We start from the raw sequence: 57671 nt of genomic DNA, 5'->3' as shown, positions 1-57671 counted from the left end.
CGCCGCCACGGCGCTGACGCTGGTCCACGGCGTGGAGATCAAGGGCGCGCGACGCTGGATCGCGCTGCCGCTCATGTCGGTCCAGCCTTCGGAATTCCTCAAGCCCTGCTTCGCCGTCGTCACGGCCTGGCTGCTGGCCGAGCGGCGCAGGCACAGGCTCTTCGGCCGCGTCCCCTTCCCCGGCCTCCCGATCGCGCTGGGCTGCTTCGCCGTCATCCTGCTGCTGCTGAAATCCCAGCCGGATATCGGCATGCTCTCGGTCGTCACCATGGTGTTCATGACCCAGCTTTTCGTGGACGGGCTACCGCTCCTCTTCGTCGGGCTCGGCGTGGGCGCGATGGTCGGCGCGTTCGGCGCGGCGTTCGTCGCCTTCCCCCATGTGCGCTCGCGCGTGGAACGCTTCCTGCACCCGAATATCGGCGATCACTACCAGATCGACACCGCCCTGCGGGCCTTCGGCAATGGCGGGTTGCTGGGACGGGGACCGGGCGAGGGCCGGGTGAAGGATCTTCTGCCCGACGCCCATGCCGATTTCGTCTTTGCCGTGGCGGGGGAGGAATACGGCCTGCTGATCTGTCTCGGCATCATCGCGGTCTTTCTCGTCATCGTGTTGCGCACGCTGCTCAAGCTGATGCGCGAGGACGACCCGTTCATCATCACCGCCTGCACGGGTCTGGTCGCCGGCTTCGGCTTGCAGGCCTTCATCAACATGGGCTCGACGCTGCATCTCATCCCCACCAAGGGCATGACCCTACCGCTGATCTCCTATGGCGGCTCATCGGCGATCTCCGTCGCCCTGACCCTGGGCATGGTGCTGGCGCTCACCCGCCATCGCGTCACCGCCAGCAGCATCTCGCAACGGTTCGAGGAAGAGGAGTTCCTCGACGGCCAGCGCTGGAACGACCAGCACTGGCGCGCGCGGCAGGACCTCGCATGAGCTGTTCGTCTCCCCTGAAGATCGCGATCGCGGCAGGCGGAACGGGCGGGCATTTCTTCCCCGCCGAGGCGCTGGCGACGGAACTCGGCACACGCGGGCACACGCTGATCCTGATGACGGACCGCCGCCACGGCGCGCGCGCGACCGGCTTCTTCGCCGACAGGCCGCAATATGTGCTCGACGGCGCGGGCGTCGCGGGCAAGGGTCTCGCAGCGAAGCTCCGCGGGTTGAAGGCGCTGGCCGGCGGGACGTTCGCCGCCCTCGCCCTGCTGAAGACGATCGCGCCGGACGCGGTGGTCGGATTCGGCGGCTACCCGTCCGTCCCGCCGCTTCTCGCCGCGCGGCTCATGGGCGGGAGGCGCCCGGCTCTGATCATCCATGAGGGCAACGCCGTGCTCGGTCAGGCCAACGCGCTGCTCGCCCGCTTCGCCGACGCCGTCGCCACCTCCTATCCCGTCGTCGCCCGCTTCCCGCCCGGCAAGACGGCGGTGCTGACGGGCATGCCCGTGCGCCCCGGCATCGCGGCGCTGATCGACACGGCCTATGACCCGCCCGGCGAGACGCTGAACCTGCTCGTCTGGGGCGGCTCCCTCGGCGCGCGTGTGTTTTCCGACGTGGTGCCCGAGGCGCTGACCGCCCTGCCGCCCGGCGATCGCGCGCGGCTGCGCGTCACGCAGCAGGTCCGGCAGGAGGACGCGCCGCGCGTCGCCGCCCTCTATCGGAACGCCGGGATCCTCGCCACCACCGCGCCGTTCTTCGACAACGTGCCGGACCTGCTCGCCGCCGCGCATCTCGTGATCGGCCGCGCCGGCGGCTCGTCCGTCGCCGAACTCACGATGGCGGGCCGTCCCGCCATCATGGTGCCGCTGCCGGTCGCCGCCTCCGACGAACAGGGCGCGAATGCGGAGGAACTGGTGCGGGCGGGCGCGGGCTGGATGATCCGCCAGCCCGATTTCACCGCCGCCGCGCTGACGCAGCGCCTCGAAGCCCTGCTCGCCGATCCCGCCGCCCTCCCACGCGCCGCCGCCGCCGCGCGCGCCCTCGCGCGGCCGGGCAGCGCCGCCCTGCTGGCCGATCTGGTCGAATCGACCTGCGCGGCCTATGCCTCGCCCTCATCCCCCACCCTCTGACCCGCCCTCCGCGAAAGTCCGAACTCCCATGCGCGCACTTCCCCTCTCCATCGGCACCATCCATTTCGTCGGCATCGGCGGCATCGGCATGTCCGGCATCGCCGAGGTGCTGCACCTGCTCGGCTACAAGGTGCAGGGATCGGATATCAGCGAGAACGCCAACGTCCAGCGCCTGCGCAAGCTGGGACTCACCGTGCATATCGGCCACGCTGCGGAAAATCTCGGCGCCGCGCAGGTCGTGGTCACCTCCACCGCCGTCAGGCCCGACAATCCGGAAGTGACCGCCGCCCGAGCGCGCCTCATCCCCGTCGTGCGCCGCGCGGAGATGCTGGCCGAGCTGATGCGGCTGAAATGGTCCGTCGCCGTCGGCGGCACGCACGGCAAGACGACGACGACCAGCCTCGTCGCCTGCCTGCTCGAACACGCGAAGCTGGACCCGACCGTCATCAACGGCGGCATCATCGAGGCGTACGGCACCAACACGCGCATGGGCTCCGGCGAATGGATGGTCGTCGAGGCCGACGAGAGCGACGGCTCCTTCCTGCGCCTCCCCGCCGTGATCGCCGTCGTCACCAACATGGACCCGGAACATCTGGACCATTGGGGGACGGAAGAGGCCATGCAGGCGGCCTATGACCAGTTCGTCTCCAACATCCCCTTCTACGGTTTCGCCGTGCTCTGCATCGACCATCCGGCGGTGCAGCAGATGATCCCCCGCCTCTCGGACCGCCGCGTCATCACCTACGGCTTCAGTCCGCAGGCCGATATCCGCGCGGAGAAAGTCATCACCGACCGGCTCGGCGCGACCTTCGAGGTCGTGATGACCGACCGCACGCGGAACCGCACGCGCCGCGCCGGGCCGTTCCGCCTGCCGATGCTCGGCAATCACAACCTCCAGAACGCGCTCGCGGCCATCGCCGTCGCGCATGAGATGGATATCGACGACGCGACCATCCGCTCGGCCCTGGCCAGCTTCCGGGGCGTGAAGCGCCGCTTCACCCGCACCGGCGAATATGGCGGCATCACGGTGATCGACGATTACGGCCATCACCCGGTCGAGATCGCCGCCGTCCTGCGCGCCGCCCGTCAGGCCGGGGCGCGTCAGGTCATCGCCGTGGTGCAGCCGCATCGCTATTCACGCCTGCAAGGGCTGTTCAACGAGTTCTGCACCTGCATGAACGACGCGGACACGGTGGTCGTCGCCGATGTGTACGCGGCCGGCGAGGGGCCGATCGAAGGCGTGAGCCGCGACGCGCTGGTGGAGGGGCTCCGCGCGCGCGGGCACCGTTCGGTCGTGCCGCTCTCCGCGCCTGACCACCTCGCGGAGATGGTCAACGCCATGGCCAAGCCGGGCGATTATGTCGTCTGTCTCGGCGCGGGCACCATCACCAACTGGGCGCAGGCCCTGCCCGGCCAGCTCGCCGCGCTGAACGGCAAGCCGGAGAGCAAGGACGCCGCCGCGTGAGCGTGACCCCCCTTTCCCTGCCGGGCACGCGCGGCCGCCTGACCCATAACGCGCCGCTCGCGCCGCGCGCCTGGTTCCGCAGCGGCGGCCCCGCCGAGGCGCTCTTCACGCCCGAAGACGCGGACGACCTCGCCGCCGCCCTGCGCGCCCTGCCGCGCGGCACGCCCGTCACCCTGCTGGGCGCATGCTCGAACGTGATCATCCGCGACGGCGGGATCGCAGGGCTCGTCATCCGGCTGGCGCGCGGCTTCTCCGGCATTGACGTCGAGGCGGACGGCATCGTCGCCGGGGCGGCGGCGCTCGACATGACGCTGGCGGAGCATGCCGCCGCCGCCGGGCTGGACGGTCTCTCCTTCCTCGCGGGGATTCCCGGTTCGGTCGGCGGCGCGGTCGTCATGAACGCCGGCGCCTATGGCTCGGACACCGCCGCCGTGCTGGACTGGGCGGAGATCATGCTGCCGGACGGCTCGATCCGGCGTCTGGACAATGCCGCACTCGGCTTCTCCTACCGTCATTCGGCCCTGCCCGATGGCGCGATCGTCCTCCGCGCCCGCTTCCGCGCGCGAAAGGGCGACCCGGACGTCATCCGCACCCATATCGCCGACATCCGCGCCGCCCGCGACGCCTCGCAGCCCACCCGCTCGCGCACCGGCGGCTCGACCTTCGCCAATCCGGACGGCCACAAGGCATGGGAACTGATCGACGCGGCGGGATGTCGCGGCCTGCGGATCGGCGACGCGCAGGTGAGCGAGAAACACTGCAACTTCCTGCTCAATCTGGGCGCCGCCACCAGCGCGCAACTCGAAGACCTCGGCGAAACCGTCCGCGCGCGCGTCAAGGCCCGGTCCGGTGTCGCATTGCGCTGGGAAATCAAGAGACTGGGAAACCCGGCATGACCCGTCACGTCGCCGTCCTGATGGGCGGCATCTCCAGCGAGCGCCCCGTCAGCCTCAGCAGCGGCCAGGCCATCGCCGCCGCACTGCGCGAGGCGGGATACCGCGTGACCCCGATCGACGCGGGGCCGGACATCGCCCTCACCATCGCCGCCCTGCGCGACGCCGCGCCGGAGGTCGTGTTCAACGCCCTGCACGGCCCGTTCGGCGAGGACGGTGCGATCCAGGGCGTGCTCGAATGGATGGGGCTGCCCTACACGCATAGCGGCATCCGCGCCTCCGCGACCGCCATGGACAAGGCCGCGAGCCGCGCTCTCCTCGCCGCCGCCGGGCTGCCCGTGGCGCGCGGCATGACGCTGGACCTCCCCACGCTGGAAGCGGCCGACCCGCTGCCGCTGCCCTATGTCATCAAGCCCGTCGCCGAGGGATCGTCCGTCGGCGTCGAGATCCTGCGCGAAGGCGACAACCGGCGCGCCGAGATCGCCCGGACATGGCGTTTCGGCAAGGTGGCGCTGGCCGAGGAATTCATTCCGGGCAAGGAACTGACCGTGGGCGTGCTGGGCGGCAGGGCGCTGACCGTCACCGAGATCCGCCCCGCCGCGACGGGCTTCTACGATTTCGACGCGAAATACGCGCCGGGCGGCTCGGTTCATCACCTTCCCGCCGCGCTGCATCCGGCGGCGTTCGAACAGGCGCTCCGCCTCGCCGAGGCCGCCCATCGCGCGCTGGGCTGCCGCTCCGCCACCCGCACCGATTTCCGCTACGACGACACAGGCGACGACGCCGAACCGGGCCGCCTCGTCATTCTCGAAGTCAACACCCAGCCCGGCATGACGCCGACCTCGCTCCTGCCGGAGCAGGCGGCCTTCACCGGCATGAGCTATCCGGCGCTGTGCGACTGGATGGTGCGGGAGGCGCTCGACCGCTGATGGCTGCACGCCCGCAGAGCAGGAACGGCTACGGCAACGATCGCCCGTCGCGCGCGCGCATGTTCTGGCGGCGTCAGAAGCGGCTGCTGCGGCCATTGCTTCTCCTCACCCTGCTCGCCGGAGCCGCCATGGGCGCGGCCGCCATGCTGCACGATTCGGAATCGGAGCAGCATTTCGCGCCGCTGCGCGCCCGGCTGATCCAGATGATGCCGCTGAAGATCGTGCATATCGAGATCACGGGCCGTCACCTGACGACCGAGGCGAGCCTCCTTCAGGCGCTCGGCACGCGGCCCGGCGCGCCGATGTTCGGATTTTCCGTCGAGGCCGCGCGCCGCCGCATCGACGCGCTGCCCTTCGTCGATCACGCCACGGTGGAGCGCCATCTCCCCGACACCGTCCTCATTCATCTCGTGGAACGCAGCCCGGTCGCGGTCTGGCAGAGTCACGGCACGTTCCAGCTCATCAACCGCGCGGGCGAGCGCGTCCCCGATCAGGGCATGACCGGCAAGGACGCCGAAGCCTTCACGAAGCTGCCGCTCGTGGTCGGTGATGGCGCGAACGTCGCGGCGGCAGAGTTGATCGACGCGATGGACGCCCAGCCCGTGGTCAAGTCCTTCGTCGTCGCCGCGGTGCGGGTCGGCGACCGGCGCTGGAACCTGACCCTGCGCGACGGCACGACCGTCCTGCTTCCCGAGGGCCACGAGCCCGCCGCCCTGGCCCGGCTGGCGCGCTATGAGGCGTCGGACCGTCTCCTCGAACGTCCCGTCATTTCTATCGACATGCGCCTGCCCGATCGTATGATCATCCATCAGGCGCCGGCTCCGGCGGCGGCTCCCGTTCCGGCCAGGCCGGAGGGCAACCCACAGGACAGCGGAGGACAGAGCCCATGAACGACCTCGTCGTCACAGAGCCGCAGCCTCCCAAGCGCAAGCGGCGCGGTCCGCGCGGACGGGGGCTGATCCCGGTCGGAGGCGAGCCCGCGCTGCGCGAACGGCCGGACCGCGACATTCTCAGCCTGCCGCCGCCGGACGCGCCCGCCGCGCCCCGGCTCTGGCGCCCCGGCATCTTCGGGGTGCTGGATATCGGCTCGACCAAGATGACCTGCCTGATCGGGCGCGGCGAGGCCGACGGCTCCCTGAGGGTGCTCGGCTATGGCTGGCGCCGGTCGCGCGGCATCCGCAACGGCGCCGTCGTCGATCTGCGGGAGGCGGAGCAGGCCATCCGCGCCACCGTCGGCCAGGCGGAGGAAGCCGCCGACAAGCGCCTGGACGAGGTGACGGTGAACCTCTCCTGCGGCCAGCCGGAAAGCCGCCTCTTCAACGTGCGGATGCCCATCGGCGGCCGCGAGGTGACGGCGCAGGACGTCGCCCGCACGATCGCCGAGGGCCAGGCGCGCGCCCATACGGAAGGCCGCTCGGTCATCCATACGCTGCCGGTCGGCTTCTCCGTCGATCAGACATCCGGCATCGTCGATCCGCGCGGCCATCTCTGCGAGCATCTCTCCGGCCACCTGCATGTGGTGGACGCCGCGACCACCGCGCTGCGGACGCTGGATTCCGTCCTCGCCCGCGCCGAACTCAAGCTGGCGGGCCTGGTCTCCTCCCCCCTCGCCTCGGGCCTCGCCGTGCTGGAGGAGGACGAGCGGGAACTCGGCGCCACCGTCGTGGAGATGGGGGGAGGCACGACGTCCATCGCCGTCTTCGGCGAGGGGCTGCTGCTGCACACGGCCCATCTCCCGGTCGGCGGCCTGCATGTCACCAACGATCTCGCGCGCCTGCTCTCGACCTCGCGCGAGAATGCCGAGCGGCTCAAGACGGTCTACGGCTCGACGGAAGTCGCGCCCGTGGAAGAGCTCGAATTATTGCCGTTGCAGATGATCGGCGAGCACGGGGACGCGATGACGCGAGTCTCGCGCGCGCGCCTCGTCTCCGCCATCCGCCCGCGCGTGGAGGAAACGCTCGAACTGGTGCGCGACCGGCTCGACGGCGCCGGTCTGGGGCGCGCCGGGCGGAGCCGCGTGGTTCTGACGGGCGGCGCGTCGCTGCTCGACGGCATCGGCCCGCTGGCGACGCGGATACTTGACCGGCCGGTCCGTTTCGGTCGCCCGATGCATGTCTCCGGCCTGCCTGAAGTGTCTTCGGCGGCGGCGGGCTTCTCCACGGCGGCGGGGCTGCTGGCCTGGGCGGCGGGCGCCGACCGGGCCTTCCGGAGTGTCGACATGCCCGAAACACGCTCCGGCGGATTTTTAAAACACGTGATTCACTTCATTCGCAATCATGTGTGATATACACTTCCCGTTAAGACAAAACGTGCAAGATCATCTGTGCGGAGCGCAAACGGCCGCCCATTGCCCGGATTCGGATACGCCATGACCCTGAACCTCACCCTCCCGTCCCAGTCTCACGCCGATTTCTCTCCGCGCATCACGGTGATCGGCGTCGGCGGCGGAGGCACGAACGCGGTCGACAACATGATCGCGCTGCAACTGCAAGGGGTGGAGTTCGTCGTCGCCAATACCGACGCGCAACAACTCTCCCATTCGCGCGCCGATCGCCGGGTGCAGCTCGGCCCGCATCTGACGCAGGGTCTCGGCGCGGGCGCCAAGCCCGAGATCGGCAAGGCCGCGGCCGAGGAAGCCGCCGACGAAATCGCCCGCCATATCGAGGGCGCGCACATGGTGTTCATCACCGCCGGCATGGGCGGGGGCACCGGCACCGGCGCCGCGCCGATCATCGCCAAGATGGCGCGCGACCGGAACATCCTGACCGTCGGAGTCGTCACCAAGCCCTTCACCTTCGAGGGGCCGCGCCGCGCCCGCTCGGCCGAGGCGGGAATCGCCGAGCTTCAGCAATATGTGGACACGCTGATCGTCATCCCCAACCAGAATCTCTTCCGCATGGCCAATGAGCGGACGAGCTGGAAGGACGCGTTCAAGATGGCCGACAACGTCCTCTACATGGGCGTGCGCGGCGTGACCGACCTGATGATGGCGCCCGGCCTGATCAATCTCGATTTCGCCGACATCCGCACCGTCATGGCGGAGATGGGCAAGGCCATGATGGGCACCGGCGAGGGCGAGGGCGACGATCGCGCCATCGTCGCCGCCGAGCAGGCGATCTCCAACCCGCTGCTCGAGGATACCTCCATGGCGGGCGCGCGCGGCCTGCTCATCAACATCACCGGCGGCGACGACATGACGCTGTACGAGGTGGACCAGGCGACCAACCATATCCGCGAGCAGGTCGCCGACGACGCGAACATCATTTTCGGCTCGGCGATCGACCCGTCGCTGAACGGGCGCATCCGCGTCTCTGTCGTCGCGACCGGCATCGACACCCCGCCGCCCGTCGAGACTCCCGTGGCCGCCGAGCCGGAGGCCGCGCCCGCCGAAACGCAGCCCGCGCCCGCGCATGGCCAGCAACCCTTCCAGCCCGCCTCCACCTATGCGGCCGTTCCGCGCCCCGGCTTTACGCCGGACGGTCCGGGCGCGCCCTCGCCTCATTCCATCCCGTCCCAGGCCGGCCGCGCCCCGTCGCCCCGCGCCGGTCTCTTCTCCGATCCGCAGCGCCAGCCGGAGCCCGCGGCGCCGCCGCGCAGCCTGTTCGGCATCGTGACCGGCGCGCTTCGGGGTCGTGCCGCCGCCCCCGCGCCGGAGGCTCCGCAGCCGCCGCGCGTCGAACCCGGCCTGGCCGCCCAGCCCGCGCAGACCCAGCCTCAGCCGCCCGCGCCGCAGCAAGGTCAGGAGGAGGAAAATCCGCTGGACATCCCGGCCTTTCTCCGGCGGCAGCAGTGACATGGATCACAGTTCATCAATCTCGCCCGAATTTTGACGTTTTTTCAAGGAGTTGATGCGTAATACTCGGCAACAAACATTGACTGGCGGCAAACATTCCGCCCGTTTTATGTAATGCGTCGAGCCCCGGGGTTCCCCATGCCCCGGCCCCACAGTTCCGGAGCCGCCGAATGCAGAGCCTGACCGTATGTGAAGCCCCCGCTCCGGCGGCGGACGGCACGGTTCCGGGTTCCACCGGAGCGGCACGGCAACGGACCCTCGCCAACCCGATCTCATGCACGGGGATCGGGCTTCACAGCGGCATGAAGGTCCGTCTTTCCCTCCTCCCCGCGCCGGCCGGTCACGGAATCGCCTTCCGCCGCAGCGATCTTCCCGGCGCGCCGGTTATCCCCGCGCTTTATGATCGTGTCGTCGACACGCGGCTGAGCACGGTCCTCGGCGACGCGACCGATCCCGCCATCCGCGTCGCAACGGTCGAGCACGTCATGGCCGCGTTGAGCGGCAACGGCATCGACAACGCTCTGCTGGACATAGACGGGCCGGAAATGCCGATCCTGGACGGCTCCGCCGCGGAGTTCGATTTCCTGATCTGCTGCGCCGGACGGGTCGAGCAGGACGCGCCGCGCCGCCGGATCGAAATCCTGCGTCCCGTTCGCGTCGAGGGGGAAGACGGCGCCTTCGCCGAGTTACGCCCCGCCAAACATGGCATGTTGCTGGCTTTCTCCATCGATTTCGCCGCCACCGCCATCGGCCGTCAGGCCCATGTCATGCCGCTGACCGAACAGCGATTCCGACACGAGGTGGCGAATTGCCGCACCTTCGTCGAACGGCGCGACATCGAGGCGCTGAAAAAAATGGGGCTCGCCCGGGGCGGCTCCCTGGAGAACGCCATCGTCGTCGAGGAGGACAGAATCCTCAACCCCGGCGGCCTGCGCCGGTCCGGCGAGTTCGTGCGTCACAAGATGATGGATGCGATCGGCGATCTCTACCTCGCCGGTCATCGCCTGCAAGCGCGGTTCATCGGCCATAAATCCGGCCATTGCCTGAATAATCGTCTCCTACGCGCGGTTCTGGCCGATTCCGCCAACTGGCGGCTGTCCGCCTCCCACACCCCCGCTTCCGTTCTCCGCGTCGCGGCGTGAATGCGGGATGGGGTTTCCCAGCGGCCGTCGCATGATATAAAATGCGGCGTCACTGGAAGAGTCCGCATGTCACACAGCCCCGAACGCCTGCATCGCCTCCTGTCACCCGGCATCCGCGCCCTCGCGGCTGCGTCGGGAATGTCCATACTGTGCGGCTGTTCACTCCTTTCCAACAAGCAGGAAGTGCACGTGCCCAAGATGGCCAGCGCCGAGGCACTCTACAATTACGGCGTCGATGCGTTGCACTCCCAGCGTTACACGCTGGCTTCGGGCGAATTCGAGCTGCTCCAGCAGAACTATCCCTATTCGGGCTACACCGCGAATGCGGAGCTGATGGAAGGCTACGCCTATTATCTCCAGGGCGAATATGCGCTCTCCGTCCAGCAGATCGACCGCTATCTCGAACTCCATCCCACCAGCCCGGACGCCGCCTACGCCTTCTACCTGCGCGCGCTTTGCTATTACGAGCAGATCGCCGACGTGCAGCGCGACCAGCAGGGCACGTCGGAAGCCATGGACGCGCTGGAAGAAGTCGTCACCCGCTTCCCGCAGACGGCCTATGCCCGCGATGCGCAGCTCAAGATCGACCTCTGCCGCGACCATCTGGCCGGCAAGGAAATGCTTGTCGGCCGCTATTACCAGGGCCAACACAGCTATGAGGCCGCGCTGACCCGGTATCAGCGGGTGGTGCAGGACTATCAGACCACCAACCACGTCGCCGAGGCGCTTCACCGCATCGTGGAAGTCGATCTCGCGCTCGGTCTCAAGGCCGAAGCGCAGCGCGCCGCCGCCGTTCTGGGCTATAATTACCCGGCCAGCGAGTGGTATCGCTATACGTATGACGACCTGCGTGACAACAAGCTGGTGCAGTCCCGCGACGTGCGGCCCAAGAGCCGGCCTGAAGGTCTCATCACCAGAATGTGGCACTTCATCTTCTGACGGGATATCAACGCGGCCTCGCGAACAGGCTCCGAACGATAGCGGGCATGCATGCTGACCCATCTCTCGATCCGTGACGTGGTGCTGATCGAGAAGCTCGATCTCGGCTTCAGTCCCGGCCTGACGGTGTTGACCGGCGAAACGGGGGCGGGCAAATCCATCCTGCTCGACAGTCTCGGCCTCACCCTGGGCGAGCGCGCCAGCGGCGGTCTCGTGCGCGCGGGCGCGGCGCAGGCCGCCGTCTCCGCGAGTTTCGAGGTGCCTCCCTCCCATCCCGTCCATGATCTCCTGGCCGAGCAGGGCATCCGCCTCGACGATCCGGACGAGCCCATCCTGCTGCGGCGAATCGTCACGGCGGACGCTCGTTCCCGCGCCTATCTCAACGATCAGCCGATCGGCGTCGCGCTGCTCCGGCGCATCGGCGCGCTGCTCGTCGAAATCCAGGGTCAGCACGAGCAGATGGGCCTCGCCGACCAGTCCACCCATCTCGATCTTCTCGACGCCTTCGGCGTGGACCCCGCCCTGCGGAACGCCGTGGCCCGCACCTATCGAAGCTGGATCGAGGCCGTCGCGGCGCTGGCGACGGCCCGCGCCGAGATGGAGACCGCCGCGCGGGAGGAGGAATGGCTCCGCCAGTCGGTGGAGGAACTCGCCGCCCTCGCGCCGCGGGAGAATGAGGAAGAGGACCTCGCCGCCCTGCGCGCCGGGCTCCAGCAGAGCGAGCGGCGCGGCGAGGCGATCGCCGCCGCGCTGGCCGAACTCACGCCGCGGGACCGGCGGGCGGGCGGCCCAGCGGCGGCCCTGCGCGCCGCCGCCCGCGCGCTGGGCCGCCTGCTTCCCGCGCCGCTCGATCCGGACTCGGCCCGGCCCGCCTCGTCGCAGCAGGCGCGCGCGCAGGACGCCCTGACCGCGCTGGAGAAGGCGGAGGAAGCCCTGGCCGAGGCCGAGACGACGCTTTCGCGCCTCGCCTCGGACTCTGATTCCGACCCCCGCGCGCTGGAGGAAACCGAGGAACGGCTGTTCGCCCTGCGCGCCGCCGCCCGCAAGCATGGCGTCGCCGTCCCGGAGTTGCCGGGCCTGCTTGCCTCGATGCAGGCCCGGCTGGCCGCGCTCGACAGTGGCAATGCCCGCATCGCGCAGTTGGAGGCTCGGGCACGCGACACCCGCGCGGCGTTCGAGACCGAGGCCACGCGCCTCAGCGCGGCGCGCGAGACCGCCGCGCGCCGTCTGGAAGCCGCCGTCACCGCCGAACTCAGGCCGGTGAAGCTGGAGCGCGCCCGCTTCCTCGTCTCGCTCCTGCCGCTCGATCCCGAGGCCTGGACCATTCGCGGGCGCGAGCAGGCGGCCTTCCTCATCGCCGCCAATCCCGGCCAGCCGCCCGGCCCGTTGGCGAAGGTCGCGTCCGGCGGCGAACTCTCCCGCCTCATGCTGGCGCTGAAAGTGGTACTGGCCGGACGCTCGCCCGTGGCCACGCTGGTCTTCGACGAGGTGGATTCCGGAGTGGGCGGCGCGACCGCCTCGGCGATCGGCGACCGGCTGCATCAGGTCGCACGGGATGTGCAGGTGCTCGTCGTCACTCATTCGCCCCAGGTCGCGGCACGCGGCGAGACGCATCTGCGCGTCAGCAAGTACATGCGGCAGGGCCGCACCGAGACCCTCGCCGAAATCCTTTCTCCCGCGGCGCGACGCGAGGAAATCGCCCGGATGCTGGCGGGCGACACCGTCACCGACGCCGCCCGCGCCGCCGCCGACAGTCTGCTGGGAACCGATGAGCACGCCTGAACAGGACCACGCCCGCCTCGAAGCTCTGATCGCCCGCTGGGACGAGGCCTATCATCTGCGCGACTCCCCCGAGGTCACGGATGCGGAGTATGACGCCACGCGCCGCCAGCTTCTGGCGCTGGAAGCCGCGCATCCGGAACTCCGCCGGAATGGCGGCGCCAGCAGCCGCGTCGGCGCGCCGCCGGATTCCGCTTTCGGCAAGCACCGCCATCGCGTACCGATGCTCTCCCTCGACAACGTGTTCAATCCGGAGGAATTCGGCCAGTTCGTCGCGCGCGCCGCCCGTTTCCTCGGACTGGACGACGCGGCGGTCAACGATCTCGCCTTCGTGGCCGAGCCGAAGATCGACGGATTGTCCATCAGCCTGACCTATGAGAACCGCCGCCTCGTCGCGGGCGCCACACGCGGAGACGGGCAGGAGGGCGAGGACGTCACCGCCAATCTCCGCACATTGCGCGACATCCCCGAGGCCCTGCCGGAGGACGCGCCGGATTTCATCGAGATCCGCGGCGAGATCTTCCTGACCAAGGCGGAATTCCTCGAACTGAACCGTCAGGCGGACCTCAACGGCCAGCGCCCCTTCGCCAATCCGCGCAATGCGGCGGCGGGCTCGCTGCGCCAGTTGGACCCGGAGATCACCCGTTCGCGCCCGCTTTCCCTCTTCGCCTACGCGCAGGGCTACGCCGCGCACCGCGTGGCCCCCACTCATTGGGAATATCTCGCCACGCTGCGCCGCTGGGGATTCGACGTGAATCCCCATTCCGCGTTCATCCCCCATGCCGCCGACATCCCGGCCTATGTCGAAAATCTCGGCCGCGTCCGCGCCGATCTGCCGTACGACATCGACGGCGTCGTGCTGAAGATCGACGACATCCCCCTTCAGGAGCGCCTCGGCTTCGTCGGGCGCGCGCCGCGCTGGGCGGTGGCGTGGAAATTCCCCGCCGAGCAGGCCATCACGCGCCTCATACGCATCGAGATCCAGGTCGGCCGCACGGGCGCCCTTACGCCGACCGCCCATCTGGAGCCGGTGAATGTCGGCGGCGTGCTGGTCTCACGCGCCACGCTGCATAACGAGGACGAGATCGCGCGCAAGGACGTGCGCCCGGGCGATCTCGTCCGCCTCCAGCGCGCGGGCGACGTGATCCCGCAGATTCTCGGCCGGGTGGAGGAGCCCGGCACGGAGAGAGGCCCGGCCTTCGTCTTCCCCGATCGCTGCCCCGTCTGCGGCGCGCTCGCCGTCCGCCCGCCGGGCGAGGTCGTGCGCCGCTGCACGGGCGGGCTGACCTGCGAGGCGCAGGTGGTCGAGCGGCTCATCCATTTCGTCTCGCGCGCCGCCTTCGACATCGAGGGGCTGGGCGAAAAGAGCATCCGGGAATTCCATGACGCGGGGCTGATCCATAATCCCGGCGACATCTTCCGCCTCGCCGCGCATGCCGCCGAGATCGAGACCCGCGAGGGCTGGGGCGCGCTGTCCACCGCCAATCTCCTGCGCGCCATCGAAACCCGCCGCACGATCCCGCTGTCGCGCTTCATCTTCGGCCTCGGCATCCGCCGCATCGGCGAACGCAACGCCCAACTCCTCGCGCGCCATTACCGCAGCTACGAGGCATGGAACGACGCGATGCGCAAGGCCGTCGTGATCGGCTCGGACGAGCGGCTGGCGCTGGGCTCGATCATGGGAATCGGCGAGGCCATCGCCGACGACCTCACCGCCTTCTTCCGCGAGCCGCATAACCTCGCAACCCTCGACGATCTGGCCGCCCTTCTCACCATCACGCCGGAAGAAGCGCCTCGGGAGGGCCGCCTGTCCGGCAGGACCATCGTCTTCACCGGCACGCTCTCCACCATGACCCGCCCGGAAGCGAAAGCCATTGCCGGGCGCCTCGGCGCGCAGGTGACGGACAACGTGTCCCGCAATACGGGTCTGGTCGTCCTGGGGGAGAACCCGGGCTCCAAGGCCCGCAAGGCCGCCGAACTCGGCATCGAGACGATGGACGAGGCCGGCTGGCGCGCCCTCGCCGGGCTCGACCCGGCGTGAGGACGCCCGGAAGGCCGTTTCAGACCTTGTTCACGGACGCGTCGTAAATCTTCGCGATCGCATCCGCCAGAACGGAATCGAACTCCGCCTCGTCCATCTGATGCCGCAGATCGCCGACCAGCGCGCGGGAGAAGCTGGCGATCATGCGATGATTCCGTTTCAGCTTCGCGCAGGCCTCGTCCTCCGTGTATCCGCCGGACAGCGCGACGACACGCACCACATGCGGATCGCGGGCAATGTCGTCATAAAGATCCGGCACCTCGGGCAGCGTCACCTTGAGCATCATGCGCGCCTCCGCCGGAAGCGCCCGTATCTCCTCCAGGACGCAGTCATGCAGGATCTGCTCGCATTCCTTCTTCTGCGGGCTTTTCACGAGCACCTCGGGCTCGAGAATCGGAAGCAGCCCATGCGCGCGCACCTTCGCGGCCAGATCGAACTGCTGCCTGACGATCGCGCGGATGCCGCTCTCGCTCGCCAGACGGATGACGGAACGCTCCTTGGTGCCGAACACCCCCAGCCTCGCGGCGCGCTCCAGCAGCGCGTCCAGATCCGGGATCGGCTTCATGAGCTGAACGCCGTCGGCTTCGTCCTCCATCCCCCTGTCGATTTTCACGAAGGGAACGACGCCGCGCTCGCGCCAGAGATAGGACGGTGTCGGTTCGCCCTTTACCTTGGAATCCATGGTCAGCACGAACAGAATCGTCGCGATGACCCGCTCGCCCGTGAAGCTCGGCGCCGTCATGATGCGGACGCGCATCTCCGCCATCAGGGCGAACATCTCGTCCTCGGAATGATAGGCGGTTTCGGGGATGCCATAATGCGCCAGCGCCTTGGGGCTTGAGCCGCCGCTCTGGTCGAGGGCGGCGATCAGCCCGGCCTTTCCGGCCATCTGCGCCATCATTTCAGCTTTACTCATTCGGCAGGCTCCTTTCGCGGGCTGGCCCGACAAGACGTACTCCGCGAAGCATCGCCTGAAACGCTCCGGGGTTCCTCCACCTTACGAGGAATATACACCGGACCGTGAACGTCTTCACGCGCCGACGCCGCTTTCGGTGGCGTCATACCCCCCCTTCCGCTAGACTTCGCCCCGCATGCCCGTCCTGATTCGCCCCGGCCCCGCCAACCGCCCGACGCCATGACGCCCTTCCTTCTCGGCGTCGCGGCCATGATCGTCATCATCGGCGTGTCCGTCCTCATTTCCCTTTCGGAGATCTCTTTCGCCGCCGCGAAGGAGGTGCGGTTGCGGGCCCTGGCCGAAGCCGGGGATTCGCGCGCCGCCACCTTCCTCAAATTGCGGCGCAACAGCGGGCAGGTCATCACCGTCCTGCAAATCTGCCTGAACGCCGTGGGCATTCTCGGCGGCATCATCAGCAGCGAACTGATGACGCCCGCTTTCGCTGACGCGCTCGCACTGACCGGACTGTCCCCGGGCGTAGCCGGGCGCATCGCCGCGATCGCCGCTTTCATGATGGTGACGGGCGTGTTCGTGATCTTCGCCGATCTCCTGCCCAAGCGCGTGGCGCTGAACGCGCCGGACCGCGTGGCGCTGAAAGTCGGCTGGTTTCCGGAACTGGCGCTGAAGCTGCTCTATCCGGCGGTCTGGGTCTTCTCGAAGATCTCCGACTGGCTCCTGCGCGTGCTGCGCATCCCGGCCGCCTCCGCCGTCGAGCCGGTGACGCCGGAGGATCTGAGCGCGATCCTCGCGGGAGGCATGGATGCCGGGGTGATCTCGCAGGAGGAGCATCAGCTCATCCAGAACGTCCTCGCCCTGCAGGACCGCGCCGTCACCTCCGCCATGACCCCGCGTGACGAGATCGTCTTTCTCGACATGCAGGAGAGTCCGGACGTCCAGCGCGACAAGGTGCGCGTCCGCCCCTATTCGCGCTATCCGCTCTGCGACGGCGGGCTGGATCATGTGATCGGCTCCATCCGCGCCGAGGACGTGCTGGTCTCCGTGGTCGATGACGGCGCCGTCCCGCCGCCGGAGACGCCGGAGCAGAACCCGCTCTACCGCCTGCGCCGGGACGTGCTCTCCCTGCCCGACACGCTGAACCTCTGGGACACGCTGGCGCAGTTCGACAGCCACGGCGCGGGATTCGGCCTGATCGTCAACGAATACGGGCTGGTGGTCGGGCTGATCACCTTCAAGGACATCATGGGCGCGCTGATGGACGGTCTGGCCAGCCCTTTCGAGGAGCAGGCGATCGTCCGGCGCGACGAGGATTCCTGGCTCATCGACGGCGCGGCCCCGATCGGCGACGTGATCCGCGAACTGCATATCGACCTGATCGCCGAACGCGAGATGTTCGACACGATCGGCGGCTTCATCATGAACCGCCTGCGCCGCATGGCCCGCAAGACGGACCGGGTCGACACGCATGGCTTCCGCTTCGAGGTGGTGGATGTGGACGGCTTCCGCATCAACCAGCTTCTCGTCTCCCGCCGCGACAAGCCGCCGAAACCATGAGCGGCGCCTGAACGTCCGACACGACGTTCAAAGCGCCATTCCCGCCGCCGGGACACCCAGCGAGGCCAGCGCGAGCGGCCAGCGCGCCGCATCGTCCCGCCGCAACACCGCGCCCAGCGCGGGGCCGAGGCTGAAGGCCGGGTCCCGCACCCAGATTGCCTCGATCCGCCCGTCCTTCACCCGCACCCAATACCAGACATCGCCGCGCGGCCCTTCCGCCGCTCCGATGCCCTCCCCGCCATGCGCGCCGACGGGCGGCACACCGCCTTCCCCGAAATGCTCGGCCACGCGCGCGATCCGCAGCGCCGAATCCCGGATCTCGCGCAGCCGCAGCGTGCCTCTCGCCAGCGCGTCCCCCTCGACGAGCGAACCCGCGCGCCCCGGCATGTGCCGATGGTCCTCCTCCTGTTGCCGCAGATCGAAGGACCGCCCCGTCGCGCGGCCCGCCAGCCCGCCGATGCAGAACCGCTCGACCAGCCCGCGCCCCAGCACCGCCACGCCGCGCAAACGTTCCGCGAAAAGCCGATGCGCTTCGGTCAGGTCGGGAAGCCGCTCCTCCATCAGCGCCGCCGCCGCCGCGCCGAGTTCGGGCGCGGCAATGCCCTCGGCCACCCCGTCCGGCGCGATCGCATCCGTCAGGCGACGCGTCGCCCCATGCGTGACGCACAACTCCGCCAGAGCCTGACGCGCCAGTACGGCATGAGTCGCCAGCAGACCGCCCCCGGCGGCGCGGCCGCTCGCCGCGAGATCGGCCAGATGCACGCCGATCCGCTCGATCTCCGCCAGAACGATCCGCCCATCCCGCCCGTCCGGCGGCACGACCGCTCCCAGCGCCTGCTCCACCGCCCGGCAATAGGCCAGCGGATGCGCGACGAACCCGCCCGCATGAACCCGCCCGACCGGCGCCAGCGCCTCTTCCACCCGCATCCCGCGCAATCGGGCCAGAAACCCCCGATGCGCATGGGAGGGCCGCATCTCCAGCCGCCCGTCCGCCAGCACCGGCGTCAGCAACGCCGCCGCCGCGCCGAACCCCATGCCGAGCGGCTCCGCCTCGGGCGACGCCTCCCGCGCCGCCTGCCCCGGACCAGGCCGGGGAGAAAGCGGCGTGGCGCGCAGCCACCCGCCTTCATCCAGCAAGGGCGCGACCTCCCGCGCGAACATCGGCCGCGCGTCGCAGAGATCCTGCGCCGCCCGTTCCGCCCAGCACGCGGCGGGAAGCGCCCGCGACAGGGCGAGATAACGCCCGTCCACCAACGCCGTGCCGGCCATCAGCGGGCGCTCGCGATCGAGAAACAGCGCATAGGCGCGCCCGGCCTCGCACCAATGGCCGATGAACCAGAGCGGATCGGCGACGGCCGCCTCGACCATCGCCTCCCATTGCCGCTCATCGAGCACAAAACTTTCGGGCGGAAAAGGCCCCGGCGCGATACGCTCCCCGGCCCGGATCGCCGCCGCCATGCTCACGCCGCCCGCCATGCCAGCCCCCCGCTCCACGGCCAGTTTCCCGGCGCGCCACAGGCCAAGGTCACCGCCGCACCCACGCCCAGCGCCGCCAGAAGCCAGAAGGCCGGTCCCGCCCGTTCCACCCATGCCGGCCGGAGCCGCGCCGCCTGCGCCACCACCATCAGCAACACGACTCCCCCCGCCAGCCTGTCCATCTCCAGCAAGGGCCCGACCAGCAGCGCGGCGGCAGGAAAAGCAGGAGACGGGGGCACCGCCGCCGCCATCCAGCGCCGCTCCCCTTCGCTGATCCGCCCGCACTCCAGCGCCACGCCCAGAGTCAGGAGCAGCAGGGCCGCCACCAGCACCCCGTTCCCCGATACGCCCACGGCCGCGCAAAGCGTCACGAGCGCCGCCGTCCCGCTCTCCCGCCGCAACACGGCAAGGGCGAGCGCCACCAGACCAGCCACGAGAAACACCAGATGAATCACCTCATGGGGCGGCAGGCGCAACATCAGCGCCAGAGCCCCGAGACGCGGCAATCCGTCGAGCCCCCTATCGACCCCCGGAGCTTCAAACGCCGCCTGCCCGAGCCCCGCCAGCAGACAAAGCCCCACGGCCAGAAGCAACATCCCGGCCCGCCCGGTGGTCCCCACCCCGCCCGGCGAAACCGCCAGCGCCGCGCCAAGCAGCGCCAGCACGGCGCCCATGGCGCGCAGACGCGCCTTTTCCCAGGCCTGTCGCGCGCGAGGGGCTCCCGCCGCCTCATGCAACGCGGGCAGAACGGAGGCCAGCGCCAGCAACGCCACCACCGGCAACATCGCCCTGAGCCCCACCGCGAGCATGACGCAGAACGCCGTCAGGAACACCACCACCCCCGAAAGCCGCTCCGCCGCCTCCCTGCGCCAGAGCAGCAGAGGCATTCCCGCCGCCAGCACGCGCACGACGTCGGACAACGCATCCTGTCCGGGCAGAAAAGGCGTCAGCAGGATCGTGCCCGCCAGCCCCGTGCCCGCCAGGAACAGCGCCGCCGCCGCGCGCTGCCCCCGCCCCGTCAAAGCCAGCAGACACGCCGCGAGCAGGGGCCAGCACGGCAGCAGCGCCAGAACGAGGCTTCCTCCCCCCGCCAGCAGTGCCTCACCCCTCATCGGGGAGATCCACGCGCAACCACGCCAGACGCGGCAGCAGCCAGACGCCCAGAACGCCCAGCGCCGCCCAGACCAGCAGCGCCGCCAGCAGCAGCATGCCGTTGCCCAGCACCCCGGCCAGGACGATCAGCCCGTTCACCGCCCCGAGCAATCCGACGAACTGCACCAGAGGCGCCGGTTGCGCCGCGCCGCACAGTCCGAGCAGCACCACCCCCGCCGCCATCAGCACGGGCAGGTCCGACGGCGCGGCCAGAGCGAGCAGCAACAGCAGCACCAGCACCATGCCGCCCAGAATCCCGATCAGCGCCGGTTGCGGAAGGCCGCGCCCCCCCGGTTCATGGGGCGCGAGCCGCCGCAATCCCGCCCAGGCCGCGCCATTCGTCGCCAGCGCCGCCAGCGCCGCCGCGATCGCGACGTCTCCGCGCGCCGCCACGGCCACGCATCCCGCCGCAAGCACACCCTGCACGGGCAGAACGCGCCCGTCCCGCCCGATCGAGGCCAACGCCAGCAGGAAGAACAGCCCGAACAGCATTGTCATGCCCCGAGTCTCCCCGCCAGCACCAGCGCCACGCCCGCCGCCGCCAGCATGACCGCCACGCCCGGCCTGCGCCATGAGTCGAACAACGCGCCCAGCCCGGCCATCAACGCCAAACGGACGGGCATCGCCGCCCAGTCCAGCAGATGCTGCCCGCGCCAGCCCTCTCCCGCCACCAGCCCCGGCATGGCCAGATCGGCCAGCAGGACGTACCATCCGCACGCCCCGAGATCGAGCGCCAGCCGCAGCACGGCCCGCTCCCGTCCTCCGGCGCGGGGAAACAGCGCCTCGCATGCTCCGGTATCGAGCAGGGGGGCCGCGATCGCCAGCATCGCCAGCGCCATGAAGACCAGCCCGCCCGCCAGGGACGGCGCCGCGTCGATCCGCAAATTCCGCGTCAGCCCCGCCAGCCCGTTCGCGCCGGGCAAGGCGATGGCGATCAGCGCGCTCACCAGCACGAGTATCAACGCCAGCGCGCCCAGCCGCCACGCCTCACCCCGCACGAACCGCAGCGCCGCCCCGTCCCGCCGCCACACTGGCGCGCCCGCCGAAGCCGCGAACCTCCACAGCGCCGCCCGGCTGGCCAGCAGCAGCAGGCCGACCGCCAGCGGATCGGCCAGAACCGGGAAAAACGTCCAGAACGTCGCAATCGGCAGCACGGCCAGCGCCGCGACGGCAAAGCCCAGCGCCAGCCGCGCCTCCACCCCCACCGCGCCCCCGGCCTGCCATCCGGCCAGCAGAAGCCGCCAGCGCGCGCCCCAGCGCCCGGCGCGTCGCCCGTCCAGCCAGGCGCGGATCATCGCGCCGAAATCGACCAACAGCGGCGCGACGAGCAGGACGATCGCCATCTGGATCAGCCAGAGCAGCGCCTCGCTCGCCCCTTCGAAGACCGCGGTCACGCGGCGGCTCCCAGCACCGCCAGGCCGAACGCCACAAGCCCCAGCCAGAAGGCGGGCGATAGCGGTGCCTTGAGCGCCAGCCCGAGGCCGTTTTTCATGTCAGCCGCCTTCGCGAGGGACTCCCCCCAGCGCCGTCCGGCCCGACGGAAGAGTACCGCCCGCCTGCGCCAGCCATAGGCCCAGACCGCCGCGCCCGGCCGCGCGCCCGGCTCCTCGAACGGATCGCGCGTCATCCGCCCGCCCGGCCCTGCCGCCAGGACCACAGACGCCAGAAGCAACGCGGCGAGCCAGGGCAGCCAGCGCCCGCCATCCCCGCCCGGCACCGGCGCGAAGAGCGAGCCGGACCATGCCTCCGCCGCCCCGCACATCGCCGCGAGACCCGGGGCGACGATCATGAAGACCAGCCCCGGCGCGACCGCCGCCAGCCCCGGCAGCACATAGTCTTCGACTCGATCAAGCCCCGCTTCCCCCAGCCTGCGCCAACAGGCCCGCAGCTCCAGCACCGCGATCCAGCCGATCACCCCGCCCAGCGCCAGCGCGGGCACGATCCAGCCCGTCTCCGCCGCCGCGAGTCCGAAGAACGCGTGCAGCCCCAGCCAGAGCGGCAGAAACCCCGCCGCACCGGGCAAAACCGATCGCAGCAGGATACCCGCCCGCCCCTCCGCGACTCCCGGCACAGGCAACAGCACCATGGACAGCAGCAACGCCTCGGCGGCGGCCAGCGCCGTCTCCGCCAGATCGGCCCGGCGCGCGCCGAGCAGCGCCGCCAGCCAGAAAAGCGGCAGTACCACACGCCGCGACACCAGGGTCCACCGCCCTTGCCCAATGGGGCAGCACCCCGCCAGACCCGCCGCGACGAGCAGCCATCCGACCGCCGGGTCGGGCGTGACATGCGTCGCCAGCAACGCCAGCCCGAGCACCGGCACGTCCGCGAAGGCCGCCAGCAGCACCAGCCCCGTCAGGCAGGACACCACCGCCGACCCGCCAGCGCCCGTCACGAGCAGCACCAGCCCCCCGGCCAGAAATCCGACCCGACATCCACCCTGGGCGCCCGTCATTCCTCCCGCCAGCATCCCGGCCAGTCCGAGCAGCGTCGCCCCCGCCACGCCGTCCAGCACCAGCCCCGCCGCGCCGAGCATGAGCGCCGCCGCACCCGGCCCCCGCGCCGCGAAGGAGACCGCCACCACCACCGCGTCCAACGCATCGCGCAACGGGTCCAGATGCAGCGGGCCCGCAGTGAGACGGACGCTGTGCGCGGAGACCCAGCAGACCGCCGCCAGATGCAGACTCGCAAGCGCCAGCCCGACACCGCGCCGGGCGGAATCGGAAAACGGAACCGGCACGGACAGCGCGGCCCACCGCAGGGCGGGAAGGCCGCAAAGGAGCAGAAAGAGAACGAGAGCGGACAGGATATGCCCCTTATGCCGGTTCGTCTGGCCGCGACGCGCCGCGTGCCCGCGCCGGACCCGTTGATGCTCAGATCATAGCGAGACGCGTCTTGCGCCGGGGCGGCGGAAAGGCGCCGTCCAGCGCGGCGAGATCGGACTCCGTCAGCTCCAGCTCGGTCGCCAGCAGGTTCTCGCGCAGATGGGACATCGTTCCCGCCTTGGGAATCGCCAGCACATCGCCGCGCCGCAACACCCACGCCAGCGCGATCTGCGCCGCCGTCGCCGCTCCCGCCGAGGTTTCATGCCGCGCCGCGATCCCGTCGAGCACCGGATGATGCAGCAATTCGCCGCCCTGACCCAGCGGCGAATAGGCCATGTTCACCACCCCCGCCACGCGATCGCGGTCCAGCAGGTCGAACTCCACGCCGCGATATTCCAGATTGTAGAGAATCTGGTTCGCCGCGCAGAATCCGCCCAGTTCCTCCAGCTCCTCCATGTCATCGACATCGAAATTCGAAACACCCCAGTCGCGGATCACGCCGTCCGCCCGCAGGCTCTCCATCCCGCGCACCGTCTCGGCCAGAGGCACGCCGCCGCGCCAGTGGAGCAGGTAGAGATCGAGCCAGTCCGTCCCCAGCCGTTGCAGGGAGTTCCGGCAGGCGCGCCGCACCCCCTCGAAGGAGGCGTTGGACGGCAGCACCTTGGTGACGAGGAAGACCTCCTCGCGCACGCCGTCGATCGCCTCGCCGACGAGCGTTTCGGAGCGGCCGCCGCCATACATCTCGGCCGTGTCGATCACCCGCAGCCCGGCCTCGATTCCCGCCCGCAGGCTTGCGATCTCCTCCGCCCTGCGTTCCGTGCAGTCGCCGACATTCCACGTCCCCATGCCCAGGACAGGCAGTTCGGTTCCATTCCTGAGCGTGATCTTCCGCATCGGCATTCCACACCCTCCCTATCTTATCTTCATGGCCTTTTCTTCACGGCCTTTCCTGCCCCGGCCCCGTCATGCGATCAGCCGGAACAGCCGCACCCTCAACGCCGCGCCGAACAGCGTGGCCGCCGTGGCCAGCAGCGCGGTCAACACGGTCATGACGGGGAGAAGCGGCTCCAGGAGATGCTCCAGCCGCGCCGTCGTCAAAACCGGATCGTCCCCGCCATGGCCGATCACCGACGTCGCGGCGAGAACGAGAATGATGACGAGGAAAATGGGCAGGTAGACCGCGACCGCGCAACCGATCAGCGGCATGACGAAACGCCGCGAAGCCGCCCACAGACGGTCGATCCCCGGCCAGTCGGGCCAGCTCATGATGGCGGGATAGAGCGGCAGCAGGCGCAGCGCGAAATAGATCGCCCCCAGTTCGATGGCCGCCGTGACCGGACGCGGGAGCGGTACCGGCAAGGCGGCCACGCTCTCCAGCATGCCCAGGACGACGCAGAAAGCCCCCCACCCCGCCAGCCGCACCCAGACGGCAGGCGGCAGCGCGTCCGCCCGCGCGATGCCCAGCAGCGCCGCGCAGAAGCGGAGCGTGAAGGGCAGAGCCAGCAATTGCGCCAGCATATCGGTCAGGAAAGGCAGGTCGCTCTCCTTCGCGCCCTTTCCGGCCAGAAGCGGCACCCCGCCGAGAAGCAGTTCCAGCGTCAGCAACAGCGCCACGGTCGCCTTTTCCTGCCCGGCCAGACGCCAGGCATCGCGCAACGAGGCGCCGATGATCGTCCACATCGACGGCATGCCGCCTCCCGGCCCGGGCGCAACCTTCGCGATTGGCGGAAGAGGCGGCGAATCCCCCGCCCCTTCCCGGCTTTCCTGCTCCATCTCCCCCGGTGTCATGACCCTTCCCGCCCCCCGCTCATGCGGACCGTTTCCAGCCGCGCGGCTGTTGCTGCCAATAGGCCATTCCGTGTCCCGCCGCCTTCGCCGCGCGCCAACGCGCCCGCGCCCGCGCCACGGCGGCTTCGTCCCCGCCGTCGAACAGATCGAACACCCGGCGGAACGCGCCCAGCGCCTCCGCCGCCCAGACCGCCTCCGGCCCGCCATCCGGCAGGAAGAGGAACGCCGCCCCGTTCGGCACGTCCTCGCCCTCGGTCAGCCAGATCGGCTGGCGCGGCCCGTGTCCCATGGCGCGGCTTCCATGCGGCAGCCAGACCGGCTCCCTGGCGCGCCACAGGGCGTCATCCAGCGTCTTGACCTCCGCCCCGTCCCGGCAGCGGACGACCGCCCGCTCCCCCGCGTCGAGCGTGCGGCCCAGCAGGGCGGGCAGCGCCTCCGCCAGCGTGCTGCGCGTGAGGTGATAGAAGCCGATCTCGCTCAAACGGTCAGGCCCCCCGCCCTTCCACATGCTCGCGCACCAGCGCGTCGAGCAGACGCACGCCGAACCCCGTCGCCCCCTTGGGGCCGATCGGTCCGGCGTCGCCGCGCCAGGCGACGCCTGCGATATCCAGATGCGCCCAGGGCGTTTCGCCGACGAACCGGGCAAGGAACTGCGCCGCCGTGATCGAGCCGCCGGGCCGGCCGCCGATATTCTTCATATCCGCGATATCCGAACGCAGGAGCTTGTCGTAGGGCTTGCCCATGGGCATCCGCCAGACCGGCTCGCCCACCGCCTCGCCCCGCGCGAAGATCTCCCCCGCGAGCGCGTCGTCATTGCTGAACAACCCCGCGCGCACGTGACCGAGACTGACCACGATCGCGCCGGTCAGCGTCGCGAGATCGACCATGAAGGCGGGCGAGAAGCGCGCGCGGGCATAGGCCAGCACGTCCGCCAGCACGAGCCGCCCCTCCGCATCGGTGTTCAGCACCTCGATGGTCTGGCCGGAATAGGAGCGCACCACGTCGCCCGGCCGCTGCGCGCCGCCCGAGAGCATGTTCTCGACCAGACCGACGAGCCCGACCACATGCGCCTTCGCCCCGCGCCGGGCCAGTGTCTCCATCAGCCCCACGACCACCGCGGCACCCGCCATGTCGGTCTTCATCTCCTCCATGCCGCCCGCGGGCTTGATGGAAATCCCGCCGGAATCGAAAGTGACACCCTTGCCGACGAACACCGCCGGCGCCTCGTCCCCGTCGCCGCGTCCGCCGCGCCAGCGCATCACGACGAGGCGCGCGCCCGCCTCGCTACCCTGCGCCACCCCGAGCATCGCGCCGAAACCCAGGTCCTGAAGCGCGGACTCGTCGAAACTCTCGATCTCCACCCCCAGATCGCGCAGCGCCTCAATGCGTCGCGCGAATTCCGGCGGGGTCAGCACGTTCGGCGGCTCGGAAACGAGGTCGCGTGTCCGCATCACGCCGCGCGCGACGGCTTCCAGCCCCGTCCAGTCCGCCTCCACCGCCTTCTTGTCGTTCACATGCAACGTCACCATCGCCAGCAGCGGCGTGGACCCGGCGGGTTTCTGCGTGCGATACGGGGTGAAGGCGTATTGCCCCAGCACCGCGCCATAGGCCGCATGCGCGGCGTGCCCTTCGAACTCCGCGGCGAACAGGAAATGCGCCTCGCCCGCCTTGCGGAGCAGCCGCGCCGCCAGTGCCCCGGCGGCCTCCAGCGCCACGGCTTCCGGCGCGTCCGCGCCTCCGCATCCGATCAGCACCAGACGCTCGATGAACGGCGTGGGGGCCAGCAGCACGCAGCTTTGCTCCGCATCTCCCTCGAAGCCGGTCAGGATCACCGCCCGGCGCACCGCGCCGGCCGAAAGCCGGTCGAGCGCCTCGAACAAAGGTTCGCCGTTCTCGAAGCCGCGCCCCACGAACAAGGCGAGTGAAAGGGGCGCCTCGCCGCCTTCGGCCTCAAGGGAAAGACGCGGTCTGATCTGGACATCGAGCATGGGAGAGCGGACTTTCTTCAGACGATCACGTCTGTTTATGACGATATCGCCTGTTTATCGACTGTCACGGTACGGAAAACAAGGAGCGCGGCGCAAGAAGCGCCCGCGGACCGGAATCTCCGCGGCCCGCCATATAACGATTTGACATGGTTGTTATTTCATTATTACACATGTTACGTTGTTGTTTATTGACCTCCCCGAACTCATGGCGTAGGATCGATCGGCTTTCCCCCGCGAGGCCATCATGTTTGTCCTGACCGCCATTCAACCGCTCTATGTCCTGTCCGGCCTCGTCATCGGGTTTCTCGTCGGCATGACCGGGGTCGGCGGCGGATCGCTGATGACTCCGCTGCTCATCCTGGTCTTCGGCGTCCATCCACAGGCCGCCGTGGGCACGGACCTGCTCTACGCCGCCATCACCAAGAGCGTCGGCACCCTGGCCCATGGCAAGCGCGGCGTCATCGACTGGCCGGCCGTCGGCGCGCTGGCGGCGGGCAGCGTGCCCGCCACGCTCCTGACGCTCTGGTGGCTGCATCGGCTCGGCAGCCCCTCCCATGACACCTCGGATATCGTGCGCGTCGCGCTGGGCGTCGCGCTGCTGCTGACTGTCCCCAGCGTGCTCTTCCGCCCCTGGCTGCAAAAATGGTCGCTCGGCCGGGGCGCGTCCATCCCGCCCCGGATGGTCCGGCCGCTCACGATCGCGCTGGGCGCGTGCCTCGGCGTGATGGTCACGATCTCCTCGGTCGGCGCCGGCGCCATCGGCGTCACGGCCCTGATGCTGCTGTACCCGTCCTTCTCCACCGCGCGCATCGTGGGATCGGATATCGCCCATGCCGTGCCGCTCACCCTGATCGCGGGCGCCGGACACTGGGTGATGGGCGACGTGCGCCTGCCCATGCTGATATCCCTGCTCTGCGGATCGATTCCCGGCATCCTGCTCGGCAGTGCCTGCGTCAATACGGTGAGCGACCGCGTTCAGCGCGGCATTCTCGCCACGGTCCTGCTGATCGTCGGCGCCCGGATGGTCTGACCGGTCCGGTGATCCCGTCTTCGGACCGGGCCGTGCGCCCGGCACGGGATAAGGAGCCGGCAATGCGATGCGATAAACGTCATGACGTTGCGCGGAAGTTGCGGTAAGCCGTGTGGCATGATCAAGACCGTTCCTCCCGCCGCACTGTCCGAGACCGTCGCCGACACGGCTCTCCTCGCGCTCGCCACCCGCCTCGCGGGAGAGGCGGCGGAGCTGATCCGTGACATTCGCGCGCGCGGCTTCGCCACCGAGACCAAATCAGACCGCTCCCCGGTGACGGAAGCCGATCATGCCGCCGAGCGTCACATCCTGTCCGGCCTCCGCGCCGCCACGCCGCACATCCCCGCCATCGGCGAGGAGGAGGTCGCCGCCGGGGTCACGACGGAACCCGGCCCCGTCTACTGGCTCGTCGATCCTCTGGACGGCACGCGGGAATTCGTCGCCGGACGGGACGATTTCACCGTGAATATCGGCCTCGTCCGCCATGGCCGCGCGGTGCTGGGGGCGGTCGCGCTCCCGGCCTACGGGCAGATCTACGCGGGGCTGGCAGGAGTCGGGGCGAGCCTGACCGATCGCGAGGGCACGCGCCCCATCCACGCCGTCTCGCCCGGGCCGGAGGGGCTCCGCGTTCTCGCCTCGCGCCATTATTCCGACGATCCGCGCCTCAAGGCCTGGCTCGCCGGGCGCGTCGTCGCCTCGGTGGGCAATATCGGCTCGGCGGCGAAATTCGTGCGCGTGGCGGAGGGTGCGGCCGATTTCTATCCCCGCCTCGGCCCGACCATGGAATGGGACACCGCCGCCCCCCAGGCCGTCGTCGAGGCTGCGGGAGGGGCCGTGCTGGACGAGCACGGCGCGCCGCTGCGCTACGGCAAGCCGGGCTGGCTCAATCCACCGTTCCAGTGCCGGGGCCTGCTGGCGGAGGAGGCGCGCGCGCCATGACCGAACTCCTCAAGGCCGACGCGGCCGGCATCGCCCGCGCCGCCACGCTGCTGCGCACGGGGCATCTTGTCGCCTTCGGGACGGAAACGGTCTACGGGCTGGGCGCGGACGCGACCTCCGACGCGGCGGTGGCGCGAATCTACGCCGCCAAGAACCGGCCGCGCTTCAATCCGCTCATCAACCACGTCGCCAGCGCCGAGGCCGCGTTCCGCCAGGGGGAGGAAAACGCGCTGGCCCGCCTCCTCGCCCAGGCGTTCTGGCCCGGCCCGCTGACGCTCGTCCTGCCGCGGCGGGCCGACGCGACGGTCTGCGATCTCGCCGCCGCCGGGCTGCCCACCCTCGCCCTGCGCGTGCCGCGCGGGGAGACGGTGCAGGCGATGCTGTCCCAGCTCGACATCCCCGTCGCCGCGCCCTCCGCCAACCCGTCCGGCAGCGTCAGCCCCTCCGACGCCTTCCACGTCCTGCGAGGGCTGGGCGGCAGGATCGACGCGGTGCTGGATTCCGGCCCCTGCCCCGTCGGGGTGGAGAGCACCGTGCTCGATCTCAGCCGCGGCGCGCCGATCCTTCTGCGTCCCGGCGGGGTGACGCTCGAGCAGCTCACCGCCGTCTGCGGCCCCGTGCGTCACGCGGACGACCACGGCAGCAAACGTCCCATCTCGCCGGGGCTGATGGCCTCCCATTACGCGCCGGACCTGCCGGTGCGGCTCAACGCGGCGGCGGTGCACCCTGACGAGGCCCTGCTGGCGTTCGGGCCGCCCCTGCCCGGCGCCGGACTCACCTGGAGTCTCAGCGATCGCGGCGATCTGGAAGAGGCCGCTGCCCGCCTCTTCGCCGGTCTGCGTTTCCTCGACAGCGAGGGGCGCAGGCGCGGGTTGCGCGGCATCGCCGCCATGACCATGCCGCGCCACGGGCTGGGCCTCGCCATTCTCGACCGGCTGCGCCGCGCCGCCGCCCCGCGCCCCGTCTCCCTGCCCGACGACGCCGATGACGACGATCTGGCCTCGATCGGCTGAAGCCCGGCTGTCATGAGCGACAATATCGACCCGAAGGAACTGAAGATCCTCTCGGACATCCTCGCCCTCGTCCTCGACGAGCAGGCAGGCCAGGCGGTGAACGCGCTGGAAGCCGTACGCAACCGCGCGCGCCGTAACGCCGTGACGGCGGGCGCGCTGAAGAATCTCTTCGTCGCCATCGCGCCCAACCCGCCCCGCGCGCGCGCCACCCGCACGCGCGCCGCCTCCGGTGCGACGGCGCGCGAGACTCAGGACAGCCGACAGCGTATCCTGACGCTGACCGAGGATCTCCGCCGCCTCGATCTGGACCTGCGCACCTCCCGGGCACGCGTGGAGCAACTGCGCACCGAACTGCATCTGACGCAGGCCGCCCGCGCGGAAATACAGACCCAGCTCGCCAATGCGCGCGCCATGAACCGGCCGCTGCGCATGAGCGTGATCTGGCTGGCCTGTCTGGTCGGGCTGCTGCTAGGCATCGCGGGCACGCAATTCGTCCATACCCTTCTCGACGCGCCGCCCGTCGACAAATCGATCTATCTGCACTGACGCCTTACCGGACAAAGAACCCTCCCGTGACCGAATCCCGAGCCCATCTCCTCTCCCGCCTCGCCGACCTCCTCGGCCCCAAGGGCCTTCTGACAGAGTCCGACGCCATCGCCCCCTATACGCGGGACTGGCGCAGCCTGTTCGAGGGTCCGGCGCTCGCGGTGCTGCGTCCGGCCTCGACGGAGGAGCTTTGCGCGGCGCTCCGCCACATCGCGCGGCACCCCGAACGGATCGACCTCGTGCCGCAAGGCGGCAATACCGGCCTCTGCGGCGGGGCGACGCCCCTTCCCGCCGGGCGGCAGAGCGCGCCGGAGATGATCGTCTCGCTCGAACGGATGCGCGCCGTCGCGCCGGTGGATCGCACGGACGGCACGCTGCTGGCCGAGGCCGGAGTGACGCTGGCGGCGGCGCAGGACGCGGCGGCGGCGGCGGGGATGGTGCTCCCGCTCTCCATCGCCTCGGAAGGATCGGCGCAGATCGGCGGGATCGTCGCCACCAACGCGGGCGGCAGCAAGGCGCTGCGCTACGGCTCGGCGCGCGAACTGGTGGCGGGGCTGGAGGCGGTGCTGGTGGACGGCACGCGGCTGGACCTGCTGCGCTCGCTGCGCAAGGACAATACCGGCTATGCGCTGCGCCAGTTGCTCGTCGGGTCGGAAGGCACGCTGGCCTTCATCACCCGCGCCCGCCTGCGGCTGCGCCCGGCGCTCTCCCGGCGCGAGGTGGCGTTCTGCGCCCTGCCCGACGCCGCCGCCGTCATCCGCCTCTTCGATCTCTTCCAGTCCCGGGCGGGCGATGTGCTGGAGGCGTTCGAGTTCATCGCGGGCGCCGCGATGGAGGTCGCCCTCGCCCATCTGGACGGGCTGACCTTTCCGCTTGCCGAACCGGCGGATGCCTATGTGCTGGTGGAGCTGGCGGGACAGGAAACGACCCTGCGCGAGACGATGGAATCGGTTCTTGAGGCGGCGCTGGAAGGCGACATCGTCACGGACGCCGTGCTTGGCGACTCCGAGGCCCGGAAAGCAGCACTCTGGAAGCTGCGCGAGGAGCAGTCCGAAGCGCAACGCCTCGCGGGCGCGTCGATCAAGCACGATATTTCCGTGCCGGTCCCGTCCGTGCCCGAGTTGATCGACCGCGCCACCGCCGCGTGCCGCGCGCTGCTGCCGGGCGTGCGCGTCTGCCCCTTCGGCCATGTCGGGGACGGCAACATCCATTTCAACCTCGTCCAGCCGGAGGGGATGGACCCGGCGGCCTTCCTCCGCGAGGGCGAGGCGATGACGGACGCGATCCATGACGTCGTCCATGCGCTGGGCGGCTCGTTCTCCGCCGAGCACGGCGTGGGACAGCTCAAGACGGAGATGATGGAAAGCTGGCGCGGCGGGGCGGAACTCGCCCTGATGCGCCGCATCAAGGCCGCGTTCGACCCGGACGGGCGGCTGAACCCCGGCAAGGTGATTCCGCTCGATTGACGCGCGACACCTTCCTTTCAGCGGTGCGGCCCGTCTTTCCGGCGCTCGTGACCCGGATACGCCTGCCGCTGCTGAACCGCTACGTGCTGCGGCAGCTCCTGCTCGGATTGCTGGCCATCACGGGCGGCGCGGTGGCGCTTGTCTGGCTCATGCAGTCGCTGCATTTCGTCTCGCTCGTGGTGGATCGCGGCCTCTCCCTGCGCACCTTCATCGGCCTGACCGCCCTGCTGGTGCCCGGCTTCGTCGCCATCATCCTGCCGATCAGCACCTTTCTCGTCGTGCTCTTCACCTATCAGCGGATGCTGGGCGACCGCGAACTCACCGTGATGCGCGCGGCGGGACGATCGCCCTATCAGCTCGCGCGGCCGGGGCTGATCTGCGCCGTGCTGGCGACGCTGCTCTGCTATGCGCTCAATCTCTGGATCGTGCCGCATTCCTTCCATGCCTTCCGCCGCACGGAGTTCCAGATCCGCAACCGCATGGCGGCATTCCTGTTGCAGGAGGGCGTGTTCGCGCAGATTTCGCCGGACCTGACCGTCTATGTCCGCTCCCGCACCAATGACGGCGAGCTGCACGGCGTCCTGGTCGAGGATGACCGGCAACCCGGCGCCCATGCGACGATCCTGGCGGAACGGGGTTCGATCCTCGTGGTGAAGGACCAGCCGCGCGTGGTGCTCTATAACGGCTCGCGGCAGGAGATCGACCACAAGACGGGGCGGCTCAACGTGCTGAGCTTCGCGCGCAACACGATCGACCTCACCCCCGTCCATCGCGCGACCGAGGAATCGCGCGATGCGGCGGAGATGCCGCTGCGCGACCTGCTGTCGCCGCGCGATCCGGATCTCTCCCGGCAGGACCGGGCGAAATTCGCCGTGGAAGGCTGGCGGCGGCTCACCACGCCGCTTACCGTGCTGTCCTTCGTGATGATCGGCCTCGTCTCGGTGCTGAGCGGCGCGTTCTCCCGCCATGGCGGCATCACCCGGCCGCTGACGGCGATCCTCACCGTGGTAGGACTGCTCGCGCTGTCGCTCATGGTGCAGAACCTTGCCGGGCGCGATCTCCATCTCGTGCCGCTCATGTGGCTGGTCGCGCTCGTGCCGGCCCTGATCGGCGCGCTGCACCTCTTCGGCCCCGAAATGGCGGAGTGGTGGCGGGAGAAATGCGCGGCAAGGAAAGCGGCGCGCCGGACGGCGCGCGGAGGCGGCGATCATGTCGCTTGAGGCTTTCGTCCGCTCGAAGGGCTGGGGAACGGGCGTTTCCGTCACCCTCTCCCTCTATCTCGCGCGACAATTCACCGCGGCCGTCATGGCCATGATCCTGGCGCTGACCGGGCTGGTCTCGCTCTTCGACTGCATCGACCTGTTGCGGCGCGTGGCCAGCAAGCCCCATGTGCCGTCCAGCATGGCGCTCAAGATCGCCTGCCTGCACATCCCCTATTTCGCCATCACCATCCTGCCGTTCGGCGTGCTGCTGGGCGGCATCGTGTGCTTCTGGCGGCTGACCCGCTCCTCGGAGCTGATCGTCGCGCGGGCGGCCGGGATTTCCGCCTGGCAGTTCCTCGCCGCGCCCCTCGCCTGCGCCCTGCTGATCGGCACGACGGCGACGACGCTCGTCACCCCGCTCTCCTCCATGATGTACCGCAGGGCGGAGCTTCTCGACGACACCTATCTGCGCACCGGCGGCGGCCCTCTGGCGCTGAACGGCGGATCGCTCTGGGTCCGCCAGCCGGATCGCCAGAACGGCGCTGATGGGGTGGCGATCCTTTACGCGCGCGTCGTTCACATGCGCGGCGGCACGATCCATCTCCAGGAGGTGTCCGTCTTCCGGCTCGGCGATCACGACCGCCTCGTCCTGCGGATCGAGGCGCCGCGCGGCGAACTCGACCCCGGCCACTGGACGCTGGAGGATGCGTCCTCCATCCGTCCCGACCATCTGCCGGTTCCAGCGGGGACCTACGAACTGCCCACCAACCTGACCGTTCCGCGCGTGGAGGAGAGTTTCGCCTCGCCGGAAACCATGTCCGTCTGGGCGTTGCCGGGGTTCATCCGCCTTCTGGAACGGTCCGGCTTCACCTCCATTCGCCACAGGTTGCATTTTCAGACACTGCTGGCGCTTCCCATATTGGCCGGAACGATGGCATTGGTGGCGGCAGGATTCTCGATGCGTCCCAGCCGGAGGGGCGGTGTCGCGCGGATGATCGGCTCGGGCGTCGCCGCTGGCTTCGTGCTCTTCACCGTCTCCAAGGTCGCGGCGCAGTTCGGGGAATCCGGCGCGCTTCCGCCCGTTCTCGCCGCATGGGCGCCGACGGGGGCGGGGCTGTGCCTGGCGATCGCATTGCTGCTGCACCTGGAGGATGGTTGATGAGAAGAGGGCGCGGCGGAATGGGCAACGCGCGACGGGGTATCTGGATCGCAGCCACGATTCTCACGGGAACGGCGACTCTCGCGCCCGCCATGGCGGCGGGGACGAAGGCGCAGTCCGGTCCGAAGGTCCAGATCGGCAAGCCGACCAGCGCCGCCGATCCCGTGACCTATCTCACCGATCACGAGAGCTACGACCAGAAGAACGGCATCGCCACATGGTGGGGCAACGTTCAGGTCTGGCAGGGCGACCATGCCCTGCGCGCCGACAGGATCACCTATGACCGCAACACCGGCGTGATGGCCGCGCGCGGGCATGTGGCGATCGTCGAGCCCGACGGCAGCACCACCTACGCCTCCTATGTCGAGCTTTCCAACGGAATGCATGACGGCATCGCCACGGGCATCTATCTGCGCATGGAGGACAACGCCAAGCTCGCCGCGAACGGCATGCGCCGGACGGGCGGCCAGATCAACGAAATGACGCATGCGGTCTATACCGCCTGCAAGCCCTGCGCCGCCAACCCCGCCGCGCCGGCCTTCTGGCAGTTGCGCGCCTATGGCGCGACGCAGGATGTCGAGCACAAGCGCATCGAGTTCACCCATGCCTGGATGGACATACTGGGCATCCCGGTGATCTATTTCCCGACCTTCTCCATGTCCGACCCCACGGTGAAGCGGCAGAGCGGCTTCCTCACCACCGGCATCAGCCCGCATGACCGCTGGCTCGGCACCTATATGACCATTCCCTATTTCTGGGCGATCGACGACCAGCAGGATCTGACGGTCCAGGGGCTGATCTCCAGCCGCACCGGCCCGCAGATCAGCGGGCTGTACCGCAACGCGATGAATTTCGGCAAGATCTCCGCGATCGCCGGCGTCGCCTACGACACGCACCGGACGAGCTCGTTCGTCAACGCGTTCGGCAATGACGTGGGCTCGACCAGCGAGCACGGCATCCAGGGCTATGTCCGAGGCATGGCGGAATTCGACATCAATCGCTGGTGGCGCGCCGGGGTCAATGTCAATCTCGCCTCATCCGCCAACTACATGCGCGATTACCGCATCTCCGGCTACGGCAACGAATTCCTCAATTCGACCGCCTATCTGGAGGGATTCGGCGTCGGCGCCTACGCGCGGCTGGACGGCTCCTTCTTCCAGGGCCTCAACCAGGGCGTCATTCACGACGCCGAACTGCCCTATGTCCTGCCGCGCCTGACCTACGCCTTCCAGGGGAAGCCGGACGCATGGGGCGGGACGTTCTCGCTCCATACGACCGATTTCGACCTCTATCGCGCCAGCGGCGTGTCTGATCAGCGCGGCGAGGTCCAGATGAACTGGGACCGCCCCTTCCGCAACACGCTCGGCCAGATCTGGCTGCTGACCCTGCGGGTCGATTCGATGCTCTATCGCGGCAACGATCTCTACCAACAGCCGGCCTGGTACGGCACGGGCCGCAACCATACGGCCGGCCAGGTTCTTCCCACCATCGCGCTGAAGCTGAACTGGCCGTTCCTCCGCGGCTTCGCCCACGGGCACGGCACGCAGGTGTTCGAACCCGTCGCCCAGATCATCGCCGCGCCCAACAGCGGCAACAGCGCCACCCGCTTCCTGCCGAACGAGGACAGTCTCTCGTACGAATTCACCGATACGACATTGTTCTCGCTCAATCGCTGGCAGGGGACGGATCGGCTGGACGGCGGCCTGCGCGCCAATTTCGGCCTCCACAACAACTGGAGCTGGCGCGGCCACGCGATCGACGTGCTGATCGGCGAAAGCGTGCAGGAGCATATCCAGCACAATCGCGTCCCCTATTCCGGCCTGGACCACACCTTGTCGGACCCGGTGGGGCGCATCCGTTTCTCGCCCAGCAAATTTATCGATCTGACCGCCCGCGGCCGCTACAATCCGTGGCGCAAGGCCTTCGATTACGGGGAAGGGCTGATCAGCACCGGCGTGCCGATCTTCCACATCAATGCGGGCTATGTCTACGAGCCCGTGACGCCATACTATTATTACGCCACCAATTACCGCCAGAACGGCCCGACCTCCGCATGGTACACGCCGATGAGCGAGATTTCCGGCGGATTCTCCAGCCAATGGCGGAACTACCATCTCTCCGTCTTCGGCCGCCGCTCGCTCGCCCGGCATCAATTCGTGAGCCTCGGCGGCGACATCGGCTATGCGAATGACTGCTTCGGCTTGGACATCCTGGCCATCAAGCAATATACCTCGATTGGCGGGCAGCAGCGGAATACGACCGTGCTGTTCAACTTCACGTTCAAGACGATCGGCACTTTCGGAATCAACGGCTGACACAACCCTGATGATCCTTTCCCCTCCAGTCGCCCGCTTCGGCCTCCTCGCCGGTCTCCTTGCCGGACTCCTTGCACCCGCCGCGGCGCAGGCCGCGCCTCGGCATCAGCAGGCCGACGCCACCTCCCCGAAGGCACATGCGCCCGCCGCGCCGGAGGCGACGCCGCCCGAAGACTCCATCGTCGCCGTCGTCAACGGCCAGGTGCTGACCCAGCGCGACGTCGATAATCGCGGCCGCCTCTTCGCGCTCTCCACCGGATTGTCGATCAGCCCGGAACTGATGGCCCGGCTGCGTCCGCAGATCGTCCACCAGCTCATCGTGGAACGCTACAAGACGCAGGAAATCCTCAAGCGCCATATCAACATCCCGCCGGAGCAGATCGCCCAGTCCATCGCGGGGATCGAACAGCGCAACGGCATGCCGAAGAACGCCCTGCGCGATCACCTCGCCCAGGACGGCGTCTCGCTGACCACGCTGATCGACCAGATCCGCGTGCAGCTCGGCTGGATGCAGGTCCTGCGCGAGCAGATCGCCGATAGCGGCCATATCACCGCCCAGCAGATCGCCCAGCGCGAGGCCGCCCTGCAAGCGGAGGAAGGCCGGCCGCAGTACATGGTCAGCGAGATCTTCATCCCCGTCGCCGATCCCCGGCACGATCAGCAGGAACTCGATTTCACCAAGACCATCATCGCGCAGCTTCGCGAAGGCGCGCCCTTCCCGATCGTCGCGGCCCAGTTCTCGCAATCCCAGACGGCGCTGAACGGCGGCGCGATGGGCTGGGTGCAGGAAGACAATCTCGACCAGCCCGTCGCCGCCATCGTCCGGGCCATGCCCGTGGGCGCGATCTCGAATCCCATTCGCGTGCCGGGCGGCTATGTGATCGCGACGGTCACTGCGAAACGAACGGTCGGGCATCAGAACGCGACCGTCCTGACCATCCGTCAGGCATTCTTCCCGTTCGAGGCGCCGCTGAATCCGCAGGCGCCGACGGACCAGCAGAAAATGCAATTGCAGAAGGCGACCGCCGCCGCCGCGTCCATTCATGACTGCACGCAGATGGAGGCGCTCAATACCCAGCTCGGCGTCGCGGATTCCCATCCCAGCAATCCCGGCCCGATCATTCTCGAACGCGTCAATCCGCAGATGCAGGCCGTGCTGGCGCATCTCGGCGACGGGCAGGCCAGCCGCCCGCTGGTCTCGCGCGACGGCATCGCCCTGCTCATCGTCTGCTCGCGCCAGCAGAAGAACGTCGCCCAGCAGACACCGAGCGAAATCGCGGACGAGTTGATGAACGAGCGTGTGGAGCAGGCCTCCCGCCAGTTGGCCCGCGATCTCGAACGCCGCTCCATCATCCAGATGCGCGATGAACCTGCACACGCCGCCGAGACGCCGGAGAGCAAGACGCCCGCGAGCGGCAAGACGCAGGGGAAACAGGCAAGCTGAGCGCCCTGCCCGGTCTCGCCGAGACCATTCGCGCCCATGGGCTCGACGCCCGCAAGGCGCTCGGCCAGCACTTCCTGCTCGATCCGTCGATCACCGCGCGCATCGCCTCCCTCGCGGGCGATCTGCGCGGACGGCAGGTGGTGGAGATCGGCCCCGGCCCGGGCGGCCTCACCCGCGCCCTGCTCGACACCCCCGCAGCCCATGTCTTCGCCGTGGAGATCGACCGGCGCGCCTGGCCGGCGATCGAGGAACTGGCGAACCATCACCCCGGCCGCCTTACGCTCGTCCCCGCCGATGCGACGACGCTGGATGCCGCCAGCCTCTGCCCGGCCCCACGTCAGATCGTCGCCAATCTCCCCTATAATGTCGGCACGCCGCTGCTGGTCGGCTGGCTGCGCCAGGCCGCGCTCTGGGAACGGCTGACGCTGATGTTCCAGATGGAAGTCGCCGAGCGCATCTGCGCCGCGCCCGATACCGGCGCGTACGGGCGGCTCGCCGTGCTCGCCCAGTGGTGCGCCGACTGTCACCTGCTGATGAAGATTCCGCCCGGCGCGTTCTCTCCGCCGCCCAAGGTTCACTCCGCCGTGGTGAGCCTGACGCCTTACCCCGCCCAGCCGGACGCCGCCCTCTTCGCCTCCATGGAGCGCCTCACCGCCCTCGCCTTCGGGCAGAGGCGCAAGATGCTGCGTTCCTCGCTGAAGCCGCTGGGCGGGGACGCCTTCCTCGAACGCGCGGGCATCGCAGGGACGAGACGGGCGGAAACGCTCTCGGTGCAGGAATTCGCGACTCTCGCGGCGCTTCTGCTCTCGTCATCGGACCGAGTTTTCTGACGGTTCCGGCTGGGACGCGGCCCAGCACGCCATCATCAGCACGGGCACCAGAAAGAACAGGCTCGCATAGCTCATGAGAATCGCAGCGAGGCCATAAGTGCCGCCCAGACCGCTCATCGAGAAAAAAGGCACGGTGGCGGCAAGCACCACGGGACCGAAAATGCGTCCCCAGCGACCGGCCCCGGGATGAACGGTGGCCCAGGAGCGTCTGGCGAAGGTGGAGTACACCCGAGGCAGACTCACGCAGGAGAAGCGAATCGCCAGCCAGAGCGCGAACCCGGTGACGAAGGGGAAAAGCACCCAGCCGGGAACGCCGAGCCCGCGCGCCAGAAGGGCCATGTCCGCATGGGAGGCGAGAGCGCGGATCGGCGCATAGCTCCACACATTGAATACGTTGAAGGCCGCGACCCATGTCAGCGACCAGAGGAGCATAATTTTCCCGCGACCGGGCGTCTGCGTCCCGCACGTCAGAACAAGAAGCAGGCGATCGCACAGGATCGCCGCGCCGCCATTGGCGAGAAGCGGACCGGCGGCGGCGATCAGAGCCGCCTGAAGACCATGGCCACTCGCGAAAATCGGGCCGTAATCGACGTTGTCGTCGACCTGCTGCTGCATGAGGATGTTGTCGATGGTGGGCCGGCCGTAGCCAAGCGCAAGCGGGTCCGCCATCCAGCCGAGACCCCACGCGGTAAAGGTATGGGCGAACTCATGCAGAAAAAAATCGCAGGCATGGGCAAGAAGCACGGAAACGAGAACCGCGCCTCCCACCCCGAGCGGAATCAACAGTCTGTTCAGCCGTGCCGCGACGTCCCGTTCGCCTCTCATGCGGCTTCGCGCGCGCCCTCTTCCACCGGCAGCCGGATGAGATAGTCGAAGGCCGAGAGCGCTGCGGTCGCGCCTTCGCCGACGGCGACGACGATCTGCTTGTACGGCGTCGTCGTCGCATCCCCTGCCGCGAACACGCCGGGCGCCGAAGTCGCGCCATGCGCATCCACCACGATCTCCCCGCGCTCGGACAGCGTCACCGCGCCGCGCAGCCATTCCGTGTTCGGCACGAGGCCGATCTGCACGAAAATCCCGTCCAGCACGATCTCATGCGCCTGCTCCGTCCGGCGATCGCGATAATGCAGACTCGTCACCTTCCGCCCGTCGCCCACGACCTCCGTTGTCAGGGCGTGGGTAATGACCGTCACGTTCGGCAGCGAGTGCAGCTTGGTCTGCAACACGGCATCGGCGCGCAGGGAGTCGGCGAATTCGAGCAGCGTGACATGCTGGACGATCCCCGCGAGGTCGATCGCCGCCTCCACGCCGCTGTTGCCGCCGCCGATCACGGCCACGCGCTTGCCCTTGAAGAGCGGACCGTCGCAATGCGGGCAATAGGCGACGCCCTTGGTGCGGTAGATATCCTCGCCGGGGACATTCATGTGCCGCCAGCGCGCGCCGGGGGCGAGGACCAGCGTCTTCGCATGCAGGATCGCGCCGTTTTCGAGATGCAACTCGTGCAGCCCGCCGTTCCGGGAGGCGGGAACGAGCGCCGCGGCCTTCTGCCCGGTCATGATATCGACATCATAGGCACGGACATGCTGTTCCAGCGCGGCGGCGAATTTCGGACCGTCCGTTTCCGGCACCGAGACGTAGTTCTCGATCGCCATGGTGTCGAGCACCTGCCCGCCGAACCGCTCGCCGAGAAGGCCGGTGCGGAGTCCCTTGCGCGCGTCATAGACCGCCGCCGCCGCACCGGCGGGGCCGGCTCCGACGATCAGCACGTCGAAAGGCGCCTTCTCCCCCAGCGCCGCCGCCTTGCGCGCGACGGCGCCGGCATCGAGTTTGGCGAGAATCGCTTCGATATCCATGCGGCCCGAGGCGAAGGGCTCGCCGTTCAGATAGACCTGCGGGACGGACATGATGCCCCGCGCCGCGACCTCCGCCTGAAACAGCGCGCCGTCGATCATCGTGTGATGCACATGCGGGTTGAGGGCGCACATGGCGTTCAGCGCCTGCACCACGTCCGGGCAGTTCTGGCAGGAGAGCGACACGAAGGTCTCGAAATGGAATTCGCCCGTCAGCGCGCGGATCTGATCCGCCTCTTCCGGCGCGATCCTGGGCGGGTATCCGCCGATCTGGAGCAGGGCGAGCACCAGCGAGGTGAATTCATGCCCCAGCGGAATGGCGGCGAAGGTCGTGCTCGCCCCGCCTGAGGCCCGACGGACGGTGAAGGCGGGACGCCGCTCGGCGTCCGCGCTCTCCGTCACGCTCACCTTGTCCGACAGGCCGGCGATCTCGTCGAGCAGGGTCTTCATCTCCCCGGACGCCGCGCTGTCGTCGAGTGCGGCGTCGAGCACGATGGGCTCGGCGAGACGGGTGAGGTAGGAGCGGAGCTGGTCCTTGAGTGCCGGGTCGAGCATGAGACTCTTGTTCCTTGTCTGGGAGGGGATCGGGAGGTCGGGAAGAGTCGGGTCTTCGGCGCCCGCAAAGGCTCCGTCCGACGAAATGACTGGAGATGTGGTCAGGGACGTGCCCCGGCGCAATGGGAAGCCGCAACGAGCGGGCGCGGCGCATGTTCGTCGGCGCATGTTCGACAGTACGGCGCGACGTCGCGCTGCCGGACAGGCGCGGGAGAGGAGGAGATCGGGCCGCCTCTCAGACGGCGGCCCGATCTCCCGCCCGCGTCAGATCTTGCCGACGAGGTCCAGCGACGGCTTCAGCGTCTCGCCGCCTTCCGTCCACTTGGCGGGGCAGACCTCGCCCGGATGGCTGGCGACATACTGGGCGGCCTGAATCTTGCCGAGCAGTTCGGTCGCGCTGCGGCCGACGCCGCCCGCCGTGATCTCGATATACTGGATCTTGCCCTCCGGATCGACCAGGAAGGTGCCGCGATCGGCCATTCCGGCTTCCTCGATCATCACGTCGAAATTGCGCGCGATCGTGCCCGTCGGATCGCCCAGCATGACATAGGTGATCTTGCTGATGGCCGGGGAGGTGTCGTGCCACGCCTTGTGCGTGAAGTGCTTGTCGGTCGAGACGGCATAGATCTCGACGCCGAGCTTCTGGAATTCGGCATAATGATCGGCAAGGTCTTCCAGCTCAGTCGGGCAGACGAAGGTGAAATCGGCGGGATAGAAGAAGAAGACGCCCCACTTGCCTTTGACGTCCTCATCGGACACCTTGATGAACTTTCCGTTATGAAAGGCGTCGGTCGAGAAGGGTTTGATCGGGGAGTTGATGCGCGCCATTGAGGACTCCTAAGGCTGTTGCTTGGTTGCTGCCTGACAACCTCATTCTTCCACGAACCATCCTCTCCGGCAAACTGGTCGTTCCAATTTCATTTATAGGTAAAACCGGACTATCAATCCGGTCGCACCAGGATTATTTATAGCATATGGCTTATATCCCGCTGGCGGGGCTTTCCCTGCGCGACATCGAATATGTGGTCGCCGTGGACGACCTCCGGAATTTTTCCCGCGCGGCGGAACGCTGCGGCGTCAGTCAGGCCGGATTGTCCGAGCAGGTCCGCAAGCTCGAATCGCTGCTGAACGTGCCCCTGTTCGAGCGTACGCGCCGCCATGTCGTGCCGACGGCGGACGGCGCGCGCCTCATTGCCCATTGCCGCGAGATCCTGATCGCCGCGCGAACGCTGCTCGAAGTCGCGCGCGCACACACCGGCCCGCTCGAAGGGGTGCTCCGCATCGGGGTCATCGCCACGCTGGGGCCGTATTATGTCCCGTCCCTGCTCCCGCTGCTACGCCGGAGCTACCCGCAACTTACGCTGCAACTGACCGAGGGCCTGACCCATCCGATGCTGGGCCGCCTCCGCGACAACGAACTCGACCTCGTGATCGCCGCGCTGCCGGTGGCCGGCGACACCACCCGCAGCGCGCCCCTGTTCGACGAGCCCTTCGTCGCGGCCTTTCCCCTCGGCCATCCGTTGACCACCGAAGCCGTGCTGACGGAGCGCGATCTGGCCGGGCCGGACCTCCTGCTGCTGGAGGACGGGCATTGCCTGCGGGATCAGGCGCTGTCGCTCTGCGGCATGGCGCATCAGGAAAGCCATCGCCTGGCCACAAGTCTGGAAATGCTCTGGCATATGGTCGGGGCGGGAGAAGGGTATTCACTCTTCCCGCTTCTCGCCCTTCGTCATCGTGAGGCGCTGGCCGAGTTCATCGTCACCCGCCCGGTGCCGGGGGCCCGCCGCCATATCGGGCTGATCTGGCGCGCGTCGGACCCTCGCGGGGCGGCCTTCTCGGAATTCGCGGGCTTTCTCCGCGATCATCCGCCGGAAGGAGTCATGACAGCGTCGGACGAGGCCGCCGTCCCCGAAATGGAAACCGCCCGGGCCTGAAGTAGAAACAATGAAAGGGAGCATTCCAGCCGAACCGGAATTCGGCAGGAATGCTCCCATGTCATAGTGCGGGAAACCGGATATCCCCGCCCCGCGAGCGGGGCGCGGGCGATCGCGCGGCTCCGGCGTCAGGCCGTGGCGGCGAGAGCCGTCTTCCCGATCATGCCGGCGGCCAGATAGGGGCCGGCCGCCCTGACCTGAATGGCGAGCAGGGCGATGCTGTTGGGATGGCGCTGGCCGAGGGGCAGCAGCGCGCTGCCGCTGGTCCAGCGGGTGTCTTCCCATTGGAGGTCGTTCCAGCCGTCCAGTCCCTTTTCGGTCAGATGGGAGCGGATGGCGACGGTGTGGCCGCTCTCGAACATGGTGATCTCGCCGACCGCGACGCCGAAATAACGGCGATCGTCAACGAAAGGACCGATCACGTCGGCGGGGCGGCTGGCGCGGGACACGAGACGAACACTCGTCACCCCGGTCGGCAGCATGAACATGACGCGGCCGTTATTCTCGCGCAGCTTGCTCACGATAGCGCCGTTATCGAGCATGAGATGCAGGTCCGCATCGGTGGTCAGTTCGGGGGCTTCCTCCTGCCGCTCGAGACCCGCCGCTTCCGCGCGGGCGGCGATCCGCTGGTGAAGCGGCTCTGCGAAATCCTGCGCGACACCCAGCGGCGCGGCGGCGTCATCCCATGTCAGGTTGCGGGAATTCAGGAAGGAGATGACGTTGCCTTCCTGCCGGCGGAAAGCGCGATGATTCCCGGTATCGAGATAGCTCTCGCTCAGGACGCCATCCGCCATGATGACCGAATGCCGCTCGGTCTCGACGTGATAGTAGTCATAGGAGCGGATCGTCTTGTCGTAGAAGACGGACCGACCGTTGACGAGCATGCGGACCGGAATGAACTTGCCTTCGAAGAACAGGCAGTGCTCCGACGTGATCAGCATGTCCTTGTACGGCACGCCATCGGCGATCGCGTCCTTCAGAACACGGACGGGATACCCGGCCTCGTCATCCGGAAGATGCGGCCGGGCCACCGTGCGGGCCTTGCCGACCCAGACGATCTCACGGAGACTGTCCCGGCCGTTCTCCCAGTCGAAGGCGACGACCTGATCGCCGATCCGGAGGTCTTCGACCGCGACATCGCCCCGATCGGTGCGGATCAGCGTCTGCGCGAGATAGCACGGCGCGTTGGAGTCGGTGATGATCCAGCCGCCGCCAGCGACCGCCGTGACGGTCGGCGTGACCGGGGTAAAACCGCTGGCGAAATGGACGTCCGAGAACGTCAGCGTCTTGCCGTCGGCCAGACTGACGACGAGGCTGTAGGAACCGTCGCCATTGTCCACGTATTGCGCGGAATCGGGCGCGCTGTAGGCGCCGGGCTCGATGCCGATGACCGTGTTCGCCGACACGTCGTAAAGCGCGGTGGAAACCGTGCTTTCGTCACCCGTGACATAGAGCGTGTTCCGCGTTGTGGGGTCGAAGGTCACGGAGGAGCCGCTGGCGTAGAAACCGGCATAAAGCGTGCTGCCGCCGGTGAGATTGACCGCGAAGGACCCCACCCGGACCGGCGCGGCGACGGTGCCGAGGGTCGAGTTGATCAGGTTGAGCGTGCCGGTGCCGGTGAGTCTGTTGTCATCGAGCACAACCTTGCCGTCGTTGTTCTCGATCGTGACCGTGCCGCCGCGCACCTCGGTGACGCCGCCGAGTTCGACGGGCGACGCGGTGTTGATCACCAGCGCGCCGGTGGGGGCGATCTGCATGCCCTGTGTCGCGAAGACATAGCCGGCGCGATCCGCCGTGGCCGTGATCGTCATGGTCGCGTAGGGACCGATGCTCAGCGAGGTGATCTGCTGGTAATACGGCGTATCGAGGGTCACGCTCACGGGCGTCGATTCGGTGCCGGCGAGCGAGGCGTGGCCGGCCGGATCCTCCTCGGGGACCGCGCCCGTGCTCCAGTCGGACGCCGTGGACCAGTTCCCGGTCGCGCCGCCGTTCCAGCCATCCGTCTGATCGCCATTGTGCTGGCTGTATTCGGTGGTCGAATATTGCGAGGTGTCGCCGCCGACCTGCTGCGCCGCGGTGGCGGTCGCCACCAGCGACAGGTGCGTATCGGACGTGTCATACGAAGGAGGCACGCTGCTCGCATTGGTGTCGACGATCGCCCAGCCACTCGACGTTTGCTCGATGGTCGGCGAGGCGGGGACGAAGCCCGAGGCGAGATGGATGTCGTCGAAGGTCAGCGCCTTGCCGTCCGTCATGGTGACGGACAGGCTGTAGGTGCCGTCGGAATTCATGGTGTATGCGGCGGAGACCGGCGTCTGCGATCCGGCCTCGATGCCGAAGATCGTGTTTTCCGACACGCCGTACAGCGGCGTCGAAATGGTGCTCTCGTTGCCCGTGACATAGAGCGTATTCTGCGTCGCGGGATCGAAGGTCACGGACGCGCCGTCGCCATAGAAACCGGCATAGAGCGTGCTGTTGCCCGAAAGGGTGACGGCGGTGGCGAGGCTGACGGGATAGGTCGCGCTGCCGAGGGTCGAATCGACGAGGTTGACCGTCCCGCCACCGACGATGCGGGTGCCGTCGAGGACGACCTTGCCGTCATTGCCGATGATCGTCAGCGTGCCGTCGACCTTGGTGACGATGCCGAGTTCGACGGCTGCGGGCGTGTCGATGATCAGATTGCTGCCCGGATAGACCTCGGTGCCACGCGTGGCGAAGACGTTCCCGATGCCCGCCGTCGTGGCGGTGATCTTGACCGTGGCGTCGTCGCCGACGGTCAGGCAGTCGATCTGGCTGTAGCTCGGCGCGTTGAGCACCGCCAGCGCCGGATCGGCGGCGGTGCCGCTGACGTTCGCGGCCTGGTTGCTGTCGCTTTGGGGGAGATTTCCGTATCTCCAGTTCGCCGGGTCATACCAGTCGTTGGATGCACCGCCCTGCCAGAATATCGTCGTCATCTCCAAAACCTCTTTGCTGAATCGTGATTTGCGCAAGCGTCCCGGTTGACGTTTCGCCGCTGTTCTAGTGTCGGGGATACTAGAGCGACGAAATAAATCCCCAAAGAATTATTTATAATAATAACGAATTAATAACGGTGAGCAAATAACGATCTAATAACGAATTAATAACGACAGCTTTAACGGGAGTGAAGAAGAGGCGATTTGGACGTCCATTGCATGCGTTTCCGAGCCCAGCCTGGAGGGCGCTGGACGCGTTGCAGAGGGGAGAAAATGGCTTCGGAGGCCGATCCGCAGGCGCTTACGGGAGATTTCGGGAAAGCGCGGCGGATGAGGGGGCGGGAGGGCGTCGATCACGGCGAACGGGTGCAGCCGGATTATTATTTTGACGATCTGCCCGCTACTTGAATGTTATAAATAACATATCAAACCAATGAATCATTAATATACGCGCCAAATTCTCCGTAAAGATCGAGTCACAAATCTGCAACATGCGCGCACTACCCTTCCCTTTCCCGATCGCGGAAAAGAAGGAGGTCCCAGCGGGTGGAACGGCTCTCGGCGTTGTCTGATCCCGCGTGGCGCGCGGCATGGGAGGCTGTGCGGCCGCTCGTCGGTCCACACGACACGGTGCTTCTGCCGGCCGGAAGCTGGCCCGACGATCTGATCGCGGCGCGGCGTGAATATCAGGACCGGATCGAGATCGGGGACGCCTCCGCCGTGCTGCTGCACAAGGGACGCCTCTGCACCCTGTCGCGCCCCGAACTGTCGCGCCTGCTCACCGAATGGCAGATCGTCCATGCCAATGAGGTGTTCATCTGCTTCTGCCGCGACACGCCGCCGAGCCTGAAGAACAGGCTGCGCCGGTACGGAAAGCACGTGAAACCGGCCTGGCATCATCTCGCCCCCCGCGTCAGGCGGCGCAGCGCGGCGACGCTCTACTTCATGCACATTCCCAAGACGGCGGGCACATCCGCCTGGGAGGCGATCTCCCGCGACGTCGAGGCGAAGCTGTATTATGACGGCGCGTTGCCCTTCCTCGCCCATCCGCCGGTGCAGGGCGATTACGACCTCATCGGCGGCCATATCCCCCTGAGCGTGCTCGAACGCCACGCCGGGCCCGACGCGCTCATCGCAGCCGTACTCCGCGATCCCGTCATGCGGTTCCGCTCCGCCTTCCTCCACGCCCGGCGCGCGGGGGAAGACCCGGCCACCTTCTCCGCCACCATGCGCAGGATGCGCGAGATGCCCCTGAGCGCGTTTCTCGACCATCCCGATGCGCGTCTGGAGACCAATCTCCAGATCTTCATGCTCGGCACGCCCCCGGACGGCGAAGGGCATCCATCGGAGTTCAGTGATTTCGTCGCCAGAGCCCATGCGGCGCTTGACCGACCGAACCGGCTGTTCCTGCCGGACGTGCGGCTCGGCGCCTTCATCGCAGCCGCGCGGAAACATCTCGGCCTGCCGCGACGTGGCGCCCCCTCCGCCCGGCGCAACGTTTCCGATCTGGTCCGGCAGAGCAGGGATCTGGAGGAATTCGCCGCCTGCATCGACCGCGTCCGCGCGCTCGCCGCCCCGGAAACCGCCCTTTATCGCCGCCTTGCGCCCTCCGGCCGGAGCGGCTGATCCCGCCGCCCGCATGAGTTTGCCCCATTGTGGCCCGTCCGGCACGGCGCTATGGGACGATTATGATGGCGAACACGACCCGCTCCCCGGATGCGGCATCGCCCGGTTTCGGAGCCTTCTGCCTCGCCTCGGCCCGACTCATCGGCGTTGTGATCTGGGTGCCGCTCTCCGTCGGGTTCGAGGCGCTCCTGCTGCCCGTTCCCGGCGTCACCAAGATTCGCTGGACACGCTGGGTCTGGCGCGGCCTCTGCGCCATTCTCTCGCTCGACATCCGCATGATCGGCACGCCGGCGGGAACCGTCGGCGGCCACCGCGCCCGCATGCGGGGCGAGCGGCCGGTCATCTATGTCTCGAATCATTCCTCATGGCTGGATATCCCGGTCCTCGGCACGAAGCTCTATTCGGTCTTCGTCGCCAAGGGCGATATCGAGAAATGGCCGGTCATGGGGCTGGTCTCGAAGATCGGACGCACCATCTTCGTCAGCCGCAACCGCTCCACCACCGGACGCGAGCGCGACGAAATGATCGCGCGCCTGATCGGCGGCGACAACCTGATCCTTTTCCCCGAGGGAACCTCGTCGGACGGCTCGCGCGTCCTGCCCTTCATGTCAACCTTCTTCGCCATCGCCAAGCCGCCTCGCCTGCCGAAGGAGAAGGGAGGGGACGGCCCGCGCTTTCCGCCCGGCCTGACGCCGCTGATCCAGCCGGTATCGGTGGTGTACGACCGGCTGGACGGGTTGCCCGTCCTAAGGTGTCAGAGGCCGGTCTTCGCCTGGTATGGCGACATGGATCTCGGCCCGCATGTCTGGCGATTCCTGAAGCACCGCCGCAAACGCGCGACGATCCTCCTGCACCCTCCCCTCGCGCCGGAGGATTTCCTCACGCGCAAGGCGCTCGCCCAGGCGGCATGGACGGCCGTAGCGGCGGGCGCGGCCGCGTTGCGGCAGAACGAGGAGCCCGAAACGGGCTCCTGACCCGCGAAGGCGCTCAGGGCGTCTCCCACTTCCAGTTCCGGATCTCCGGCATGTCCTGCCCGTGCTCACGGACATACAGACGGTGTTCGACCAGACGGTCCTGAATCGCCTGCGTCGCATAGGCCGCCTTCGCCGCCATCGAGGGAACGCGACGGAAGACGTTCAGCGCCAGATGATAGCGCGAGAGGTGATTGCGGACCGTCATGTCGAAGGGCGTGGTGGTCGTCCCCTCCTCCCGGAAGCCGTGGACATGGAAGTTCCGGCAGTTGGACCGCCTGTAGATGAGCTGGTGGATGAGCTGCGGATAGCCGTGAAAGGCGAAGATGACGGGACGGTCCTTCGTGAAGATCATCTCGAAGGTCGCCTCGTCCAGCCCGTGCGGATGCTGCTCCTTGGCTTGCAGCGTCAGCAGGTCCACGACATTGACCACGCGGATCTTCAGCTCCGGCACGTGCCGGCGCAGCAGCGAGACGGCGGCCAGCGTTTCCATCGTCGGCACGTCGCCCGCGCAGGCCATCACCACGTCCGGGCCGCCGTCGCGATCGTTGCTCGCCCACTCCCAGATGCCGATTCCCTGCGCGCAATGGCGGATCGCCGCGTCCATGTCGAGCCATTGCCATTCCGGCTGCTTGCCCGCGACGATGACGTTGATCCGGTCCCAGCTTTCCAGACAGTGACGGGCCACGCAGAGCAGGGTGTTGGCGTCCGGCGGCAGATAGACGCGCGCCACGTCGGCCCGCTTGTTCACCACATGGTCGATGAAGCCGGGGTCCTGATGGCTGAAACCGTTATGGTCCTGCCGCCAGACATGGGAGGTCAGCAGATAGTTCATCGACGAGATCGACCGCCGCCATGGCGTCTCGTTGGCTTCCTTGAGCCATTTGGAATGCTGGTTGACCATCGAGTCGACGATGTGGACGAAGGCTTCGTAACACGAGAAGAAGCCGTGCCGCCCGGTCAGCAGATAGCCTTCCAGCCAGCCCTGGCAGGTGTGCTCGCTGAGAATCTCCATCACCCGCCCCTCGGGCGCGAGATGATCGTCATAATCGAACCGCTCCGCCTCCCACTGGCGATCAGTGACGTCGAGCAGCGCGTTGAGGCGGTTGGAATTGTTCTCGTCCGGCGACCAGACGCGGAAATTGCGCTGGTCCTGATTGGCCGTCATGACGTCGCGCAGCCATTCGCCCAGCACGCGGGTCGCCTCGCCGGTCACCGCGCCGGGCGCAGAAAGGGCAATGGCGTGGGGCGCGAGATCGGGCAGACGCAGGGGGCGACGCAGAATGCCGCCATTGGCATGCGGATTATCGCTCATCCGCAAATGGCCTGCCGGCGCGAGAGCACGGATTTCCGGCAGAAGCGTGCCGTTTTCGTCGAACAGCGACTCCGGGTGATAGCTGCGGAGCCATTCCTCCAGCAATGCGAGATGGCCCGGCTTCGTGAGATCGGAGAACGGAACCTGATGCGAGCGCCAGTAGCCCTCGGTCCGCAGGCCGTCGACCGTCTTGGGGCCGGTCCAGCCCTTGGGGCTGCGGAGGATGATCATCGGCCAGGTCGGGCGCTCCGTGCTCCCCTCCTCGCGCGCGGCCCTCCGGATCGCCGCAATGGCGGCGAAGGCGGTGTCCATGGCCGCCGCCATCTTCTGGTGCATCAGATCGGGCTCGTGCCCCTCGACCAGAATCGGCGCATAGCCGTAGCCCCGGAACAGCGCCAGCAGCTCCTCGGTCGGAATCCGCGCGAGGACCGTCGGGTTGGCGATCTTGTAGCCGTTGAGATGCAGGATCGGCAGAACCGCGCCGTCCGCCACCGGGTTGAGGAACTTGTTGCCGTGCCAGGACGTGGCCAGCGGCCCGGTCTCCGCCTCGCCGTCGCCCACCACGCAGGCGATGGTCAGATCGGGATTGTCGAACGCCGCGCCGAAGGAGTGGGAGAGCGAGTAGCCGAGTTCGCCGCCCTCATGGATGGAGCCCGGCGTGGTCGCCGCCGCATGGCTCGGGATGCCGCCGGGGAAGGAGAATTGCCGCACCAGCTTCTTCAGCCCGGCGGCGTCCTGCGTGATCTCGGGGAAATATTCGGAATAGGTGCCTTCCAGATAGGTGCTCGCCACCACGCCCGGCGCCCCGTGACCCGGACCCGCGACGAACAGCACCGAGGATTTGTCGCGGCGGATGATGCGGTTGAGGTGGAGATAGAGGAAGTTCAGCCCGGGCGTCGTGCCCCAGTGACCGAGCAGACGCGGCTTGGTGTGCTCCAGCGTGAGCTTCTCGCGCAGCAGCGGATTGTCGAGCAGATAGATCTGGGCGACGGACAGATAGTTCGCGGCCGCCCACCATTTGTCGAACAGCGCGAGTTCGCCCTCGCTCAGCGGGCTCGTCGTCTCACTCATCCTGCATTCCTTTTCGCATGATCGCCAAGGCAGTCCCGCACATGGCGATGAATCGTTGCTTCCTCATCGGCGGCCCTGACCAGCACGCGCACCCGGCTCTCCGCCGCCGAGATCACCTCCCGGCGCGCCAGATTCGCCTCGTCCGCCAGTTGCACACCCAGAAACGCCAGCCGCGCGCACGCCTCGGCGCGGAAAGCGGCATCATGCTCGCCCACGCCGCCGGTGAAGACGATGCCGTCCACTCCGCCCATGGCGGCGATCATCGCTCCGGCCTGCTCCGTGAACCGATGGATGCAGAGATCGAGCGCCTCGCGCACGTCAGGTTCATTTTCCCGCTGGCGCAGCGTCCGCATGTCGCTGCTCACCCCGGAAACGCCCAGCAGGCCGGACTCATGATAGAGCGTCTTCTCGATATCGTCCGCGCCGAGCCCTTCCTGTCGCATCATATAAAGCAGCACGGCGGGATCGAGCGCGCCGGGACGGGTACCCATCACCAGCCCGTCCAGCACAGAAAACCCCATGGTCGTCGCCACGCTCCGGCCGACCTGCATGGCGCAGAGACTCGCCCCGTTGCCGATATGCGCCGCGAGCACCCGCCCGCGCGCGAGATCCGGATACGCCGCCGACAGCCATGCCGCGATATATTCATAGGACAGGCCGTGAAACCCGTACCGGCGCACGCCCGCCGCGTCGTAGCGGCGCGGCAGAGCCAGCCGCCGCGCCGCGTCGGGCATTCCTGCGTGAAACGCCGTGTCGAAACAGGCGATCTGGGGCAGGTCCGGATGCGCCGTCAGCAGCGCGCGAATCGGACCAAGACACGCGGGCAGATGAAGAGGATCGAACGGCATCAGGCGTTCCATCTCCCCGAGCGTCCGCGCGTCGACCCGAATCGGAAGGTGGAAATCCGGACCGCCATGCACCACGCGGTGCCCCACCCCGGCCAACGCATCGAGGCCGAGATGGGAATCGATCCATCCCATGAGCAGGTCGATCGCCGCCAGATGCGGGTCCGAATCGCCCGTCAGGCTGCATTGCCGATCGACCAGCACCTTGCCGTCGGCATCCTGCGCCGAAAGACGGGGCGACGTTTCGACGCCTTCCAGCATGCCGGAGACGAGCCGCGCCTGCCCCTCTCCGCCGCCGTACACGGCGAATTTCACGCTGGATGACCCGGCGTTGAGGGTCAGCACCATGGTTCGGCCGGTATCGGTCACGCCCATACTCCCTGCTTGCCTGGAGGAAAGGAAGTCGAACATATCAACGAAGGGAAAGGCATTGACACACGTCAATTGCGCTTCAAAAGAAGTTTTACATTTCCGACATCTGGAGCAGCATGGACATCGACGGCCAACTCGTTCTTCAGAATCGCCTGCTTCCGGGCCGCCTGCGTTTCGGGACACGCATCGAGAGCGTGACCGAACTGGCCGAGGCGCCGCGCCGCTACATCCTGCCCGGCTTCGTCGACACGCATGTCCATGGCGGCGACGGCGCGGACACGATGGACGCGGCCGAAGAGGGCGCGGCGGCCATCGAGCGGATGGCGCGCTTCCATCTCGGCCATGGCACGACGACCCTCCTGCCCACGACCATCACCCGGCCCTGGCCGGACGTCATGGCCGCGCTGAAGGCCGTCGCCGCGGTCATGGAACGCGGCGTGGCGGGCGGCCCGCGCATCCACGGCGCGCATCTCGAAGGCCCGTTCATCAGCCCTCACAAGCTCGGCGCGCAGCCGCCCTTCACCATTCCGCCTTCGCCCGAGCGCGTGGCCGAGGCGCTGGCGACGGGATGTCTGCGCGTCGTCACCCTCGCCCCCGAGCTGGACCATGCCGCGACGGCCATCCAGGCCTTCGCCGGTGCGGGGGTGCGCGTGAGTCTGGGCCATACGGTCACGGATTACGAGGGCGCGCATCGCGCCATCTGCGCCGTCTGCGCGGCGGGCGGCGTCCCCGGCGGCACGCATCTCTTCAACGCCATGGCGCCCATCGAAGGCCGCCGGCCCGGCCCTGTCACCGCGCTGATGTGCCATGACGCGGCCTATGGCGAGATGATCTTCGACACGCACCATGTCCATCCGGCCAGCTTCCGCCTCGCCGCCCGGGTCATGGGAGAGCGCCTGCTCTTCGTCACCGACGCGATGCGGGGCACGGGCCAGCCGGAAGGGCCGAGCCAACTCGGCGGCCAGGACGTGCTGATCGCCGACGGCGCCGTGCGCCTGCCGAACGGGTCGCTGGCGGGCAGCGTGCTGACGCTCGATCAGGCCCTGCGCAACGCCGTCGCCCATGGCGCGTCCCTGCCGGAAGCCGCGCGCCTCGTCAGCACCAACGCCGCCGCCTATCTCGGGCTTGAGGATCGCGGGCGGATCGCCCCTGGCCTGCTGGCGGATCTGGTGGTGATGAACGCGGCGCTGGAGATCGAGGAGGTCTATGTGGGGGGCATTAAAGTAACCGCGCCACCTTGAGAAACACCCACGTCACGGCCATGGCCATCGCGCAGATCACACCCGCGAAGACCGTTCCCCACGCGCCCTGGGCGAGGAACATCCCGCCCGTGTTCATGCCGAAAAACCCGGTCACGAAGGTCGCGGGCAGCATCATGGTCGTGGCCACCGAGACGATATACAGCCGCCGGTTGGTTTCTTCCGCCTGCGAAGCCGCGAGTTCGTCCTGAAGCGACCGCCCGCGATCCTGGAGCGCCAGAAGATCGTCCAGCGCGGCGTGAACCTGCCGCTCCGTGCGGTCGCGCAGCTCGTCCTCCGCCCAGGGCGGCAGGTCGAGTTCGCCGTCCCGCAAGGCATGATCGACGGGCACCACCACGCGCCGCAGTTCCGTCGCCCGACGCCGCACCTTGCCGACGATGCCGCCGAGATGACCGAGATCCGTCCGGTGCTCGACGATCAGCAGCGCGTCCTCGGCGCGATCCAGCTCGTCATCGAGCTGCCCGATCTGCCGCCGCACCGACGTCGCGAAATCCCGCATGGCGCGGTCGATCACGCCTGCCGGGCTCCTCGGCACCGCCTCGCCGCGCAGGGCGCGATAGGCCGCGCCCAGAACCGGGATCGGATTGCGCCGCGTCGTGATGAGCAGGTCCGGGCGCATGGCGAAGCGCCAGGCCGCGATCTCGCGATCCTCCTCCGCTCCGGGCGCGTCGAAGGCGGGCATCGCGCCCCAGACCAGCCCCGGCATCGCATCCAGCATGATGCCGTATTCCGTTTCCGCCAGCATGGCCCGCACGTCTTCCGGCAGGCAGGGAAGCTCCGCCACATGGGCCCGCGCGGAGGAATGGACCGTGTCGAAATGCAGCCAGACCCAGCTCTCCGCCAGACGCGGCCAGTTGCTCGGCGGCGTGACGTCATCGAGAATCGCGTCGATTTCAGCGGGCGCGAGTTGCACCGGCTCCTCGCCGGGACGCACCCGCACGGCCCAGACGAGGCCGTTCTTCAGCCCGGCCCGGCTGTCTCCCGGACGCCCGTCCTCGTCGAATCCGCCCGAGGCCGGACCGGAAGACGGCATGGAGAGACGCGAGTTCGACATGGCGACCTCCATAACAAAGGCCCGGAAACGAGGCTCTGGCCGGGGTGATCAGGGTCTTCTGGCGGGTTCTTCCTGCAAGGGTTTTCTCTGGCATGAGCCGCTCGCGCAGGCAACCGCCCCGCGCGGCATTTTCCGGACATGGAGCCGGACATGCAGAGCGTACGCGGTCTCCCGGCTGGCGGAGCGCCGCATCTGCCTCTATAGCTTCCGCCTGATCGAGGCAGAGCAAAGGCTGAACACATGACCGCATCGCAGCAGGCCGACTACAAGGTTCGCGACATCGCGCTGGCCGAATGGGGCCGCAAGGAAATCTCCATCGCCGAGGGCGAGATGCCCGGGCTGATGGCCCTGCGCGAGGAATACGGCGCGAGCCAGCCGCTGAAAGGCGCGCGGATCGCGGGCTGCCTGCACATGACGATCCAGACCGCCGTGCTGATCGAGACGCTGGTCGCCCTCGGCGCGACGGTGCGCTGGTCGTCCTGCAACATCTTCTCGACGCAGGACCAGGCGGCAGCCGCTATCGCCGCCGCCGGAATCCCCGTCTTCGCCTGGAAGGGGCTGTCGGAAGAGGAGTTCTGGTGGTGCATCGAGCAGACCATCAGGGGACCGGCTCAGGACGGCGGCGTCTGGACGCCGAACATGATCCTCGATGACGGCGGCGACCTCACGCAGATCATGCATGAGAAATACCCCGAGATGCTGGCCGATGTGCGCGGCCTCTCGGAAGAGACGACGACGGGCGTCCATCGCCTCTGGGACATGGCGAAGAAGGGGAGTCTGAAAGTCCCGGCCATCAACGTCAATGACAGCGTGACGAAATCCAAGTTCGACAATCTCTATGGCTGCCGCGAGAGCCTCGTGGACGCGATCCGGCGCGGGACGGACGTCATGATGGCGGGCAAGATCGCCGTCGTGGCGGGATACGGCGACGTGGGCAAGGGCTCGGCCGCTTCCCTGCGCAACGCCGGCTGCCGCGTGCTGGTCACGGAAGTCGATCCGATCTGCGCGCTTCAGGCGGCGATGGAGGGCTATGAGGTCGTCACGATGGAGGACGCCGCGCCGCGCGGCGACATCTTCGTGACCTGCACGGGCAATATCGACGTCATCACGCTGGACCACATGCGCGAGATGAAGCACCGCGCCATCGTCTGCAACATCGGACATTTCGACAGCGAGATCCAGGTCAACAGCCTGCGCAACTTCAAGTGGGACAACGTCAAGCCGCAGGTGGACGAGGTCGAGTTCCCCGATGGCAAGCGCATCATCCTGCTCTCCGAGGGGCGTCTGGTGAATCTCGGCAACGCGACGGGGCATCCGTCCTTCGTCATGTCCGCCTCCTTCACCAACCAGACCCTGGCGCAGATCGAACTCTGGACGGCAAAGCCCGGCCAGTACGAGAACAAGGTCTATGTCCTGCCGAAGAAACTGGACGAGAAGGTCGCGGCCCTGCATCTCGCCAAGGTCGGCGCGCATCTGACGACGCTCTCCGCCGCGCAGGCCGCCTATATCGGCGTACCCGAGCACGGCCCGTTCAAGCACGAGGAATATCGTTACTGATCGATGAAATGCGCCGGGCATGCTCCCGGCGCGCAACATTCGCCGTCCTGCGCCGTTCCTCAGGATGCAGCCAATTTTTCGGAAAGACGTCCGACCATGAGCATCTTCAGCACCATCCTGTCGAAAATCTTCAGCCATGCCGGAGCCCCCGCCCCCGCCGCTCCGGAAGCCTCTTCGGCCCCGACCCCGGCAGCGGATGCGCCCGCCGCCGCCCCGGAGGCGACGCCCGCTCCGGCCGCGCCCGTGGATGTGGAGGCCATATTGAGCGATCTGGCGGCGAAATCCGGCCAGACCCTGAACTGGAAGACCTCGATCGTCGATCTGCTCAAGCTGTTGGGCATGGATTCGTCGCTCGACGCGCGCAAGCAGCTTGCCGGCGAGTTGCACTACACGGGCAGCACGGACGACACGGCGACGATGAATGTCTGGCTCATCCGGCAGGTGATGCAGAAACTCGCCGAAAACGGCGGCAAGGTGCCGGACGAGCTGAAGTCCTGATCCGCTCTGGAGTCATATCCCTTCACACGGCTTTGTTGCGGAAATAGCTTGTTCCTGGATTCACGGAATGAACCCAGGATGGTAGCTGATTGTGATGAGCAAGCCGCCCTCCCCGATCTACCGCACGACGAACTGGGGTTCGTATAATGCCGCGCTGAAGCAGCGCGGCTCCCTGACGGTGTGGTTTGACCCGGCCATGGTCTGGAATGGGCTGCCGACGGGACGCCGCGGTCGTAAACCCGACTATAGCGATGTCGCCATCCAGACCTGTCTGACACTGAAGGTTCTGTCTGGCATGGCTCTGTTGCACAAATAGAGTTTTGGTTATGGACCTCGCATTCTGGGACTTATGATTTACTGAATAGCCTCGGTGAGTGGGGTTCCGAGCGCGGTGAAGCGATTGAGTATGGCGATACGCAGGTAGAACTCCGAGACCTGACGGTCAAAGTCTCTCGCGGTGAGGCGCTGGCCGAGCAGTTTGATGCAGTGCATTTTTGTCTCGACGCGGCTTCGGCGGTGATACCCGCTCCAGCGTCGCCAGATCGCCCGCCCGAAGCGTTCTGAAGCCCGTATGGCCTCATTTCTGGCCCGGGCGCCAGGCGTTGTCGGGCGCCACGGTTTTGCATTCCGTCGGGGTGGAATGATTGCATCGGCGCCTCGTTTTGCGATGATGTCGTGGCAGCTTCGGGTGTCATAGGCGCCGTCAGCCGTCACGCTGCCAATCTCTTCATCCTGGGGGATCTGCGCCAGCAACATCGGCAGAACCGGTGCGTCACCAACGTCGTTACCGGTGATTTCGGCAGCCCGGATTTCCAATGTTCGCTCGTCGATGCCGATATGAAGCTTGCGCCAGATCCTGCGTTTCGAGCCGCCATGTTTGCGTGTGTGCCACTCGCCGTCTCCCTCGACCTTGATCTCCGTGCTGTCGATCAGAAGAGGCAAAGGCTCCTTCGGGCCCCACACCTGGTTCGCGCGATCAATCACCAGATCTCGCAGCAGATAGGGATAGATCTTGTGTCCGGGCGCCGGAATCGTCGTCCGGGGCTTCGGCCCCAGGGCTGCGATGCCCATCGCCCGCATCAGCCGACGGACGCGCTTGCGGTTCACCACATGGCCTTCCGCCCG

The 57671-nt window shown here is 68.1% G+C and carries 48 protein-coding genes and 1 pseudogene (1 of these 49 running past the window's edge); 31 read left to right on the top strand and 18 right to left on the bottom strand.

The features are described 5' to 3' along the window. The 12 genes from EDC31_RS08285 to ligA form a co-directional block, all read left to right on the top strand. On the top strand, positions 1-937 hold the 3' portion of the coding sequence (locus EDC31_RS08285; protein WP_081797687.1) for an FtsW/RodA/SpoVE family cell cycle protein. 281 nt of this gene lie to the left of the window's left edge; only the last 937 of its 1218 coding nucleotides appear in the window; its start codon lies beyond the left edge, outside the window; the stop codon is at positions 935-937. Beyond that, positions 934-2067 carry an undecaprenyldiphospho-muramoylpentapeptide beta-N-acetylglucosaminyltransferase gene (gene murG / locus EDC31_RS08280; protein ID WP_042059888.1) on the top strand — a complete coding sequence of 378 codons (1134 nt, stop codon included), beginning with the start codon at positions 934-936 and terminating at the stop codon, positions 2065-2067. Before EDC31_RS08285 ends, murG begins: the two co-directional genes overlap by 4 nt. Before the next feature lie 28 nt (positions 2068-2095). After that, positions 2096-3532 carry a UDP-N-acetylmuramate--L-alanine ligase gene (murC, locus tag EDC31_RS08275; protein ID WP_042059890.1) on the top strand — a complete coding sequence of 479 codons (1437 nt, stop codon included), beginning with the start codon at positions 2096-2098 and terminating at the stop codon, positions 3530-3532. Then, a complete protein-coding gene (murB, locus tag EDC31_RS08270; RefSeq protein WP_042059892.1) occupies positions 3529-4428 on the top strand; it encodes a UDP-N-acetylmuramate dehydrogenase in 900 nt (299 codons plus the stop codon). The genes murC and murB overlap by 4 nt, the downstream gene beginning before the upstream one ends. Further along, positions 4425-5354 carry a D-alanine--D-alanine ligase gene (locus EDC31_RS08265; RefSeq protein ID WP_042059894.1) on the top strand — a complete coding sequence of 310 codons (930 nt, stop codon included), beginning with the start codon at positions 4425-4427 and terminating at the stop codon, positions 5352-5354. Before murB ends, EDC31_RS08265 begins: the two co-directional genes overlap by 4 nt. Then, on the top strand, positions 5354-6244 hold the full coding sequence (locus tag EDC31_RS08260) for a cell division protein FtsQ/DivIB (protein WP_042059896.1): 891 nt from the start codon (positions 5354-5356) through the stop codon (positions 6242-6244). The genes EDC31_RS08265 and EDC31_RS08260 overlap by 1 nt, the downstream gene beginning before the upstream one ends. Continuing rightward, positions 6241-7638, top strand: a complete 1398-nt coding sequence (gene ftsA / locus EDC31_RS08255) for a cell division protein FtsA (RefSeq protein WP_042059899.1) — start codon at positions 6241-6243, stop codon at positions 7636-7638. Before EDC31_RS08260 ends, ftsA begins: the two co-directional genes overlap by 4 nt. Positions 7639-7722: 84 nt before the next feature. After that, complete coding sequence (gene ftsZ / locus EDC31_RS08250; RefSeq protein WP_042059901.1) at positions 7723-9147, top strand: cell division protein FtsZ; 1425 nt, start codon at positions 7723-7725, stop codon at positions 9145-9147. A 170-nt stretch (positions 9148-9317) separates the two neighbouring features. Next, a complete protein-coding gene (gene lpxC, locus EDC31_RS08245; protein ID WP_052511999.1) occupies positions 9318-10289 on the top strand; it encodes a UDP-3-O-acyl-N-acetylglucosamine deacetylase in 972 nt (323 codons plus the stop codon). Between the two features lie 66 nt (positions 10290-10355). Beyond that, positions 10356-11228: an outer membrane protein assembly factor BamD gene (locus EDC31_RS08240; protein WP_042059903.1), complete on the top strand. Its 873-nt coding sequence runs from the start codon at positions 10356-10358 to the stop codon at positions 11226-11228. A gap of 51 nt (positions 11229-11279) precedes the next feature. After that, positions 11280-13010: a DNA repair protein RecN gene (gene recN, locus EDC31_RS08235; protein WP_132126997.1), complete on the top strand. Its 1731-nt coding sequence runs from the start codon at positions 11280-11282 to the stop codon at positions 13008-13010. Next, on the top strand, positions 12997-15048 hold the full coding sequence (ligA, locus tag EDC31_RS08230; RefSeq protein WP_042061832.1) for an NAD-dependent DNA ligase LigA: 2052 nt from the start codon (positions 12997-12999) through the stop codon (positions 15046-15048). The genes recN and ligA overlap by 14 nt, the downstream gene beginning before the upstream one ends. 19 nt (positions 15049-15067) lie before the next feature. On the opposite strand, the gene EDC31_RS08225 is transcribed toward ligA, so the two are convergent. After that, complete coding sequence (locus EDC31_RS08225) at positions 15068-15964, bottom strand: fructose bisphosphate aldolase (protein WP_042061830.1); 897 nt, start codon at positions 15962-15964, stop codon at positions 15068-15070. Between the two features lie 219 nt (positions 15965-16183). Between EDC31_RS08225 and EDC31_RS08220 the strand changes: the two genes are divergently transcribed. Next, complete coding sequence (locus EDC31_RS08220; protein ID WP_042061829.1) at positions 16184-17515, top strand: hemolysin family protein; 1332 nt, start codon at positions 16184-16186, stop codon at positions 17513-17515. Positions 17516-17542: 27 nt separating this feature from the next. On the opposite strand, the gene EDC31_RS08215 is transcribed toward EDC31_RS08220, so the two are convergent. The 9 genes from EDC31_RS08215 to EDC31_RS08175 form a co-directional block, all read right to left on the bottom strand. Next, the gene (locus EDC31_RS08215) at positions 17543-19009 is read right to left on the bottom strand and encodes an NADH-quinone oxidoreductase subunit D-related protein (RefSeq protein ID WP_132126996.1); all 1467 of its coding nucleotides are present in this window, start codon (positions 19007-19009) and stop codon (positions 17543-17545) included. Next, on the bottom strand, positions 18976-20103 hold the full coding sequence (locus EDC31_RS08210) for a hypothetical protein (protein ID WP_132126995.1): 1128 nt from the start codon (positions 20101-20103) through the stop codon (positions 18976-18978). Before EDC31_RS08210 ends, EDC31_RS08215 begins: the two co-directional genes overlap by 34 nt. Beyond that, positions 20093-20641, bottom strand: coding sequence for a hypothetical protein (locus tag EDC31_RS08205; protein ID WP_132126994.1), 549 nt, complete (start codon positions 20639-20641; stop codon positions 20093-20095). Before EDC31_RS08205 ends, EDC31_RS08210 begins: the two co-directional genes overlap by 11 nt. Then, on the bottom strand, positions 20638-21537 hold the full coding sequence (locus EDC31_RS08200; RefSeq protein WP_042058820.1) for a hypothetical protein: 900 nt from the start codon (positions 21535-21537) through the stop codon (positions 20638-20640). The genes EDC31_RS08205 and EDC31_RS08200 overlap by 4 nt, the downstream gene beginning before the upstream one ends. Then, entirely contained in the window at positions 21534-22880 is a 1347-nt protein-coding gene (locus EDC31_RS08195) for a hypothetical protein (protein ID WP_042058818.1), read from the bottom strand. The genes EDC31_RS08200 and EDC31_RS08195 overlap by 4 nt, the downstream gene beginning before the upstream one ends. A 133-nt stretch (positions 22881-23013) precedes the next feature. Beyond that, the gene (locus EDC31_RS08190; protein ID WP_042058835.1) at positions 23014-23859 is read right to left on the bottom strand and encodes an aldo/keto reductase; all 846 of its coding nucleotides are present in this window, start codon (positions 23857-23859) and stop codon (positions 23014-23016) included. A 69-nt stretch (positions 23860-23928) separates the two neighbouring features. Beyond that, positions 23929-24753 carry a hypothetical protein gene (locus EDC31_RS08185; RefSeq protein WP_132126993.1) on the bottom strand — a complete coding sequence of 275 codons (825 nt, stop codon included), beginning with the start codon at positions 24751-24753 and terminating at the stop codon, positions 23929-23931. A gap of 19 nt (positions 24754-24772) precedes the next feature. After that, positions 24773-25234: a DNA polymerase III subunit chi gene (locus EDC31_RS08180; protein WP_042058814.1), complete on the bottom strand. Its 462-nt coding sequence runs from the start codon at positions 25232-25234 to the stop codon at positions 24773-24775. A 4-nt stretch (positions 25235-25238) separates the two neighbouring features. Next, positions 25239-26741 (bottom strand): leucyl aminopeptidase, encoded by a 1503-nt coding sequence (locus tag EDC31_RS08175; protein ID WP_042058811.1) that lies wholly within the window; start codon positions 26739-26741, stop codon positions 25239-25241. Between the two features lie 244 nt (positions 26742-26985). Between EDC31_RS08175 and EDC31_RS08170 the strand changes: the two genes are divergently transcribed. The 10 genes from EDC31_RS08170 (at position 26986) to rsmA (ending at position 38685) form a co-directional block, all read left to right on the top strand. After that, entirely contained in the window at positions 26986-27771 is a 786-nt protein-coding gene (locus tag EDC31_RS08170; RefSeq protein WP_042058809.1) for a sulfite exporter TauE/SafE family protein, read from the top strand. 117 nt (positions 27772-27888) lie between these two features. Further along, positions 27889-28710 (top strand): 3'(2'),5'-bisphosphate nucleotidase CysQ, encoded by an 822-nt coding sequence (gene cysQ, locus EDC31_RS08165; RefSeq protein WP_042058805.1) that lies wholly within the window; start codon positions 27889-27891, stop codon positions 28708-28710. Next, complete coding sequence (locus EDC31_RS08160) at positions 28707-29723, top strand: L-threonylcarbamoyladenylate synthase (RefSeq protein ID WP_042058802.1); 1017 nt, start codon at positions 28707-28709, stop codon at positions 29721-29723. The genes cysQ and EDC31_RS08160 overlap by 4 nt, the downstream gene beginning before the upstream one ends. A gap of 12 nt (positions 29724-29735) precedes the next feature. After that, positions 29736-30269 (top strand): hypothetical protein, encoded by a 534-nt coding sequence (locus EDC31_RS08155; protein ID WP_042058800.1) that lies wholly within the window; start codon positions 29736-29738, stop codon positions 30267-30269. Positions 30270-30295: 26 nt separating this feature from the next. Then, a complete protein-coding gene (locus EDC31_RS08150; protein WP_042058798.1) occupies positions 30296-31735 on the top strand; it encodes an FAD-binding oxidoreductase in 1440 nt (479 codons plus the stop codon). Positions 31736-31758: 23 nt separating this feature from the next. Further along, the gene (gene lptF, locus EDC31_RS08145; protein WP_186820005.1) at positions 31759-32955 is read left to right on the top strand and encodes an LPS export ABC transporter permease LptF; all 1197 of its coding nucleotides are present in this window, start codon (positions 31759-31761) and stop codon (positions 32953-32955) included. Further along, on the top strand, positions 32945-34096 hold the full coding sequence (gene lptG, locus EDC31_RS08140) for an LPS export ABC transporter permease LptG (protein WP_042058796.1): 1152 nt from the start codon (positions 32945-32947) through the stop codon (positions 34094-34096). Before lptF ends, lptG begins: the two co-directional genes overlap by 11 nt. Next, positions 34096-36411 (top strand): LPS-assembly protein LptD, encoded by a 2316-nt coding sequence (locus EDC31_RS08135; protein WP_042058794.1) that lies wholly within the window; start codon positions 34096-34098, stop codon positions 36409-36411. The genes lptG and EDC31_RS08135 overlap by 1 nt, the downstream gene beginning before the upstream one ends. 10 nt (positions 36412-36421) lie before the next feature. Beyond that, positions 36422-37855, top strand: a complete 1434-nt coding sequence (locus EDC31_RS08130) for a peptidylprolyl isomerase (RefSeq protein WP_081797588.1) — start codon at positions 36422-36424, stop codon at positions 37853-37855. Then, a complete protein-coding gene (rsmA, locus tag EDC31_RS08125) occupies positions 37852-38685 on the top strand; it encodes a 16S rRNA (adenine(1518)-N(6)/adenine(1519)-N(6))-dimethyltransferase RsmA (protein ID WP_042058792.1) in 834 nt (277 codons plus the stop codon). The genes EDC31_RS08130 and rsmA overlap by 4 nt, the downstream gene beginning before the upstream one ends. Here the strand turns inward: rsmA and EDC31_RS17920 are convergent. From EDC31_RS17920 to ahpC, 3 genes are all read right to left on the bottom strand, one after another. Further along, positions 38665-39510, bottom strand: coding sequence for a hypothetical protein (locus tag EDC31_RS17920; protein ID WP_186820004.1), 846 nt, complete (start codon positions 39508-39510; stop codon positions 38665-38667). The genes rsmA and EDC31_RS17920 overlap by 21 nt on opposite strands. Next, on the bottom strand, positions 39507-41090 hold the full coding sequence (gene ahpF / locus EDC31_RS08115) for an alkyl hydroperoxide reductase subunit F (RefSeq protein ID WP_042058790.1): 1584 nt from the start codon (positions 41088-41090) through the stop codon (positions 39507-39509). Before ahpF ends, EDC31_RS17920 begins: the two co-directional genes overlap by 4 nt. 264 nt (positions 41091-41354) lie before the next feature. After that, positions 41355-41918 (bottom strand): alkyl hydroperoxide reductase subunit C, encoded by a 564-nt coding sequence (ahpC, locus tag EDC31_RS08110; protein ID WP_042058788.1) that lies wholly within the window; start codon positions 41916-41918, stop codon positions 41355-41357. A 146-nt stretch (positions 41919-42064) separates the two neighbouring features. Here ahpC and EDC31_RS08105 point away from each other — a divergent pair, with 146 nt between their 5' ends. After that, positions 42065-43024, top strand: coding sequence for a hydrogen peroxide-inducible genes activator (locus EDC31_RS08105; RefSeq protein WP_042058786.1), 960 nt, complete (start codon positions 42065-42067; stop codon positions 43022-43024). Positions 43025-43152: 128 nt separating this feature from the next. Here EDC31_RS08105 and EDC31_RS08100 read toward each other — a convergent pair whose 3' ends face one another. Next, entirely contained in the window at positions 43153-45978 is a 2826-nt protein-coding gene (locus tag EDC31_RS08100; RefSeq protein ID WP_042058784.1) for a Hint domain-containing protein, read from the bottom strand. A 273-nt stretch (positions 45979-46251) separates the two neighbouring features. Here EDC31_RS08100 and EDC31_RS18375 point away from each other — a divergent pair, with 273 nt between their 5' ends. From EDC31_RS18375 to EDC31_RS08090, 3 genes are all read left to right on the top strand, one after another. Then, positions 46252-46386 (top strand): hypothetical protein, encoded by a 135-nt coding sequence (locus tag EDC31_RS18375; RefSeq protein ID WP_261753959.1) that lies wholly within the window; start codon positions 46252-46254, stop codon positions 46384-46386. Positions 46387-46524: 138 nt separating this feature from the next. Further along, positions 46525-47604 (top strand): hypothetical protein, encoded by a 1080-nt coding sequence (locus tag EDC31_RS08095; RefSeq protein WP_052511908.1) that lies wholly within the window; start codon positions 46525-46527, stop codon positions 47602-47604. 62 nt (positions 47605-47666) lie between these two features. Beyond that, the gene (locus tag EDC31_RS08090; protein WP_081797586.1) at positions 47667-48578 is read left to right on the top strand and encodes a lysophospholipid acyltransferase family protein; all 912 of its coding nucleotides are present in this window, start codon (positions 47667-47669) and stop codon (positions 48576-48578) included. 13 nt (positions 48579-48591) lie between these two features. Here the strand turns inward: EDC31_RS08090 and EDC31_RS08085 are convergent, their stop codons facing one another. Together EDC31_RS08085 and EDC31_RS08080 are read right to left on the bottom strand one after the other, a co-directional pair. Next, positions 48592-50961 carry a phosphoketolase family protein gene (locus EDC31_RS08085; RefSeq protein WP_042058779.1) on the bottom strand — a complete coding sequence of 790 codons (2370 nt, stop codon included), beginning with the start codon at positions 50959-50961 and terminating at the stop codon, positions 48592-48594. Then, positions 50958-52181, bottom strand: a complete 1224-nt coding sequence (locus EDC31_RS08080; RefSeq protein WP_186820003.1) for an acetate/propionate family kinase — start codon at positions 52179-52181, stop codon at positions 50958-50960. Before EDC31_RS08080 ends, EDC31_RS08085 begins: the two co-directional genes overlap by 4 nt. A 113-nt stretch (positions 52182-52294) precedes the next feature. Here EDC31_RS08080 and nagA point away from each other — a divergent pair, with 113 nt between their 5' ends. Continuing rightward, positions 52295-53419, top strand: coding sequence for an N-acetylglucosamine-6-phosphate deacetylase (nagA, locus tag EDC31_RS08075; RefSeq protein WP_042058777.1), 1125 nt, complete (start codon positions 52295-52297; stop codon positions 53417-53419). Here nagA and EDC31_RS08070 read toward each other — a convergent pair. Continuing rightward, positions 53397-54491, bottom strand: coding sequence for a CorA family divalent cation transporter (locus EDC31_RS08070; RefSeq protein WP_239641661.1), 1095 nt, complete (start codon positions 54489-54491; stop codon positions 53397-53399). The genes nagA and EDC31_RS08070 overlap by 23 nt on opposite strands. A gap of 240 nt (positions 54492-54731) precedes the next feature. On the opposite strand from EDC31_RS08070, the gene ahcY reads away from it, so the two are divergent. From ahcY to EDC31_RS08055, 3 genes and pseudogenes are all read left to right on the top strand, one after another. Further along, entirely contained in the window at positions 54732-56048 is a 1317-nt protein-coding gene (gene ahcY, locus EDC31_RS08065) for an adenosylhomocysteinase (protein WP_042058773.1), read from the top strand. 96 nt (positions 56049-56144) lie between these two features. Next, positions 56145-56546, top strand: a complete 402-nt coding sequence (locus tag EDC31_RS08060) for a DUF3597 domain-containing protein (protein WP_042058825.1) — start codon at positions 56145-56147, stop codon at positions 56544-56546. A 94-nt stretch (positions 56547-56640) separates the two neighbouring features. Then, a pseudogene (locus EDC31_RS08055) lies at positions 56641-56850 on the top strand (transposase); the annotation flags it as partial. A 50-nt stretch (positions 56851-56900) separates the two neighbouring features. Here the strand turns inward: EDC31_RS08055 and EDC31_RS08050 are convergent. Next, positions 56901-57671: IS5 family transposase (locus EDC31_RS08050; RefSeq protein ID WP_132126992.1), on the bottom strand; the 771-nt coding region annotated here is incomplete at its 5' end.

The organism is Acidomonas methanolica (genome assembly GCF_004346035.1).
GTDB classification, from domain to species: Bacteria; Pseudomonadota; Alphaproteobacteria; order Acetobacterales; family Acetobacteraceae; genus Acidomonas; species Acidomonas methanolica.
The sequence above is the reverse complement of the archived record's forward strand: the minus strand, read 5'-3'. Positions and strand labels throughout refer to the sequence as shown.

Coding starts and splice junctions, on each gene's coding strand:
- recN (WP_132126997.1), top strand. CDS start 11,280: ATGCTGACCCATCTCTCGATCCGTGACGTGGTGCTGATCGAGAAGCTC.
- EDC31_RS08135 (WP_042058794.1), top strand. CDS start 34,096: ATGAGAAGAGGGCGCGGCGGAATGGGCAACGCGCGACGGGGTATCTGG.
- EDC31_RS18375 (WP_261753959.1), top strand. CDS start 46,252: ATGGCTTCGGAGGCCGATCCGCAGGCGCTTACGGGAGATTTCGGGAAA.
- EDC31_RS08105 (WP_042058786.1), top strand. CDS start 42,065: ATGGCTTATATCCCGCTGGCGGGGCTTTCCCTGCGCGACATCGAATAT.
- EDC31_RS08220 (WP_042061829.1), top strand. CDS start 16,184: ATGACGCCCTTCCTTCTCGGCGTCGCGGCCATGATCGTCATCATCGGC.
- lptG (WP_042058796.1), top strand. CDS start 32,945: ATGTCGCTTGAGGCTTTCGTCCGCTCGAAGGGCTGGGGAACGGGCGTT.
- EDC31_RS08100 (WP_042058784.1), bottom strand. CDS start 45,978: ATGACGACGATATTCTGGCAGGGCGGTGCATCCAACGACTGGTATGAC.
- ftsZ (WP_042059901.1), top strand. CDS start 7,723: ATGACCCTGAACCTCACCCTCCCGTCCCAGTCTCACGCCGATTTCTCT.
- ftsA (WP_042059899.1), top strand. CDS start 6,241: ATGAACGACCTCGTCGTCACAGAGCCGCAGCCTCCCAAGCGCAAGCGG.
- EDC31_RS08160 (WP_042058802.1), top strand. CDS start 28,707: ATGACCGAACTCCTCAAGGCCGACGCGGCCGGCATCGCCCGCGCCGCC.
- EDC31_RS08185 (WP_132126993.1), bottom strand. CDS start 24,753: ATGACACCGGGGGAGATGGAGCAGGAAAGCCGGGAAGGGGCGGGGGAT.
- lpxC (WP_052511999.1), top strand. CDS start 9,318: ATGCAGAGCCTGACCGTATGTGAAGCCCCCGCTCCGGCGGCGGACGGC.
- EDC31_RS08155 (WP_042058800.1), top strand. CDS start 29,736: ATGAGCGACAATATCGACCCGAAGGAACTGAAGATCCTCTCGGACATC.
- EDC31_RS17920 (WP_186820004.1), bottom strand. CDS start 39,510: ATGAGAGGCGAACGGGACGTCGCGGCACGGCTGAACAGACTGTTGATT.
- EDC31_RS08175 (WP_042058811.1), bottom strand. CDS start 26,741: ATGCTCGATGTCCAGATCAGACCGCGTCTTTCCCTTGAGGCCGAAGGC.
- EDC31_RS08260 (WP_042059896.1), top strand. CDS start 5,354: ATGGCTGCACGCCCGCAGAGCAGGAACGGCTACGGCAACGATCGCCCG.
- ahcY (WP_042058773.1), top strand. CDS start 54,732: ATGACCGCATCGCAGCAGGCCGACTACAAGGTTCGCGACATCGCGCTG.
- murC (WP_042059890.1), top strand. CDS start 2,096: ATGCGCGCACTTCCCCTCTCCATCGGCACCATCCATTTCGTCGGCATC.
- EDC31_RS08205 (WP_132126994.1), bottom strand. CDS start 20,641: ATGACAATGCTGTTCGGGCTGTTCTTCCTGCTGGCGTTGGCCTCGATC.
- EDC31_RS08190 (WP_042058835.1), bottom strand. CDS start 23,859: ATGCGGAAGATCACGCTCAGGAATGGAACCGAACTGCCTGTCCTGGGC.
- cysQ (WP_042058805.1), top strand. CDS start 27,889: ATGATCAAGACCGTTCCTCCCGCCGCACTGTCCGAGACCGTCGCCGAC.
- EDC31_RS08210 (WP_132126995.1), bottom strand. CDS start 20,103: ATGAGGGGTGAGGCACTGCTGGCGGGGGGAGGAAGCCTCGTTCTGGCG.
- EDC31_RS08060 (WP_042058825.1), top strand. CDS start 56,145: ATGAGCATCTTCAGCACCATCCTGTCGAAAATCTTCAGCCATGCCGGA.
- EDC31_RS08130 (WP_081797588.1), top strand. CDS start 36,422: ATGATCCTTTCCCCTCCAGTCGCCCGCTTCGGCCTCCTCGCCGGTCTC.
- EDC31_RS08090 (WP_081797586.1), top strand. CDS start 47,667: ATGATGGCGAACACGACCCGCTCCCCGGATGCGGCATCGCCCGGTTTC.
- nagA (WP_042058777.1), top strand. CDS start 52,295: ATGGACATCGACGGCCAACTCGTTCTTCAGAATCGCCTGCTTCCGGGC.
- ahpC (WP_042058788.1), bottom strand. CDS start 41,918: ATGGCGCGCATCAACTCCCCGATCAAACCCTTCTCGACCGACGCCTTT.
- ligA (WP_042061832.1), top strand. CDS start 12,997: ATGAGCACGCCTGAACAGGACCACGCCCGCCTCGAAGCTCTGATCGCC.
- EDC31_RS08085 (WP_042058779.1), bottom strand. CDS start 50,961: ATGAGTGAGACGACGAGCCCGCTGAGCGAGGGCGAACTCGCGCTGTTC.
- EDC31_RS08265 (WP_042059894.1), top strand. CDS start 4,425: ATGACCCGTCACGTCGCCGTCCTGATGGGCGGCATCTCCAGCGAGCGC.
- EDC31_RS08225 (WP_042061830.1), bottom strand. CDS start 15,964: ATGAGTAAAGCTGAAATGATGGCGCAGATGGCCGGAAAGGCCGGGCTG.
- ahpF (WP_042058790.1), bottom strand. CDS start 41,090: ATGCTCGACCCGGCACTCAAGGACCAGCTCCGCTCCTACCTCACCCGT.
- EDC31_RS08170 (WP_042058809.1), top strand. CDS start 26,986: ATGTTTGTCCTGACCGCCATTCAACCGCTCTATGTCCTGTCCGGCCTC.
- EDC31_RS08080 (WP_186820003.1), bottom strand. CDS start 52,181: ATGGGCGTGACCGATACCGGCCGAACCATGGTGCTGACCCTCAACGCC.
- EDC31_RS08070 (WP_239641661.1), bottom strand. CDS start 54,491: ATGTCGAACTCGCGTCTCTCCATGCCGTCTTCCGGTCCGGCCTCGGGC.
- EDC31_RS08240 (WP_042059903.1), top strand. CDS start 10,356: ATGTCACACAGCCCCGAACGCCTGCATCGCCTCCTGTCACCCGGCATC.
- murG (WP_042059888.1), top strand. CDS start 934: ATGAGCTGTTCGTCTCCCCTGAAGATCGCGATCGCGGCAGGCGGAACG.